General features: G+C 65.7%; 55 protein-coding genes (2 of these 55 only partly in view). 30 read left to right on the plus strand and 25 right to left on the minus strand.

The window, feature by feature from the left end:
• From AC1DNC_RS13250 to AC1DNC_RS13260, 3 genes are all read right to left on the minus strand, one after another.
• Positions 1-171, minus strand: partial view of a zinc-dependent alcohol dehydrogenase family protein gene (locus tag AC1DNC_RS13250; RefSeq protein ID WP_476862996.1) — the 5' portion only. The gene continues 870 nt to the left of window position 1, outside the view; only the first 171 of its 1,041 coding nucleotides appear in the window; it begins with the start codon at positions 169-171; the stop codon falls past the left edge of the window.
• Positions 172-239: 68 nt separating this feature from the next.
• Positions 240-788 carry a cyclophilin-like fold protein gene (locus AC1DNC_RS13255; RefSeq protein ID WP_476862997.1) on the minus strand — a complete coding sequence of 183 codons (549 nt, stop codon included), beginning with the start codon at positions 786-788 and terminating at the stop codon, positions 240-242.
• 54 nt (positions 789-842) lie between these two features.
• Entirely contained in the window at positions 843-2,045 is a 1,203-nt protein-coding gene (locus tag AC1DNC_RS13260; protein ID WP_476862998.1) for an MFS transporter, read from the minus strand.
• Positions 2,046-2,336: 291 nt separating this feature from the next.
• On the opposite strand from AC1DNC_RS13260, the gene AC1DNC_RS13265 reads away from it, so the two are divergent.
• Positions 2,337-3,212: a helix-turn-helix transcriptional regulator gene (locus AC1DNC_RS13265; protein ID WP_476862999.1), complete on the plus strand. Its 876-nt coding sequence runs from the start codon at positions 2,337-2,339 to the stop codon at positions 3,210-3,212.
• Positions 3,213-3,929: 717 nt separating this feature from the next.
• Here AC1DNC_RS13265 and AC1DNC_RS13270 read toward each other — a convergent pair.
• The 4 genes from AC1DNC_RS13270 to AC1DNC_RS13285 all read right to left on the minus strand — a co-directional run bounded on the left by AC1DNC_RS13270 (position 3,930) and on the right by AC1DNC_RS13285 (position 7,353).
• Positions 3,930-4,514 carry a flavodoxin gene (locus tag AC1DNC_RS13270; protein ID WP_476863000.1) on the minus strand — a complete coding sequence of 195 codons (585 nt, stop codon included), beginning with the start codon at positions 4,512-4,514 and terminating at the stop codon, positions 3,930-3,932.
• Positions 4,515-4,649: 135 nt separating this feature from the next.
• Positions 4,650-5,507 (minus strand): aldo/keto reductase, encoded by an 858-nt coding sequence (locus AC1DNC_RS13275; RefSeq protein WP_476863001.1) that lies wholly within the window; start codon positions 5,505-5,507, stop codon positions 4,650-4,652.
• A 10-nt stretch (positions 5,508-5,517) separates the two neighbouring features.
• Entirely contained in the window at positions 5,518-5,949 is a 432-nt protein-coding gene (locus tag AC1DNC_RS13280) for a (R)-mandelonitrile lyase (protein WP_476863002.1), read from the minus strand.
• A gap of 30 nt (positions 5,950-5,979) precedes the next feature.
• The gene (locus AC1DNC_RS13285; protein ID WP_476863003.1) at positions 5,980-7,353 is read right to left on the minus strand and encodes an MFS transporter; all 1,374 of its coding nucleotides are present in this window, start codon (positions 7,351-7,353) and stop codon (positions 5,980-5,982) included.
• Between the two features lie 130 nt (positions 7,354-7,483).
• On the opposite strand from AC1DNC_RS13285, the gene AC1DNC_RS13290 reads away from it, so the two are divergent.
• On the plus strand, positions 7,484-8,383 hold the full coding sequence (locus AC1DNC_RS13290; RefSeq protein WP_476863004.1) for a helix-turn-helix transcriptional regulator: 900 nt from the start codon (positions 7,484-7,486) through the stop codon (positions 8,381-8,383).
• 39 nt (positions 8,384-8,422) lie between these two features.
• On the opposite strand, the gene AC1DNC_RS13295 is transcribed toward AC1DNC_RS13290, so the two are convergent.
• Positions 8,423-9,628: an IS30 family transposase gene (locus AC1DNC_RS13295; protein WP_476863005.1), complete on the minus strand. Its 1,206-nt coding sequence runs from the start codon at positions 9,626-9,628 to the stop codon at positions 8,423-8,425.
• Between the two features lie 1,507 nt (positions 9,629-11,135).
• Here AC1DNC_RS13295 and AC1DNC_RS13300 point away from each other — a divergent pair.
• Entirely contained in the window at positions 11,136-11,759 is a 624-nt protein-coding gene (locus AC1DNC_RS13300; protein ID WP_476863006.1) for an SDR family NAD(P)-dependent oxidoreductase, read from the plus strand.
• 48 nt (positions 11,760-11,807) lie between these two features.
• On the opposite strand, the gene AC1DNC_RS13305 is transcribed toward AC1DNC_RS13300, so the two are convergent.
• Positions 11,808-12,359 carry a DUF3090 domain-containing protein gene (locus tag AC1DNC_RS13305; protein WP_476863007.1) on the minus strand — a complete coding sequence of 184 codons (552 nt, stop codon included), beginning with the start codon at positions 12,357-12,359 and terminating at the stop codon, positions 11,808-11,810.
• Positions 12,360-12,603: 244 nt separating this feature from the next.
• Between AC1DNC_RS13305 and AC1DNC_RS13310 the strand changes: the two genes are divergently transcribed.
• Complete coding sequence (locus AC1DNC_RS13310; RefSeq protein ID WP_476863008.1) at positions 12,604-12,867, plus strand: hypothetical protein; 264 nt, start codon at positions 12,604-12,606, stop codon at positions 12,865-12,867.
• Between the two features lie 50 nt (positions 12,868-12,917).
• Here AC1DNC_RS13310 and AC1DNC_RS13315 read toward each other — a convergent pair whose 3' ends face one another.
• The 3 genes from AC1DNC_RS13315 to AC1DNC_RS13325 form a co-directional block, all read right to left on the minus strand.
• Positions 12,918-13,517: a TetR/AcrR family transcriptional regulator gene (locus tag AC1DNC_RS13315; protein ID WP_476863009.1), complete on the minus strand. Its 600-nt coding sequence runs from the start codon at positions 13,515-13,517 to the stop codon at positions 12,918-12,920.
• 103 nt (positions 13,518-13,620) lie between these two features.
• The gene (locus AC1DNC_RS13320; protein WP_476863010.1) at positions 13,621-14,352 is read right to left on the minus strand and encodes an ABC transporter ATP-binding protein; all 732 of its coding nucleotides are present in this window, start codon (positions 14,350-14,352) and stop codon (positions 13,621-13,623) included.
• Positions 14,349-15,491: an ABC transporter permease gene (locus AC1DNC_RS13325; RefSeq protein ID WP_476863011.1), complete on the minus strand. Its 1,143-nt coding sequence runs from the start codon at positions 15,489-15,491 to the stop codon at positions 14,349-14,351. Before AC1DNC_RS13325 ends, AC1DNC_RS13320 begins: the two co-directional genes overlap by 4 nt.
• Before the next feature lie 171 nt (positions 15,492-15,662).
• On the opposite strand from AC1DNC_RS13325, the gene AC1DNC_RS13330 reads away from it, so the two are divergent.
• The 6 genes from AC1DNC_RS13330 to AC1DNC_RS13355 all read left to right on the plus strand — a co-directional run bounded on the left by AC1DNC_RS13330 (position 15,663) and on the right by AC1DNC_RS13355 (position 23,452).
• Positions 15,663-16,103: an SRPBCC family protein gene (locus tag AC1DNC_RS13330; protein WP_476863012.1), complete on the plus strand. Its 441-nt coding sequence runs from the start codon at positions 15,663-15,665 to the stop codon at positions 16,101-16,103.
• A gap of 501 nt (positions 16,104-16,604) precedes the next feature.
• The gene (locus AC1DNC_RS13335) at positions 16,605-17,438 is read left to right on the plus strand and encodes a hypothetical protein (protein ID WP_476863013.1); all 834 of its coding nucleotides are present in this window, start codon (positions 16,605-16,607) and stop codon (positions 17,436-17,438) included.
• Positions 17,439-17,814: 376 nt separating this feature from the next.
• Positions 17,815-18,519, plus strand: a complete 705-nt coding sequence (locus AC1DNC_RS13340) for a class I SAM-dependent methyltransferase (protein WP_476863014.1) — start codon at positions 17,815-17,817, stop codon at positions 18,517-18,519.
• Between the two features lie 323 nt (positions 18,520-18,842).
• Entirely contained in the window at positions 18,843-20,624 is a 1,782-nt protein-coding gene (locus AC1DNC_RS13345) for an ABC transporter family substrate-binding protein (RefSeq protein WP_476863015.1), read from the plus strand.
• A 183-nt stretch (positions 20,625-20,807) separates the two neighbouring features.
• Positions 20,808-22,349, plus strand: coding sequence for an ABC transporter permease (locus AC1DNC_RS13350; RefSeq protein ID WP_476863016.1), 1,542 nt, complete (start codon positions 20,808-20,810; stop codon positions 22,347-22,349).
• Positions 22,346-23,452, plus strand: coding sequence for an ABC transporter permease (locus AC1DNC_RS13355; RefSeq protein WP_476863017.1), 1,107 nt, complete (start codon positions 22,346-22,348; stop codon positions 23,450-23,452). The genes AC1DNC_RS13350 and AC1DNC_RS13355 overlap by 4 nt, the downstream gene beginning before the upstream one ends.
• Positions 23,453-23,500: 48 nt before the next feature.
• Here AC1DNC_RS13355 and AC1DNC_RS13360 read toward each other — a convergent pair whose 3' ends face one another.
• On the minus strand, positions 23,501-24,142 hold the full coding sequence (locus AC1DNC_RS13360; protein ID WP_476863018.1) for a PH domain-containing protein: 642 nt from the start codon (positions 24,140-24,142) through the stop codon (positions 23,501-23,503).
• Between the two features lie 79 nt (positions 24,143-24,221).
• Between AC1DNC_RS13360 and AC1DNC_RS13365 the strand changes: the two genes are divergently transcribed.
• From AC1DNC_RS13365 to AC1DNC_RS13385, 5 genes are all read left to right on the plus strand, one after another.
• On the plus strand, positions 24,222-26,063 hold the full coding sequence (locus AC1DNC_RS13365) for an ABC transporter ATP-binding protein (RefSeq protein ID WP_476863019.1): 1,842 nt from the start codon (positions 24,222-24,224) through the stop codon (positions 26,061-26,063).
• 279 nt (positions 26,064-26,342) lie between these two features.
• Positions 26,343-27,980 carry a peptide ABC transporter substrate-binding protein gene (locus AC1DNC_RS13370; protein WP_476863020.1) on the plus strand — a complete coding sequence of 546 codons (1,638 nt, stop codon included), beginning with the start codon at positions 26,343-26,345 and terminating at the stop codon, positions 27,978-27,980.
• A 214-nt stretch (positions 27,981-28,194) separates the two neighbouring features.
• Complete coding sequence (locus AC1DNC_RS13375; protein ID WP_476863021.1) at positions 28,195-29,124, plus strand: ABC transporter permease; 930 nt, start codon at positions 28,195-28,197, stop codon at positions 29,122-29,124.
• Positions 29,114-30,106 carry an ABC transporter permease gene (locus AC1DNC_RS13380; RefSeq protein WP_476863022.1) on the plus strand — a complete coding sequence of 331 codons (993 nt, stop codon included), beginning with the start codon at positions 29,114-29,116 and terminating at the stop codon, positions 30,104-30,106. The genes AC1DNC_RS13375 and AC1DNC_RS13380 overlap by 11 nt, the downstream gene beginning before the upstream one ends.
• Positions 30,107-30,117: 11 nt before the next feature.
• A complete protein-coding gene (locus AC1DNC_RS13385) occupies positions 30,118-31,839 on the plus strand; it encodes an ABC transporter ATP-binding protein (RefSeq protein WP_476863023.1) in 1,722 nt (573 codons plus the stop codon).
• Positions 31,840-31,946: 107 nt separating this feature from the next.
• Here AC1DNC_RS13385 and AC1DNC_RS13390 read toward each other — a convergent pair whose 3' ends face one another.
• A complete protein-coding gene (locus AC1DNC_RS13390) occupies positions 31,947-32,783 on the minus strand; it encodes an SGNH/GDSL hydrolase family protein (RefSeq protein ID WP_476863024.1) in 837 nt (278 codons plus the stop codon).
• Positions 32,784-33,054: 271 nt separating this feature from the next.
• On the opposite strand from AC1DNC_RS13390, the gene typA reads away from it, so the two are divergent.
• A complete protein-coding gene (gene typA / locus AC1DNC_RS13395) occupies positions 33,055-34,983 on the plus strand; it encodes a translational GTPase TypA (protein WP_476863025.1) in 1,929 nt (642 codons plus the stop codon).
• Positions 34,984-35,010: 27 nt separating this feature from the next.
• On the plus strand, positions 35,011-35,394 hold the full coding sequence (locus AC1DNC_RS13400) for a hypothetical protein (RefSeq protein ID WP_476863026.1): 384 nt from the start codon (positions 35,011-35,013) through the stop codon (positions 35,392-35,394).
• On the opposite strand, the gene AC1DNC_RS13405 is transcribed toward AC1DNC_RS13400, so the two are convergent.
• Positions 35,391-35,621 (minus strand): putative acetyltransferase, encoded by a 231-nt coding sequence (locus AC1DNC_RS13405; protein WP_476863027.1) that lies wholly within the window; start codon positions 35,619-35,621, stop codon positions 35,391-35,393. The genes AC1DNC_RS13400 and AC1DNC_RS13405 overlap by 4 nt on opposite strands.
• 152 nt (positions 35,622-35,773) lie before the next feature.
• Between AC1DNC_RS13405 and fdxA the strand changes: the two genes are divergently transcribed.
• The 5 genes from fdxA (at position 35,774) to AC1DNC_RS13430 (ending at position 40,227) form a co-directional block, all read left to right on the plus strand.
• Positions 35,774-36,100 carry a ferredoxin gene (gene fdxA / locus AC1DNC_RS13410; protein ID WP_056737938.1) on the plus strand — a complete coding sequence of 109 codons (327 nt, stop codon included), beginning with the start codon at positions 35,774-35,776 and terminating at the stop codon, positions 36,098-36,100.
• A 12-nt stretch (positions 36,101-36,112) separates the two neighbouring features.
• Entirely contained in the window at positions 36,113-37,261 is a 1,149-nt protein-coding gene (gene dapC / locus AC1DNC_RS13415; RefSeq protein WP_476863028.1) for a succinyldiaminopimelate transaminase, read from the plus strand.
• Between the two features lie 231 nt (positions 37,262-37,492).
• Positions 37,493-38,776 carry a citrate synthase gene (locus AC1DNC_RS13420; protein ID WP_175321750.1) on the plus strand — a complete coding sequence of 428 codons (1,284 nt, stop codon included), beginning with the start codon at positions 37,493-37,495 and terminating at the stop codon, positions 38,774-38,776.
• Positions 38,777-38,924: 148 nt separating this feature from the next.
• Entirely contained in the window at positions 38,925-39,557 is a 633-nt protein-coding gene (locus tag AC1DNC_RS13425; protein ID WP_476863029.1) for a TetR/AcrR family transcriptional regulator, read from the plus strand.
• Positions 39,558-39,615: 58 nt separating this feature from the next.
• The gene (locus AC1DNC_RS13430) at positions 39,616-40,227 is read left to right on the plus strand and encodes a hypothetical protein (protein ID WP_476863030.1); all 612 of its coding nucleotides are present in this window, start codon (positions 39,616-39,618) and stop codon (positions 40,225-40,227) included.
• Positions 40,228-40,254: 27 nt separating this feature from the next.
• Here the strand turns inward: AC1DNC_RS13430 and AC1DNC_RS13435 are convergent, their stop codons facing one another.
• Positions 40,255-41,106, minus strand: coding sequence for a hypothetical protein (locus tag AC1DNC_RS13435; protein WP_476863031.1), 852 nt, complete (start codon positions 41,104-41,106; stop codon positions 40,255-40,257).
• Between the two features lie 65 nt (positions 41,107-41,171).
• Positions 41,172-42,182 carry a 2,3,4,5-tetrahydropyridine-2,6-dicarboxylate N-succinyltransferase gene (gene dapD, locus AC1DNC_RS13440; protein ID WP_476863032.1) on the minus strand — a complete coding sequence of 337 codons (1,011 nt, stop codon included), beginning with the start codon at positions 42,180-42,182 and terminating at the stop codon, positions 41,172-41,174.
• 71 nt (positions 42,183-42,253) lie between these two features.
• Between dapD and dapE the strand changes: the two genes are divergently transcribed.
• Positions 42,254-43,378, plus strand: coding sequence for a succinyl-diaminopimelate desuccinylase (gene dapE / locus AC1DNC_RS13445; protein WP_476863033.1), 1,125 nt, complete (start codon positions 42,254-42,256; stop codon positions 43,376-43,378).
• 85 nt (positions 43,379-43,463) lie between these two features.
• Here dapE and AC1DNC_RS13450 read toward each other — a convergent pair whose 3' ends face one another.
• From AC1DNC_RS13450 to AC1DNC_RS13465, 4 genes are all read right to left on the minus strand, one after another.
• Positions 43,464-44,300: an amino acid ABC transporter permease gene (locus AC1DNC_RS13450; RefSeq protein ID WP_476863034.1), complete on the minus strand. Its 837-nt coding sequence runs from the start codon at positions 44,298-44,300 to the stop codon at positions 43,464-43,466.
• A complete protein-coding gene (locus tag AC1DNC_RS13455) occupies positions 44,297-44,947 on the minus strand; it encodes an amino acid ABC transporter permease (RefSeq protein WP_476863035.1) in 651 nt (216 codons plus the stop codon). The genes AC1DNC_RS13450 and AC1DNC_RS13455 overlap by 4 nt, the downstream gene beginning before the upstream one ends.
• A 99-nt stretch (positions 44,948-45,046) precedes the next feature.
• Positions 45,047-45,928, minus strand: coding sequence for a glutamate ABC transporter substrate-binding protein (locus AC1DNC_RS13460; protein WP_476863036.1), 882 nt, complete (start codon positions 45,926-45,928; stop codon positions 45,047-45,049).
• Positions 45,929-46,017: 89 nt separating this feature from the next.
• Positions 46,018-46,773 carry an amino acid ABC transporter ATP-binding protein gene (locus AC1DNC_RS13465; protein ID WP_476863037.1) on the minus strand — a complete coding sequence of 252 codons (756 nt, stop codon included), beginning with the start codon at positions 46,771-46,773 and terminating at the stop codon, positions 46,018-46,020.
• A gap of 156 nt (positions 46,774-46,929) precedes the next feature.
• Between AC1DNC_RS13465 and AC1DNC_RS13470 the strand changes: the two genes are divergently transcribed.
• The 4 genes from AC1DNC_RS13470 (at position 46,930) to AC1DNC_RS13485 (ending at position 49,981) form a co-directional block, all read left to right on the plus strand.
• Entirely contained in the window at positions 46,930-47,832 is a 903-nt protein-coding gene (locus tag AC1DNC_RS13470) for an LOG family protein (RefSeq protein WP_476863038.1), read from the plus strand.
• A 35-nt stretch (positions 47,833-47,867) separates the two neighbouring features.
• Positions 47,868-48,296: a DivIVA domain-containing protein gene (locus tag AC1DNC_RS13475; protein WP_476863039.1), complete on the plus strand. Its 429-nt coding sequence runs from the start codon at positions 47,868-47,870 to the stop codon at positions 48,294-48,296.
• Positions 48,293-49,588, plus strand: a complete 1,296-nt coding sequence (locus AC1DNC_RS13480) for a hypothetical protein (protein ID WP_476863040.1) — start codon at positions 48,293-48,295, stop codon at positions 49,586-49,588. The genes AC1DNC_RS13475 and AC1DNC_RS13480 overlap by 4 nt, the downstream gene beginning before the upstream one ends.
• A gap of 225 nt (positions 49,589-49,813) precedes the next feature.
• Positions 49,814-49,981, plus strand: coding sequence for a DUF3117 domain-containing protein (locus AC1DNC_RS13485; RefSeq protein ID WP_476863041.1), 168 nt, complete (start codon positions 49,814-49,816; stop codon positions 49,979-49,981).
• 64 nt (positions 49,982-50,045) lie between these two features.
• On the opposite strand, the gene AC1DNC_RS13490 is transcribed toward AC1DNC_RS13485, so the two are convergent.
• Positions 50,046-50,678, minus strand: a complete 633-nt coding sequence (locus tag AC1DNC_RS13490) for an O-methyltransferase (RefSeq protein ID WP_476863042.1) — start codon at positions 50,676-50,678, stop codon at positions 50,046-50,048.
• A 232-nt stretch (positions 50,679-50,910) separates the two neighbouring features.
• Between AC1DNC_RS13490 and sigE the strand changes: the two genes are divergently transcribed.
• The 3 genes from sigE (at position 50,911) to AC1DNC_RS13505 (ending at position 53,255) form a co-directional block, all read left to right on the plus strand.
• Positions 50,911-51,546: an RNA polymerase sigma factor SigE gene (gene sigE / locus AC1DNC_RS13495; RefSeq protein ID WP_476863043.1), complete on the plus strand. Its 636-nt coding sequence runs from the start codon at positions 50,911-50,913 to the stop codon at positions 51,544-51,546.
• Positions 51,547-51,554: 8 nt separating this feature from the next.
• Entirely contained in the window at positions 51,555-52,778 is a 1,224-nt protein-coding gene (locus tag AC1DNC_RS13500) for a hypothetical protein (protein ID WP_476863044.1), read from the plus strand.
• Between the two features lie 99 nt (positions 52,779-52,877).
• Positions 52,878-53,255, plus strand: coding sequence for a twin-arginine translocase TatA/TatE family subunit (locus tag AC1DNC_RS13505; protein WP_476863045.1), 378 nt, complete (start codon positions 52,878-52,880; stop codon positions 53,253-53,255).
• A 46-nt stretch (positions 53,256-53,301) separates the two neighbouring features.
• On the opposite strand, the gene AC1DNC_RS13510 is transcribed toward AC1DNC_RS13505, so the two are convergent.
• From AC1DNC_RS13510 to AC1DNC_RS13520, 3 genes are all read right to left on the minus strand, one after another.
• Positions 53,302-54,405 carry an Mrp/NBP35 family ATP-binding protein gene (locus tag AC1DNC_RS13510; protein WP_476863046.1) on the minus strand — a complete coding sequence of 368 codons (1,104 nt, stop codon included), beginning with the start codon at positions 54,403-54,405 and terminating at the stop codon, positions 53,302-53,304.
• A gap of 108 nt (positions 54,406-54,513) precedes the next feature.
• A complete protein-coding gene (locus tag AC1DNC_RS13515) occupies positions 54,514-55,248 on the minus strand; it encodes a DUF1003 domain-containing protein (RefSeq protein WP_476863047.1) in 735 nt (244 codons plus the stop codon).
• Positions 55,229-56,020: the 3' portion of a magnesium transporter MgtE N-terminal domain-containing protein gene (locus tag AC1DNC_RS13520; RefSeq protein WP_476863048.1), read on the minus strand. 492 nt of this gene lie beyond the right edge of the window; 792 of the gene's 1,284 nt are visible here — the last part of the coding sequence; its start codon lies off the right edge, out of view — the gene reads right to left on this strand; it ends in the stop codon at positions 55,229-55,231. The genes AC1DNC_RS13515 and AC1DNC_RS13520 overlap by 20 nt, the downstream gene beginning before the upstream one ends.

The following is a 56,020-nucleotide window of genomic DNA, read 5'->3' on the forward strand; positions in this document are numbered from 1 at the left end:
CATGGACACGCCCTCGGGGGTGTTCTCCATGCTGTGGTAGGGGTGAAGGTCGGATCCGCAGACGCAGGCCCGCACGATCCGGACGACTGCGTCGGTGGCATCTTTGAGCACCGGGTTGGGGGCGTCGATGACGCGGACGTCGCCGGGGCCGTACATGTAGGTGGCTTTCATTCTTATCTCCTGAGTGGTGGTGGGGCGGTTGGGAGCGTCGGGCGTTTTTGAGGCGCCAGGAGGGCCGGTCAGCCGGCTTTGCGGATGGTGGCGGAAAATCCGTCAGCTTGGTTCTCGATGGCGTCGGCGTTGTCGTAGGTGCCGATGGGCACGATCCCGTTGAAGTAGCCGACGTGTCGGTAGTAGAGGACGAGGCTTTGGTCGGGGGCGTAGTACCCGATCGTTAGCGTCGCGGCCTCGCTGCCCTTTGGTGCGCCCGCCAGGTCCAGCGGGGCGGGCAGTTGGGCGAGTTTTTCCTGGCCGCCGTGGTCCCGGAACGTCAGGGTCAGGGGAAGCTGGGCCAGGAGTGAGGCTGATGTGGCGCTGCCGTCGAGTTCGCCTGCAATTCTCCGGTCACGGAGCTCGATGGTAATCGGCGTGGTGGTTGGCCGTGCGGTCGGGGCGGGAGCCGGACCGCTCGCCGGTGAGGCCGGGGAGGGCGGCCGTGTCCCAGCGCTGCCGCCGGGGTTGTAGCTGCAGCCGGCCATAGCGACAGCGGTAGCGATCATGACCAGCGCAGGGGCCACGAGGCTTGGCCGCAAGGCTTTTTGCAGTGAAAGGCAGTTGTGAGTGTTCACGGGCGGATCCTTTCCGGATGCGGGGAGGGCGAAGCCGCGGGTGGGCCGATGACGTTAGAGGCGGGCGGGGAAAGCGGTGCGGCGTCCGTAGATGGTCAGCAGGAGCGCGGCCAGGCCGGCGAGGATCATCACGACCGCCAGGACCAGGGCGTTGAAGGTCGTGAGGAGGGCGGCGCCGAGGATGCCGGCGGTGAAGATGGCGAGGTTGAACGCGACCGGCAGGAACGAGTTCGCCACATCGGAGTCCGCGCCTCCGGTGGTGGTGAGGGCGGCTTGGAGCTGGGCGGCGGCCCCGCCGAACGTGATGCCCCAGAGTACGGTCGCGGCGATCACCGCCGAAAGGAACGCATGCCCCAGCAGCAGCATCACCGCAGCCGAGATGAACAGGGCGACGCTTCCGTGCAGGAGCGGGCGTGGGTGTTTATCCAGGAGGGCGCCGGTGATGATGATGCCGGCGATCGAGGCGACTCCGAAGATGAAGAGTTCGACGTCGGCGGTGAGGCCTGTGTTGGTGGTGCGCAGGTAGGGGGCGATGTAGGTGTAGATGGTGTTGTGGGCCAGCATCCAGGTGAAGATGACGGCCAGGATCACGGCGATGCCGGGGATGCGGAACACCCGAACCAGGGGAAGTCGGGAGCTTCCGGGCTGCCCTTCGGCGTCGGGTGCGATTGAGACGATGATGACTCCGGCGAGCAGGGCCACCGCGCTGAGCCCGGTGAACGCCCAGCGCCAGTCGAAGGTCGTTCCGAGCCAGGAGCCGAGGGGTGTGCCGAGGGCGAATCCGACGGGCGCCCCGACGGAAACGATGGCCAGTGACAGTCCTGCACGGGAGGGTGGGCTGATCTTCCGGCCGTAGGCGGCCAGCATTCCCCAGATGATTCCGGAGAACGCGCCGGCGACGAAACGCGATACCAGCGACAGGGGCACGTCGCTGGAGAGGGCCGTCACGCTGTTGGCCAGGATGAGGCCCAGGATTGCAACCAGGAGCAGATGCTTCCGGCGCAGTCCCCGGGTCAACGTGATGGCGGGGATAGTGACGATCACCGTACCAAGGGCGTAGGCGCTGACGAACAGTCCGACGGTGCCTTCACTGGTCCCCATCCCGGTGGCTATAACGGGCAGCAGGCCGGCCGGCATGGTCTCCATAGCCACGAGGACGAAACCGATGACGGCCAGCGCGGACAGCGTCGCTAGCGGCAGCCGTTGCGGTTTCTCTGTAGCTTCCGGGGTCGACGCCGGAAGGGTGGTGGTGGTCACTTACTCTCCTTCAAGGCATTCGTGAGGCCTTCGGTTCCGCAGCGGCGGGTAATGGCTACGCCGGGCCCTGCGCTGGCGCCGGCGAGTGCGATCACGGTCATAACGTCCTTACTTGGGCGGATTTAGAGGTGTCTTCCAGCGGGGAAGGGCGCGGTTGGAAACCTTGCCCTGGTCGTGCCGCCGGTAACTCCCTATCGAGTCAACATGCGAACCGTTCCGCGGAGGAGTCTCTGTCGAGGGGTGTACCGGCAGGGCACCCCAACAAAGTTTGGAGAGACGTATTCTCGTGGCATGGACAATAAAGCCGAGGTACGCGAGTTCCTGATGTCGCGCCGGGCGAAGGTGACCCCCGAACAGGCCGGACTTCCGGCCGGGCCGAACAGGCGCGTTGCCGGGCTTCGCCGCACGGAAGTTGCGATACTCGCAGACGTCAGCGTCGAGTATTACGCCAAGCTCGAACGCGGGGCGATCGGCGGAGCCTCCTCGTCCGTGCTTGACGCCATCGCCCGCGCGCTCAACCTCGACGACACGGAGCGGACCCACCTTTTCGATCTTGCCCGCGCCGCCGACGGGATTCCCTTGTCAGGGCGTCCCCGCCGGCGATCCACGAAAAACAGCGTCAGTCGGCCCAGTCTCCACTGGGTGCTCAATACGATCACTGACGGCGTTGCTTTCGTGCGCGACCAGCACCAGGACCTCCTTGCCACCAATGAACTCGGCCGGGCCTTCTATTCGCCCGTCATCGGCGTTGGAGGTCGCACCCCGAACCTGGCCCGGTTCCAGTTCCTCGACCCTGCAGCCCGCGACTTTTATCCTGACTGGGAGCTTTTCGCGGAGATGTGCGTTGCGATCATGCGGACCGAAGCCGGCCGTGATCCCCATGACAAGGGACTTCAGGATCTCGTCGGTGAGCTGTCCACGCGCAGCGAGGTGTTCCGGCAGCTGTGGGGTTCGCATGATGTTCGGACCCACGGGTCGGGCACGAAACGGTTCAACCACCCCGTTGTCGGCGAACTCACTCTCGCCTACGAGGAACTCATCATTACCGCCGACCCCGGCTGCGTTCTCATGATCTACACCGCCGAACCCGGTTCGCCCAGCGCTGAGCGACTCAGGCTACTGGCCAGCTGGGCGGCTACGGGATCCACGGCCGCTGCGCACGAATAAGGCACCTCCAGTACGGGGCGGTAACTGTCCAGGCGTAGGGACGGGCGGCCATGGGCACCTGGTCTCCGCATGATCAGACGACGAGTGCTAGAGCAAGGGTTATCCCGTAACGGAACGTGGTTGGACTTAGGTTCAGTGTCTAGGTCCCATACTCATCCTGCTTAGACGCCGCCCGGTACTTTCGAGTGCCGGGTGGCTTTTTGGATCACTTGGCCAACTTGAGGTGGAACGCTTAAGTTGACGGCGTCGAAGACGTTCCTCGCCGCGGGGATGAGGAGCATGCACGTCATTTGCCAGCCCATACCGTTGGTCCGTAGCCTCAAGTTATCCACACACGGAAGGATTCTGGCCTGCGCAGTATGCGGCCCGTTGAGTGGTTGTGTCAAGTATTTTTGGCCTCGGAAGGACGGCCAACAGTGGCCCCGTCTTGGCACGTTTCGTGCTGCTCGAGAGTCTTGACCTGTGCACCTGGGCGGGCCAACTAGGTAGTACTCTGCTGTCCCCGGGCGCTCTTGCCCGTGCGCCGTAGCTTCTCGGGTGGAATCAGATTTGGTCACAAAATTGACAAGCCTACTTCTCTAGTCATTCGACAAAACTCATGCAAAAGTGAGCGGCATCACTCGTTTCCAGCTGGGGAGTTACGGGGCGGTTTCTCACCAACGTCGCAACGGGTCTGTTCTGAACGTAGCAGGTGTGGTGAGGGTTCGACGGTTCGTGCTAATTGGCCGAGAGGAGTTGCGTGCGTTGGAGCCAGGATTGGATGGCCGTTCCTGCGTCGCGGACTTCCTCGCCTTTGACAGCGAGGCCCTCACGGACTGTCGCTCCGGGGCAGGACCGACCATAGTCGCGGACTGTGTTGCCCAGCCCGCTCATGGCGTGGGTGGTGACCGGATGGATGGTTTTGCCGGCGAAGTCGTAGCTTTCGGCGAAGGTTGTCATGATCATTGGTGCCCTGACGTTCCAAATGCCGCTGGCCAGGATCACGGTGTCGTACTGGTCGATGGAGGGCAGCAGGTTGCGGATCGCGGGGCGGGCGTCCTGGTTTTGCTCGCTGACGTTCCGGGCGACGGTGGCGTCGTAGCCGGCAGGGTAGGGGTCGGCAGCCTCGATGCGGTGCACGTCGCAGGGTACCCGGGCGCTGATCATGACGGCGAGGACCTCGGTGTTGCCGACTTCCAGCGTGGCGCGTCCGCCGTAGTAGTAGTTTTCGCCGGCCCTGGAGAAGTAGGCGAGCAGGACGCGTTGACTGCCCTGGCCTGGTGTTGCTGTGTTTGGGGACGATGTGGTCTCTGGCCTGGGCACTGTGCGTGGTCCTTGCGGTGTGCAGGCTGCTGTCGCAGCGGTGAGCAGGGCGCCGGTCAGGCCGGCGGCCGCCCCGCGAAGGGCGGACCGCCGACTGACGTTTAACGGGCTGGTAGCCAAGGGAGTGCCTTGGTGTTAGTTGTACCGGCGGTTGCCGAGCCAGCTGACCATTGCGGGGTCGCGGTGGTCGAAGAAGAGGCTGGCGCCGGTGTCCAGTGCCGTGATCCGGGTCATCTGCTCCTCGGTGAGGGTGAAGCCGAAGACGTCCAGGTTCTGGGCCATGCGCTCGGGGCGGACAGACTTCGGGATCACGACGACGTCTCGCTGGATGAGCCAGCGGAGCACGACCTGGGCGACAGACTTGCCGTGGGCTTCAGCGATGGCGCTGAGGACGGGGTCCGTGAAGAGGTTGTTCTTGCCTTCGGCGAACGGTCCCCAGGACTCGATCTGCACGTCGCGTTCGCGCATGAGTTTCTGGTCGGCGGCGCGCTGGTGGAACGGGTGGGTTTCGATCTGATTCACCGCCGGGACAATTTCGTTGTGGTCGATGAGGTCCACGAGCCGGTCCGGGTGGAAGTTCGAGACGCCGATGGCGCGGGTGAGTCCTTCCTTGTTCAGATCCTGCATGGCGCGCCATTCGCTGTAGTAGTCACCGAGCGGCTGGTGGATCAGGTAGAGGTCGAGGTAGTCCAGTCCGAGCCGGTTCAGGGAGTTCTGGAATGACTGCTTGGTGTCGTTGTAGACATTCCCGGTGGGTGCGTGCTGGATCCAGAGTTTGGTGGTGATGAACAGTTCTTCGCGGTTGATGCCGCTGGCTTTGATCGCGGCGCCGACGGCCTCTTCGTTGCCGTAGGACGCGGCGGTGTCCAGGTGCCGGTAGCCGGTGGCGAGGGCTGCTTCGACGGCGGTCTGGGTTTCTTCTTCGGGGATCTGGAAGACACCGAAGCCGAGGATGGGCATTTCGATGCCGTTGTTGAGCGTGACGTTCTTCATGGGTTTTTCCTTAGCGTTGTTCTGCTGTGGTTTGTGGGTGGGTTTTGGGGTGTGCGGCTTGGTAGTCCTGGTCGCTGACGGGTTCGAGCCACGTTGCGGTGTGCCCGTCGTCGTTTTCGACCAGGGCCAGGTGGCACATCAGGGAGTCCGGAGTTGCGCCGTGCCAGTGTTCTTCTCCGGGAAGGGTGTGGACGGTGTCTCCGGCCCGCATGACGATGACTTTCCCGTCCCGGGTGGCCACCAATCCCGTTCCGTCGGTGCAGTGCAGTGTTTGGCCCAGCGGGTGGGAGTGCCAGTGGGTCCGGGCCCCGGGGGCGAACCGGACCATCGCGAACCCGAGCCGGGAGGGGCTTTCAGCTGAGTGCAGTGGATTCAGGTAGACGTCGCCGGTGAACTTCTCGGCCGGTCCCTTGGTCGTGGGTCCCGGAACTGCGAGGCGCATGCCTGCTCCTTTCATTGTGGTCGGGTCTGGTTAGGTGGTTGCGTGCCGCCGTCGCTGCAATGCCAGGGACGCCGCGACGAGGACGATGAGGACCACAGCCGTGGCGCCGAGGCTGGCGCGTAGCCCGGTGATGAACTCGCCGCTGGCGAGCACCGCGCCGAAGATGGCCACGCCGAGGGATCCGCCGACTTGCCGGGCGGTGTTGACCACTCCGCTGGCGGTGCCGGCCCGTTCCGCGGGGACGTTGTCCATTACCTGGGCGACGATGGACGGGACGGTGAAAGAGCCGCCCACGCCGACGGGGACCATGAGCGCTGCGACGAGCAGGACCGGCGCATCCGCGGGCAGCAAGCACACTCCGGCGAGGCCGATAACCATGATGAGCTGTCCTGCGGCAATCATGGCCACATGCCCGTACCGGGCCATGAGACGGGCCACCAAAGGGTTCAGGATGGCCACGAGGGCGGTCATTGGCAGGAACAGCAACCCGGTCTCCAGGGCAGAGGCGCCCCGTTCCTGCTGGAAGTAGAGGCTTTGAACGAACACGATGCCGTAGAACGCCCCCATTGTGACGACGGCAATGATCAGGGCGGTGGACACGGCACGGGAGCGGAACAGGTCCAGCGGAATCATCGGATGCCGTCCCCTGGCCTGGGCGGTGACGAAGGCAACGACGGATACCACCCCGAAGGCGAACATGAGCAAGATGGCGGGGCTTCCGTAACCGGCTTCGGCACCCTCGATGATGCCGTAGGTCAGGGCTGCGAGTCCGGCGACGGCGCTGATCTGTCCGGCCCAGTCAAACGGGGCAAGCCGTCGGGGTGACGGTGCGACGCGGGAAAGCACCAACAGAGCCACAGCCCCGACGGGTAGGTTGACGAAGAAGATCAGCCGCCAGTCGAGCTGTGTGAGAAGCCCGCCCAGTACCGGACCTGCGGCGGCGGCCACCGAACCGCCCAGCCCCCAGTAAACGATGGCGCGGCCGCGGGCGGCGGCGTCATGATAGGCCTCCCGGATCAGCGCCAGGGAAGCCGGGGTGATCATCGCCGCTCCGACGCCCTGCAGAATACGGGCACCGACCAGTACCGGGAGCGAGGGACTCAGCGCACAGGCAGCGGAAGCAACAACGAAGACGATCATGCCAAGTCCATAGGCACGGCGCGCACCGGCCCTATCGGAGAACGTTCCCGCGAACAGCTGGAGGGCAGAGAACATCAGGGTGTAGCCGGTCACCACCCACTGCAGGCCGGACAGGCCCCCGCCGAGATCGTTGCGGATCGCAGGCAGAGCGACGTTGACGATCTGGGCATCCAAGGCGACAACGAAGAAGCCCAGCATGGCAACGGCCAGGGAAGCCCTGGGTCGGGCAGCCACGGTTGGGCGGCTGACGACAGACACGGACATGATGTCCTTTCAAAGCGGGATAACGGTCTTCTTCAAGAAAACCAGCCCCTTCATTCGCGCGGGAGTGTCTGTTGTGCGGTGTACTGGCAGTTCCTGTCAGACCAGCCCGGCCCGCCGTAGCCTAGAAGCCATGGACAACACTCACGACGTCCGCGAGTTCCTCATGAGCCGCCGGTCCCGCATCACTCCGACCCAGGCAGGGTTGCCCGCCTACGGCGGTACCAGAAGAGTGGCAGGGCTCAAACGTGAGCAAGTGGCCATGCTCACCGGCGTCAGCACCGAGTACTACGCAAGGCTCGAGCGCGGCAACCTCCGGGGAGTGTCGGATTCCGTTCTTGACTCCCTCGCCCGGGCCCTGCAGCTCGACGAGGCAGAACGAGCCCACCTGTTTGACCTGGCCAAGGCCGCGGCACCTGCCCCGGCGTCCGGGCCACGGCGGGCACGGGCTGACGTGCGCCCCAGCATCGAAAGAGTTTTGGCCGGAATGACCGGGATTCCGGCCTATGTCCGGAACGCCCGTACTGACGTGGTCGCTGCCAACAGCCTGTGCTTCGCCCTCTACACCGGCATCCTTAGCCCCGAGACGCTTCCGGTGAACCTCGCACGCTTCATGTTCCTGGACCCGCGGTCCAAGGACTTCTTCGTCGACTGGGACACACTCGCCGATGACTTTGCAGCCGCCATGCGTGCCGAATCCGGCAGAAACCCTCGCGACCGTGCGCTCAACGGCCTTATCGGTGACTTGGCCGCGGGCAGCACCGAGTTCTCCACACGGTGGGCGCGCCATAATGTCCGCTTTCACCGCACCGCACGCAAGACCATGCGCAATCCGCTCGTCGGGGAGATCGAACTCACCGGCGACGCGCTCGAACTCCCCGGGGAAGGGCTGACACTGATCGCCTACTCCGCCGAACCGGGCAGCCACGCCCAAGACCAACTGGATTTCCTCGCCAGCTGGACCGCCAGCGACAACAGCACCTCTGTAGAGACACCAGTCAGCCCGCCTTCAGAGGAAAGAAGGTTGCCCTGAACGCGAAAGCCCCGACAACTGTGCTGCTCGGCACCGTAGCTAGCCCGAAGTAGCAAAAACTGCAGCAGTTCGCTCGTTTCTGCAGTTCCTCCGACCGGGGCTGGCCGCAGTCGCGTGATAGATCGCGAACCTTGCAGTTGCGCTCGACCAATCCAGAACGGCCCTGGGCCGGCTGTTGATCTCCTCAGTGGCGAACAGGACATCTGCCGGTTCAACTGCGCTCAGGTCATCTCCCTTCCGGAAGTACTGACGGAGCAAGCCATTGGCGTTTTCGTTTGAGGCACGCTGCCAAGGGCTGGCCGGATCACAAAAGTACACGAGCGTGCCCAAAGCAGCAGTAACCTCGGCATGCTTGGCCATCTCGGAGCCCCGGTCCCGCGTCAAAGTTCTCCGCAACGTGACTGGCATGACCCCGAGCGCCTCAATGAGCTGGTCACACATGTTATCGGACCTGTTTCCCGGCCGAAGCGCAAAGGCAACGAGAAGCCGGGAAGAACGTTCAACCAGCGTCACTATCGCTGACCTGTTCCCTTTCCCCATGATGAGATCACCCTCCCAATGGCCAGCCTCTTCCCTGGTAGCGATGTGGGCTGGGCGATCGCCGATCTTCAGAGCATCGGCCATGTACCGGCGCGGCTTCACGTTGGTCCTGGACCGGGACCGTCTGCTGAACCTACCCGAACGCAGTAGCCGGGCAGACCCGGTGGGAACGGGGCGGATACTCAATTGATACAGCGCCCGGTAGATCGTTTCGTGAGCCAAATGCCGGCACTTCTCGCCCGGGAACCGTTGCTTCAAGGCCCGACAGACCTGCTGAGGGCTCCAACGCTTCGACAGGCACTCCACAACGTAGTGGCGCAGTTCTTCATCGCTGGCCAGCTTGGCCAACTTCGGCCTCGGCCTGCGCTTCTGTGCCATTTTCTGGGCACGGAACGGGTGATAGCGACGCGAATCGGGGCGATTGCGGGACAGCTCCCGGCTGATGGTAGACGGTGACCGCCCCAGATCACGGGCGATGGAGCGAATACTTGCCCGGACCAGCAGTCGGTCCGCGATGAAAATGCGTTCGTCTTCGGACAGATAGCGGCTGGACACCGCCGCCGGAACGGCCTTACGGGGCCGCGGGTCCAAGCCCTGCTGTATGAGGCCTTCAACCCCGCTGCGTCCATGCAACCAGCGATGGCCCGTGTTCACATTGATACCAAGAATCCTGCATGCTGCGGAATTGGAGTGCCCGTCTTTCATGGGCTGAACGTACAAGGGCTTCTTCTCGACCAAGCCTTCGGGGCCCATCTTCCGCTTTCGGCGCGTCGAACTACGCATAAAAAACAACACCTCTTTCAGTAGGTGTTGCGACGTTGGTGAGAAACCGCCCGGTGCTTATTGGGGGRAAGCGGCGKACGCCGYMRCGTTCAGATCGATTTGCCGGTGGCCATAGGCCGCCGGCCTTGTTGTTTCGCGGGGCTATCGCCTCGTGCCTGGGGCTTGGACTCCTGGCCGCAACGTCCGGACCCGGGCTGGCTGTAGTACCGGCGCCCATGGCCATTCCGGGGGCCTCGTCAGGGGAAGTGACCACCATCGGCGAGCTGGGTTCACGGCCGGGCGCGACGCGGCTACCACTGCCGATCTCCGATCAGGTCTCCGGCTCGGTCGACGTCGGCACCGGGCCGTCGCCGTCGGTACGGCGAATATGCTGGATGGAAACGCCACGTCACTTTCAGACATTGGGACGGGCTGCGCCGCTGGAATCGGCTACAACACCGGCGCCGCACTGGGTGGAGCCCTCTACCACTCGGCTATGAGTTAACGCATCGATCGATACATCAGGAGCGAGAATGCACAGACCTTGGCTGGCTACCGCGGCTTCCCTAATTATCACGATTCCCCTAGTTGCGGTGATTGCATTCGGAGTGCCCGACCGGCCTTCGTGGCTCGTCGGAGCGCTGAGTGCGGTCATCGGAGCACCCATGCTGCTGATATGGACCAGATACCATCAGCAGCGTCCGCCAGCTGACTAGAACTGGCACGAGTCACCGGCAGGGAAAGTGACCTTCTCGAAGGATCCAGCTTGGAATGAGCGAACGACCGCCAGGGAACTATAGGAGACCTCGGACCGGTTTGCGGTCCGGGGTCTTCTCTTGAAGGCAGAGATGCACCAAGACGGGATGGGGACATTGGACGACATGATGAAGAGGGTGGCTGCCCGCCGCAAAGCTGTGCTGTTTACGTATACGGTCCGGGGAGAGGCCGGCCGACGTCGTTGTAGTCACGGACCGGCACCTCCTTCGGTGGCTGGCAGACCGCCCGAACATTCTCACGCCCACGCAGGTGTCGGCGCTTACCGCTGCAGCCCTCCGCCCCGGAACCTGGCACAGAAGTCCGCCTGCCGTGGTTGAGCCGGCGGTCTTGCTGCACGAGTTCACCAAGTTGCGATCGCTTGTGGACAGCGCGCGACGTCGCCGCGCGGGCTGGCTCCTAGCGCTTCTTCTCGGGGCCCCGCTTGTTCTGGCCATCCTTTCGGCCTACCTCTGAGCGCGTAAGAGATATTCACTTGGCACGGGCGTTAGAGCCGAACCCGGCGTGCGACGTTTCGCCATGCAAATGTTCGTCGGGGGCTGGCATGCGGAAGAGGAACTCCACAGCGGAACATCGCCGAGAGTTCCGCTTCAAACTCCGGTCCAGGCGCTGGGGTGCCCGCCCTACGGTGATCTAGGATCTACCCAAGACGACGCTTCAGGAGGCGGTAGTTCTGGTGGTCGGCGCTAGCGGCGGACTCGGTTCGCGCATCGCCGCCCAGCTGGAGAGTAACGGCGCCATCGTTGCCCGGTCGTCAAGGTCTGCCGGGCACGATCTCCGCACTCCCTCCGTGGTCCGGGAGGTGCTGGAAGGCGTGAGTGCACAGTATGGACGAGTCGATGGGCTGGTGGTTGCCTCCGGCGTCGTCGCCTTCGGTGCTGCAGCAGACCTGGAACCCGCCACCGTGGACGAGCTCTTCGCCGTGAACACGACCAGTGCGGTCCAGCTTATTGTGCAGAGCCAGCCCTACCTAGCGGCATCGGCCCGTGAAGGCCGGGAGCCCTTCATAGTCACGCTGAGCGGCGTCGTGGCTGAAACACCCGTCGCCGGTCTGGCCGCATACTCGGCGTCGAAAGCCGGGCTAGCGGCGTTCGTTGCCGCGGCGGCGCGAGAATATCGGCGCGCTGGCATCCGAATCATGGATGCCCGGCCGGGCCACACGGGTACCGCCCTGTCCGAGCATCCGATTGCCGGGGCGGCGCCGCGATTCGGCGCCGCGCTGGAGCCAGACCTGGTTGCGGCGAGGATTGTCACTGCGATCCTCGATGGCGAGAAAGACCTGCCCAGCACCGCCTTTTAGGCCCGCCGAGCTGTAGCCACCTGACCGGTCACCTGGCCGGGGCCGGCGTCAGGCTTCCGGAAGGGTGCAGATGTGGCCGTCGGGGTCCATCGGGTAACCGCAAAGCGGGCACGTCGGACGCCCAGCGCCGACGATCTCACGGGTGCGCTTGGCGAATGCGCGGGCGGTGCCGACCGGCATCCGCACCAGAAGCATTTCGGAGTCGTCGTCGGCGTCCTCGTCAAGCGACTCGTCGTCATCAGCGTCCACTTCGGTGATGGGGTAGGCCTCAATGACGACTTGGGCAGTGGTTGGGTCCCACCCTAAGCTCATGGCACCGGTACGAAACTGCTCGTAAACGGCGTCGAGCTGTTCATTGTCGACAAGTTCAATAGGCGTACTTGAGGGAACGCTGAAGGGGTTGCCCTCGACGGTGCTCAGCTGATCGAGAATCTCGTCGATCTTGTCAGCGAGCAGGGCCGACTGCTGTTTCTCCAAGGCGATACTCACGATCTGAGTCCCAGCGCGCACTTGCAGGTAGAAGGTACGCGCCCCCGGAACGCCAATGGTGCCAACGACGACCCGATCAGGCCAGTCAAACTCGTGAACGCGGGAAGGCATGTCAGTATTTTAGGCACAAGACGCCATGGCGCCCCGCCCTGCTCCGCCGCCCACGGGCCATGGGGACTGCAGCGTCCAGCAACTTCCCGGTTGCGCTGAGCGGCCATAGACGGCGCGGACTGAGCCCTGCGGCGCAGCGCGCTGCCCTGTCGCGGCACCCGCCAACGGCGTAGGCTTCCGCTGTGCCGGCTCTGTCCGTGGGATCAGTCCGCCCGGCCGGCATCCGCCTTTGGAGGAGTCTGCCATGACTGTTCTGGTTCAAAACCTGGTGCCCGGCCTGACCCGGGAACAATACGAAGGCATCGCCGCGGCCCTCAGGGACAGACTCGCGGCCACCCCCGGATTCAAGGCGCACTACGCCTATGAAAGTGACGACGGAATGACCGTGGTGGAAATTTGGGAGGCTGCGGCGCAGCACGATTCCTGGTTCGACAACAACGTAAGGCCAAACCTGCCGGTGGAAATCACCCCGATGAAGCACGAGCTGGTTAACGCTGTGATGGCCTAGGGAACCTGCCAGGCCAACTAACGTCCGGGCCAACTAACGCGCCGGGCCAACTAACGTCCGGCGGCTTCGGTGCCCTGGCGCTCTGCCACGAAGGGTCCGAGCAGCGTCCGAAGGTGGGCGTGCACCTGCGCCGGGGTTTGACCGGATTCGAGCATGCGGGTGCCGGCGTGGACGACGGCGTTGATCATCTCGGCGACTGACTCGGCGTCGGCAACCCCGAGCTCGGTGAGCGTCGCAATCAGCGGTTCCTGCAGCTGGCGGTGCATCCGGGTGGCCTGCTCGTCGAGTTCGGCGCCGGGAGCCAGTGCGGCCAGCGCTGCTCCAACGGCGTGCGCTCCTTCGGCGACCAAGTCAACGTTGGCCGTTGCGTAGGCCAAGATCCGGTCCGCCTCGGTGGGGGCGTCCGCCATCGCGCCGGTGACGCGCTCGGTCCAGCGCGGGAAAATGTCACGGACCAGGGCCTGGAGCAGGTCCTGCCGGGAATCGAAGTACTGGTAAACGCTGGGTCTTGAAAGCCCTGCCCGCAACGCCACCTCGGCCATGGTCGGCGCTTCCGACGTTTCCTGCAGCAGTTCGTGGGCAGCATCCAGCAGTGCGCGCTCCTGTGCGGCGCGGTGTTCCGCGACGGTGGCGGCACTGATTCTGGGCATTTCGGGATCCTTTGACGCTTTTTTTGACCAATGCTTCAAGAATACGGCCCGACGACGGCGGCTTGCTGAGCAGGCCGCCGTCGTCGGGTCCGTGCCCTGGATGCTAGCGGACCGGGGCAGGAGCCCCCAGCCGGCCATCGACCATCTCAGCGACGCGGTCGCAGTAGCCGAGGACGTCATGGTCGTGGGTGACCATGATGGTCGCGACGCCGTGCTCGTGGCTTTGCCGGGCCAGCAATTCCACGACTTCGCGGCTGCGGGCCCGGTCCAGCGAGGCGGTCGGTTCATCCACGAGGAGGAGTTTCGCCCCCGTGACGAGTGCCCGTGCGATGCCAATGCGCTGCCGTTCGCCGCCGGAGAGCTGGCCGGGGCGGTTGGCGGCACGGTGGGCCATGCCAACGGATTCCAGCAGGACCGCCGGGTCGAAATTCTTCGGTCCGCCCGCGAGCCGGTTGACCAGGCGGAGCTGATCCGCCGCAGTCAACGCCGGGATGAGGTTGCCGGACTGGAAAACGAAGCCAATGTTCGCCAGCCGGAACGCGGCGCGTTTGCCCCGGCTCAATTGGGAGAGATCCTGCCCGTTGATGCTGACCGTTCCGGAATCCGGGGAGGCCAGGGCGCCGGCGACGGCGAGCAGGGAGGATTTGCCGGAACCGGACGGGCCGACGATGGCTAGAAATTCCCCCGGGCCAACGTCGAGGCTGACATCGTCCAAAGCTTTCACCTTGGTGTCGCCGTCGCCGAGTTCCATCACAGCATGGCGGATGGACAGGCCGGTGGATCCGGATGCGTCGGCCGGGCTTGTGCCGGCCGCCGTGAACGTGGGGTTGGTCATCGCTGTCCTCCAAGGGCGTTGAGCGGGTCGATGCGGGAAATGCGCACCACGGCCACGGCGGCGCCGATCAGGCCGAGGCCAATGGTGAGGGCAGTGGCGACGGCGATCGGTGCGGCCTCGAGCGCGAACGGCATAGCGTCCGGCATGGCGGCACCGAGCCCCAGGCCGGCGGCCACACCCAGCGCGGTAAAGCCAACCAACAGGATGGCGGCCTGGGCCAGTCCATCGCGCAGCAGGTAGCCGGTAGAGGCCCCGATGGCCCGCAGTACGGAAATTTCGTGCTTGCGCTGGATCGTCCAGACGGTGAAGAACGCGCCGACCACAAGGGCGCAGATCGCGTACAGGAACACCTGGATCATGCTCAGGGTCATGGTCTCGGCCTCATAGCCGGGAGATGCGTTGAAAGCGGCGGAGAGAGACTTGCTGGACGTTCCGGCGGCGGTGTCGGCGGCGGCCAGGTCCAGCTTGGCGCCGGGCTTCGCCTGGATTGCGACGACGCTGGCGGTATCAAAGTTGAGCGCGGACAACTGCGCCGGGTTGGGGATGCCGGGGGAGGCCTGGCCGGAGGCGATCAGTTGCCAGGTTTTCAACGGCAGGTAGGCGACGTCGACGTGCCCGAATGTGGACTGGCCTTCGGTGAAGCCCACAACCCTAAGTTTCGTGCCGATCCGGTCCAGCGTCACGACCGTACCGAGGTCGATGCCTTCGGCCTTCGCGGTCGACGACACAACAATGCCGTCAGCAGCCCCGAGTGCGGCGCCGGCTGAGCGGGACGGTTCCAGGAAGGATCCGGGCTCGACGCCGAAAAGCGTGAGGTCAATCTGCTTGCCGGAATCAGTGGTGGCGTTGGCCATGCCAACGCCCATCTTCTCCGCGGCGGCCACGCCGTCCACGCCGCGCCAGGCGCTGAGCTGGTGGTCATCGACCACGGAGCGGGAGAACGCGTTGTCGGTTTTGGTGCCTTGGTCGAAGGCGAAGGCGGTCACCGGCATCGATTTGAGGCCGGACACGCCATCGTTGACGAGGCCCGAGGACAGGCCGGAAAGCATCACCATCAGCACGGCGATGAGGGCAATGACACCGCCCATCAGGCTGAAGCGGCCACGCGCGAAGATCAGTTCGCGGAGTGCAAGGAACATTGGGGGTCCTAGGTTCAGAGGTGGATGGAAAGAGTTGCTGACATGATGTCGGCATCTTTCCGACAGCATGTCAGCAAAAAGAGGGAGTGGCAAATCCCGCTCCGTTCCTTCGACCACCCGGCCCTGCCGGCGGTCTTGCGCCCCCACGGTGCACCGGACCTAAGATCGCGCATGGAGAATCTTCGATTCAGCGTCGACGTCGACGCTCCCGCGCCGCATGTCTGGAACGTCATGCTCGGCCTGGACACCTACCGCGAATGGACCGCCGCCTTTCACGAGGGCTCGACCTACGAGGGCGGCTGGAACGAGGGTGATGAGATCCGTTTCCTCGGCCCGAACGACGACGGGACCTCGAGCGGCCTCTTCGGCACCATCGTCGAGAACCGTCCCCACGAAGTCGTGTCGGTCCGCTATCTCGGCGAGATCGAGAACGGCGTCGAAAACCCAGGAGGTCCGGCAGCCGGACTTCACGAAAGTTACTCGTTCAGCGAGACCGGCGGCTCGACCACCCTCGTCGTCGAGCTCGAGGTGCCCGACGAGTGGGCGGACGACATGCGGAGCATGTGGTCGGAGGCGATCGTCAGGATCAAACACCTTGCGGAGCGGGCCTAGCTGGACCCATTCCTGCCCCGGGCAGGAGGGGCAGCTTTGCCGATGGCCGCTGACGGAGTCAGAGTTCGGCGTGCGGCCATCTGGGCTGTGACTCGACAACCCAAAATCCATGCATACAGTCACTGTCAGTCACCGTGCGATCCGCCAACCTTCACGCACCACCGCGTTCAGGGCCGTCTCATTCTGCGGCGAGAAATCCGGATCCCTGCGGCCCCCGGCGGGGACCTAAAGTCTGCAAGCGAATCTAATCCATCGGAACGGCGCGCCCGATGTCGCGAAGGAATCAGTTCTAGCCACTCATCGCGCGCATGTACGTGACGAGGTTCCGCCCGATCGTCCGGATACTGCGGACGGGGTGAACGAGATGCTTAGGAGTCACGGTGCCGACCCGTGACCGACGGGGTTATCTCGCTGACACTGTGCGTTGGTTCGGGGAAGCGGTTAGCGAAACCGGCTATCATGTCGACGGCTTACGCGACCAATTGGGAGAGACGGATATTCATGGAACTGGGTTCATTAGATGGATGGGTATCCTCGATTCTGTCGGGGATCGCAATTCTGATTGGGGTAATGCTCGCTGCTCTAGCTCTGCGGCAGTCGCAGAAGATTGCCGACAGCCAGGCGGCTATGGAGAAAGAGAGCTACTTAAGCGGCCGCATGCAAGGCCTCGTAGACCATGCTCGCGCTACCGTTTTGGAGGCTCGAACCATTCAGGACCTCACTAGCCCACGCACATCGGATTTATTGTCGTTCCCGGAGGGCGACTTCAGCTTGATTAGTCAGCGCCGGGAATCCGTTCTCAGTGCTCTCACACGACTTCAGGTCGAGGTGGAGTTGCTACGCATCTACGCCATAACGATGCCGTCCGTCGGAACAATCGACAGTGACGCAAGGACGGCGCTAAGCAATTTGATGGATGAAGGTGCATGGCTTTACGGCGACGCGCTACACCTGGCCATTCTGGCGTTCGAGGACGACGACGACGACGACATTGTCGATCTTTCGGACGACCAATCGATTGTAGACGCTCTCCTAAACGGGTCATTCGTCAATCTTCCAACGCGGCTTCTCTCAGATTGCGCTAACGAGGATCCCGACGCCATCCCTAACTACGGTGAACCTGGTTCCCCCTGGCCGGGAGTTTATGAGCGTAGAGAGAAGGTTCTTCTGGGTAAGGTGACTGCGAGGAGGTCGTGGCGGCCTGACTCGCTTACTGAAGCCGGAGTTTGGTCTTTGGATCATACTTCAGACAGGTTCCAGGATGCCTTGATGTCTGTCCTACGTGAGTGGGATCTTCTTAGGGAAAAAGATCGCCCCACCGTCGGTCATGCGTGAAAGTCTCGCCTCTAAGCGTTTGCGGGACGCGAATCGCGAGGGTAAATAACTAGCAGCAGCTCTAACTCTGAAGTTGCTCGGCTGCGGGACCTCATAGTCGGTCGGCTCAACGTCTAACGACCCCCGGTCTGTAGCCTGATATTTGCCGCATATAGACAGTTGCTCGCTCGCGCAGTGTGGGGCCACCCGAGATCGGCCTCTAGGGCGGAATCTGGGCGTGCTGGAGCCAGAGCTGCCTACCGGATGTTTGAAGTGCTTTCCATATCAACGTTGGAGAAACGCCGCAGGAAACGGAGGCCTGCGCGAAGTGGCGGTCGGGTGGTTAGGATCGAGCCGACCGTCCCACCCGAGAGCGTTGCCCCGAGAGCGAGGATCCGTGAAAGCCGACCACTATGACAGCTTCGCCGAGAGCTACGCGGCGGAGAATGAATCCAGCTTGCTCAACGCCTACTACGAGCGGCCGGCGATGATCGGTCTCGCCGGCGACGTGACCGGCCGCCGGATCCTGGACGCAGGGTGCGGTTCCGGGCTCCTGTCCGCGGCGCTGAGTGCCAAGGGCGCCCTTATGACCGGCTTCGATTCCAGTCCGGCGATGCTCGAACTGGCAAGACAGCGGCTGGGCGCGGCCGCGGACCTTCACCTGGCCGACCTCAGCAGGCCGCTCCCTTTCGTCGACGACTCCTTCGACGACGTCGTCTCCTCCCTGGTCCTGCACTATCTGGAGGACTGGTCCGGCCCCCTTGCCGAACTGCGGCGCGTGCTGAAGCCGGGAGGCCGCCTGATCCTCTCGGTCAACCACCCCACGGTCAGCGTGGTCACCCAGCCCGCCGAGGACTACTTCGCCATCCGGCAGTACTCGGAGGATTACGAGTTCGACGGCGAGCCGGCCGTCCTGACCTTCTGGCACCGGCCGCTGCACTCAATGATTAGTGCCTTCACGTCAGCGGGCTACGGCATAGCCTCCGTGAGCGAACCAGAGCCCGCTCCGGACACGCCGCGCGAACTCCTTCCGCCGCGCATCCTCAGCGGCGAGAAGTCAGCGTTCCTGTCCTTCATCTTCTTCGTCCTCGAAGCCGGGTGAGATGCCGGTGACCGGGCCGGTAATGGACGATTAACTCGAAAAGCTTCGATCCGCGTGGATCCGGGCTTTTTGCGGCATTCGGTCAATATCCCGGACTTCCAGATTCGTCAATGAATTTCGACAAAATTTACTTAACGCGGGCGCCAATTGTTGCAGCTCGATAACGAACCATACCTGCGAACAAATTTCATGCCGTTCTGCCCCGCTGCGGGTTTACGCTTCATGCCATGTGAGACGCGCCACACTGCCGCTGGGGGAGTGTGGACGTCTGTCCGGCGCCTCAGGCGCCGGTCTCATCCACACCACAGAAACAAGGAGGCGGAATGCGATTCGGTCGTATTTCCAAAGCAGTGGGGGTCGCGGCAGCAGCAGCACTCGCACTGAGCGCTTGCGCGGGAAACAGTGGCGGGTCAACCCCGTCGTCCGCGGCGGCTGCAGCCAAATCAGGCGGATCGGCAACAGTCGTAGAGGTGAACGCGTTCAACACGTTCAACCCCAACACCGCTGACGGCAATACTGATATCAACTCGAAAGTCAGCTACGCCACCCACTCCGGATTCTTCTACGTCGACAACAAGCTCAATGTTGTCCGCAACGAAAAGTTCGGCAAGATGGAAAAGGTCTCAGACAACCCGTTGACCGTGAAGTACACCATCAACGACGGCGTCAAGTGGTCTGACGGCACGCCCGTCACCGCCGCCGACCTGGTGCTTCAGTGGGCTGCCTTCTCCGGCTACTACAACGACGCCGACGCGGAAGGAAAGAAGGGAACTTCCTACTTCTCCTACGCCGGCGACCCGACCGGCCTGGCGCTGACCGATTTCCCGGAACTGGGCGACGACAACCGCTCCATGACGATCAAGTACTCCAAGCCCTTCGCTGACTGGGAAATCGCCCTCGGCGGCCCCGGCATCGACATCCCGGCCCACGTCCTCGCCAAGAAGGCCGGCCTGGCCGACGCCAAGGCGTTCGTGGACCTCCTGAAGGGTATGCCGCGCGGAGACGCCAAGAACCCGAAGCCTGCCAACAAGCAGCTCAAGGCCATGTCTGACATGTGGAACACCGGCTTCGACACCAAGACGCTGCCGGCCGATCCCAGCCTCTTCCTCTCCAACGGCCCCTACGTCGTCAAGGCGATGAACCAGGACCAGTCCCTGACCATGGTCAAGAACAAGGACTACAACTGGGGCCCGGAGCCCAAGCTGGACGAAATCACCGTCCGCTACATCGGTGAAGCTCCGGCCCAAGTCCAGGCACTGAAGAACGGCGAAGCGGACATCATCGCGCCGCAGGCTTCCGCGGACACCGTGGAGCAGCTCAAGGCCCTCGAGAGCCAGGGCGTCACGGTTGAGGTGGGCAACCAGCTCTCCTACGACCACCTCGACCTGAACTACAGCGGCCCGTTCGCCGACAAGAACGTCCGCGAAGCCTTCATGAAGACGGTCCCGCGCAAGGACATCGTCGACAAGATCGTCAAGAAGCTGGACGACAAGGCCAAGCCGCTCGATTCCCAGCTCTTCGTCCCGGACCAGGCCAAGTACGCCGACTCCGTCAAGGACAACGGCTCCTCCGCATTCCAGGATGTTGACATCGAGGGTGCAAAGAAGCTGCTGAACGGCGCCACGCCGTCGGTCCGCATCATGTACAACAAGGACAACCCCAACCGCGTTGACGCCTTCTCCCTGATCCGTGAATCCGCCGCCAAGGCAGGCTTCAAGATCGTCGACGGCGGCCTCGGCAAGTCTGACTGGGGTAAGGCCCTGGGTGACGGCAGCTACGACGCCACCATCTTCGGCTGGATCAACTCGGGCGTCGGTGTCTCCGGTGTTCCGCAGATCTTCAAGTCCGGCAACGGCTCGAACTTCAACAAGTTCAGCGATCCCGAAGCCGACAAGCTGATGGACGAGCTGATCATCACCACCGACAAGGCCAAGCAGGATGACCTCATCCAGCAGGTCGACAAGAAGATCTGGGCTTCCGGCTACGGTCTGCCCCTCTTCCAGGCCGTGGGCGTGGACGCTTACAGCGACCGCATCACCGGCGTGAAGTACATGCCGAACCAGACCGGTGTCTGGTGGAACTTCTGGGAGTGGGCGCAGAAGTAGCCCGCAACCGCAAGTGACACTTGCTAGCTGAAGGCGTCGGGACCACGGCTTTACGGTCCCGACGCCTTTCTAGCGACCCTCCCCGGCGATGAGTGGCGCGGCCGCGTCGCCCGGGGGTATCCGGCCTAATTCTGCGACCGGTCCGGGCGATCCCTGGGCCCGAATACCGAGGTTCTATTCCCCATGGTGACCTACATTGTCCGGCGGCTCATGACCGCCGCCCTCATTCTTCTCGGCGCATCCTTCCTGGTGTACATCCTGACAGCGGCGTCAGGTGACCCCCTCGAGGAATACCGCGCCATCAGCGCAGCCAACAAGCAGCAACTGATGGACGCCCGCACCGAACTCCTGCAGCTGGACGTCCCCCCGCCGCTGCGCTATTTCAAATGGCTTGGCGGCGCCGCCCAGTGCCTCGTCCCGTTCGCCAACTCCTGCGACCTGGGCAAGAACATCGTGGGCCAGCCCGTGACGGATGCCCTGGGCCACGCGCTGATCCAGACCCTGACGCTGGTCACCGGCGCCACGGTGCTGGCCATCCTCATCGGCATCACCCTGGGCATCATCACCGCCCTGCGCCAGTACAGCGCGCTGGACTACGGCGTGACCTTCATGGCGTTCCTGTTCTTCTCCCTGCCGATCTTCTGGGTGGCCGTCCTGCTCAAGGAATTCGGCGCCATCGGCTTCAACAACTTCCTGCGTAACCCCGAGATCCCCATGCTTACTGCCATTGGCATCGGTCTCGCCTTCGGCCTGGTGGTTGCGGTCGCGGTTGGCGGCGAACTGAAGCGCCGCGTGCTTGCCGGCGGCATTGTCTTCCTCTTCGTAACCGCCGTCCTGGTCTACTTCTCCGCCACCGAGTGGTTCAAGACCCCCGGCCTGGGACCGGTGATGATCGCGATCGCCGGCGTCGGCCTCGCCTTTGCCGTCACCCTGCTCACCGCCGGCCTGAAGAACCGCAAAGCCCTGCAGTCGGCCCTGATCGCTGTCGGCGTCGGCGTCGTCCTGTATTTCGTCGTCCAGCCGCTGCTGGACCAGGCGACTTTCCTCATGATCGTGCTGCTGGCCATCGCCACCGTCCTGGTGGGACTCGGCATCGGCTACCTCGTGGGCGGCTACGACCGTGGGCAGTCGATGCGCGCGGCCGCCATCACCTCATTCCTTGTAGGGTTCCTGATCCTGCTGGACCGCTTCATGCAGGCATGGCCCACGTACTTCAACAACAGCCGCGTCCGCGGCCGCCCCATCGCCACCATCGGGGCGAGCACCCCCAACATCGAGGGCGACTTCTGGGTCCTTGGCCTGGACTCCTTCACCCACCTGATCCTGCCGACCCTCGCCCTGATCCTGATCTCCCTGGCCAGCTACACCCGGTTCACCCGGGCCTCCATGCTGGAGATCATGAACATGGACTACATCCGCACCGCCCGGGCCAAGGGCCTGTCGGAACGCACCGTGGTCATGCGCCACGCCTTCCGCAACGCCCTGATCCCGATCGCCACGATCGTGGCCTTCGACATCGGCAGCCTGATCGGCGGCGCCGTGATCACCGAGTCGGTCTTCTCCGTCCGAGGCATGGGCTTCCTCTTCCTGGACGGCATCCAGCACGTTGACCCGAACCCCGTCATGGGTGTCTTCCTGTGCGTAGCCATCACAGCCATGGTGTTCAACCTCATCGCGGACCTCGCCTACTCCGCACTTGATCCGCGCGTAAGGGTAAAAGCATGAGCCAGCCAAGCCAGCAAGACGAAATCATGGCCGAAGAGGCCGCACTGCAGCCCGCGCCGGCAGCCGGCGTCGAACCCGTCCTCGAGGCGAAAGGCCTGAGCCAGGGCCAGATCGTCCGGAAGCGCTTCCTCGGACACTCCGGTGCCATCATCGGGCTGGTGGTTTTCGCGCTGATCTTCATCGTCGCCTTCACCTCCGTCGGCTACCTGGGCATCCCCGGCTGGTGGAAGTACAACCACGAGCAGGTCTCCCCGCTGGTCAACGACGGCGCACCGACCTCCTCGCTGTGGCCGCTGGCCTGGGGCGAACACCCCTTCGGCCAGGACCGGATCGGCCGGGACCTGTTCGCCATGACCATGCGCGGCGCCCAGCAGTCCATCACGGTGATGGTGGTCATCGGCCTAATCGCCGGCCTGATCGGCGTCGTCGTCGGCGCCGTCTCGGGCTACTTTCGCGGCTGGGCCGAAGCCATCCTGATGCGCCTGACCGATGTCATCATCATCGTCCCGGCCCTCCTGCTCGCCGCCGTCATGGCGCAGATGGCCGGCCGGCGCGACTCGGGCAGCTGGTTCTCCTCGTTCGCCAGCACCAACGGCGTCCTCGCCCTGGGCATCTTCCTGGGCCTGATCAGCTGGGTCAGCCTGGCCCGCCTGATGCGCGGCGAGTTCCTCTCGCTGCGGGAGCGCGAATTCGTGGACGCCGCCCGGATCTCGGGAGCGAGCAACGCCCGGATCATCTTCAAGCACATCCTGCCCAACGCCGTCGGCGTGCTGATCGTGAACGTCACGCTGACCATGTCCGCGGCGATCCTGACCGAAACGGCACTGAGCTTCCTCGGCGTCGGGGTGAAGGCCCCGGACACCTCGCTGGGCCTGCTCATCTCGCAGAACCAGCAGGCCTTCTCCACCCGGCCCTGGTTGTTCTGGTTCCCCGGCCTGTTCATCGTGCTGATCTGCCTGAGCATCAACTTCATCGGCGACGGCCTGCGCGATGCCTTCGATCCGCGGCAGAAGAAGTTCAATGCCAAGAAGGCGCAGGATACGGCCGCCCCATCGCCGGAGGCCGCTCCGGTGACTGCTCTTGACGGCACCAAGGACCACTAAGTGCGCTGCCACGACGCCGCCGGCCCGGCCCGGCAGCCGGACAAGGCACTACTGGGCGGCCACCGCCCAGTAGCTGGCCGCGAGCAGCAGCACGAAGCCGCCGATGGCCGCCCAGCGCGGGCGGACGGTCACGGCCGCCGCGTCGGCATCGCCGGTCGTCTCGCCTGCAGCGAGCGTGCCGCTTTCCACCAGCTCCCGCCAGCGCGTGCGCACCAGGCGCGCGGCCTGGCCGGAGTCGGTGGACTTGAGGTCGCCGGGCCGGACCGACTGCCCGGGACCGTAGCTGGTGTCCGGCAAGCCCTGCAGGTCCTCGGGGCGGGCATTGCGCCCGCCCCAGATGCCGGGGGCCGGCGCGGCCCAGGCGGCGTAGCTTTTCTGTGCGGTCACGAGCGTCAGGGCGTAGCGGGTGTCCACGTGCACCAGGGCCGCCCACGGCACCAGCACCGTGCGGAAAGGGTTCTCCAGCGTGACCCCGCCGCTGTGCACCACGACGGCGGGCATCCAGAAGAACTGCCAGCCCAGCAGCGCGATCAACAGCAGCGGCCCGGTGGTGGGAAGCGCGGCGGGTCCGGCCGAGGCAACAGTGACCACCAGGCCGATGACCGCCACGGTCCAGGCCAGCCAGGCGAACCATTTGTTCGTCCGGGCCTTGAAGATTTCAACGTTTCCGGCAGCGGGCACAGTGCTCATGCCCCCAATAATTCAGCATTCCGAGTTCCAGCACTAATCACCGGTGCCATGGCCGCTCGGGTGGAAGGAAAATCCCATCATGACTGACTTCATTACCCTGGATCCCGCCCCGGCTCCCGCGCCCGGCAAGGGGGACGCCGTCCTGGAGGTCCGCGACCTCAGCGTCGACTTCGGCGTGGATAAGAAATGGGTTCCCGCGGCGATCGGCCTCAATTACGAGGTGCGTGCCGGTGAGGTCCTGGCCATCGTGGGGGAGTCCGGCTCCGGCAAGAGCGCCAGTTCGATGGCCCTGCTCGGACTGCTGCCGAGCAACAGCCGGGTCAGCGGCAGCGTGAAACTCGGCGGCAAGGAACTGCTCGGGGGCAACGAGGCCAACATCCGCGCTGTCCGCGGCAAGGACGTCGCCGTCATCTTCCAGGAGCCCATGACGGCGCTGAACCCCGTCTACACCGTGGGTGCACAGATCGTGGAGACCATCCGGCTGCACAATGAGGTCTCGCCGGACCAGGCCCGCGAACGCGCCCTGCGGATGCTCGACCTCGTGGAGCTCCCGGACCCGGAAAAGGCGTTCAAGTCCTACCCGCACCAGCTCTCCGGCGGCCAGCGGCAGCGCGCCATGATCGCGCAGTCCCTCTCCTGCGACCCGAAGCTCCTGATCGCGGACGAGCCCACCACGGCCCTTGACGTCACGGTGCAGGCCGAAATTCTGGACCTCATGCGCAACCTGCGCAACAAGCTGGACAGCGCGATCGTCCTGATCACCCACGACATGGGCGTCGTGGCGGACCTCGCGGACCGGATCGCCGTCATGCGCCGCGGGCTGATTGTGGAGACGGGCACCGCCGCCGAGATCTTCCACAACCCCCAGCACGAGTACACCAAGGCGCTCCTCGCCGCCGTCCCGCACCTCGGACAGGGTGGCGCGGCGGGCGACGACGGCGTCGACGTGACGGCGGCTCTCGCCGCCGCGACGCACTCCGACCTGGAGGCCGTCCCGCGCTCCGAATTGCTGCGCCGGGAGCGCGAAAACGCCGCGGCGCTGGCCGCGGCCGCCGGCGCGGCAGGAACCGCGGCGAAGCCGCAGGGTGAGCCGGTGCTGGAACTCACCGACGTCGCCATCGAATACCCCAAGCAGGGGCGGGTGCCGGCCTTCCGCGCCGTCGAGGGCGCCAACCTTGCGATCTACCCGGGCCAGGTGGTGGGCCTCGTGGGCGAGTCCGGATCGGGCAAGACGACGATCGGGCGCGCGGCCGTGGGCCTGTTGCCGGTTGCCGCGGGCATCATGAAGGTCGTGGGGCAGGACATCTCGGCCGCCAAGAAGAACGGTCGCCAGTTGCACGAGATGCGCCGGCACGTCGGCATGGTGTTCCAGGACCCGTCGTCGTCGCTGAACCCGCGGCTGCCGATCGGTGAAAGCATCGGCGAGCCCATGTTCCTCGCCGGCGTCGCGAAGGGCGCCGAACTGCAGACGCGTATCGAAGCGCTGCTGGACCAGGTGGAGCTGCCGCGTGACTACCGCAACCGCTATCCGCACGAGCTCTCCGGCGGGCAGAAGCAGCGCGTCGGCATCGCCCGGGCCCTGTCGCTGAAGCCGAAGCTGATGGTGGCGGACGAGCCCACCTCGGCCCTTGACGTGTCCGTCCAGGCCAAGGTCCTCGAACTGTTCCAGAACCTGCAGAAGGAACTTGGTTTCGCCTGCCTGTTCGTCACCCACGACCTGGCCGTGGTCGACGTCCTGGCGGACCGGATCTGCGTGATGCAGCGCGGCCGGATCGTCGAGCAGGGCACCCGCGACCAGATCCTCCGGAACCCGCAGGAGCCCTACACCCAGCGGCTCCTGGCAGCTGTTCCGCTCCCGGATCCGGAGAAGCAGCGGGAGCGCAGGGAGCTGCGGGCGCAGCTGATTTCGGGCGCGAGCTAGGGGGTTCTGCCGCTGATTTTCGGTTAACGATCCATAACCGGGCTGCCTCCCGGGGCGAATGGTACCAGCCAGTAATGTGTGACTTGAAATACGTTGCGATTGACGCTAGCCGTCACGGAGTTGTCGAGTCACGGTTTGGCAACGGAGTTCCATCATTCGGACTTTTTGCGGTTAGGCTACTTCCATATGTAGGCCACGTCACAGGATATTTCTGTGCCTGGACCTGCCGGGAAGCACAAGTCTCTCCCGCACGAACTCCCACAACTCTTAGGAGGCGGAATGCGTTTTTCGCGCACTTCCAAAGCACTGGGCATGGTGGCTATCGCCGCTTTGGCCCTGACCGGCTGCGGCGGCGGTTCTAGCACCGCCGGCGGCAGCACCGGTGGCAACGCCAGCAAGGTCATCATCGCCGACGGCTCCGAGCCCCAGCGCCCGCTGATGCCGGCCGACACCAACGAAGTTGGCGGCGGCAAGGTTATCGACATGATCTTCGCCGGCCTGGTCAGCTACGACCCCAGCGGCAAGCCGGTGAACGAACTGGCCGAGTCCATCGAGGGCAAGGACGGCCAGCACTTCACCATCAAGATCAAGAAGGACCAGAAGTTCACCAACGGCGAAGCCATCACGGCCAAGACGTTCGTTGACTCCTGGAACTTCGGTGCAGCCGCAAAGAACGCCCAGCTCAGCGGCGCCTTCTTCGAAAGCATCAAGGGCTACGACGAAGCCAGCAAGGAAGGCTCCAAGGTCGAGACCATGTCCGGCCTGAAGGTCGTGGACGACCAGACCTTCACCGTCGAACTGAAGCAGCCGGAATCCGACTGGCCGCTGCGCCTCGGCTACACCGCCTTCGTCCCGGTTCCCTCCGGTGCGCTGAAGGACCCGAAGGGCTTCGGCGAGAAGCCGGTCGGCAACGGCCCGTACAAGCTGGCCGACGGCGGCTGGCAGCACAACGTGCAGATCCAGCTCGTTCCGAACCCGGACTACAACGGCCCCCGCAAGGCCAAGAACGCCGGCGTGACGTTCAAGATCTTCCAGAACGACGACGCCGCGTACCAGGACCTGCTGTCCAACAACCTGGACATCCTGCAGACCATCCCGACGAGCGCCCTGAAGAACTTCAAGACCGACCTCGGCGACCGCACCATCAACAAGCCGTACGCCGGCAACCAGACCATCGCGATTCCGGAATACCTGCCGGAGTGGAGCGGTGAGGCCGGCAAGCTTCGCCGTCAGGCCATCTCCATGGCCATCAACCGCGATGAAATCACCAAGGTCATCTTCAGCGGGGCACGCCAGCCCGCCAAGGACTTCACCGCTCCCGTCCTGGACGGCTACAGCGACTCGATCCCGGGTTCCGAGAACCTGAAGTTCGACGCCAACAAGGCCAAGGAAGCCTGGGCCAAGGCTGACGCCATCAAGAAGTGGGACTCCGACAAGACCTTCACCATCGCCTACAACGCCGACAAGGGCGGCCACAAGGCATGGGTCGAGGCTGTTGTGAACCAGCTGAAGAACACCCTCGGCATCAAGGTTGAAGGCAAGCCGTATGCCACCTTCAAGGAAGCCCGCAACGACGCCACCGCAGGCACCCTGACCGGCGCGATCCGCGCCGGCTGGCAGGCCGACTACCCGTCGCTGTACAACTTCCTCGGACCGATCTACAAGACCGGTGCAGGCTCCAACGACGCACGCTACGCCAACCCGGCATTCGACAAGGCCATCTCTGAAGGTCTTGCCGCTTCCTCCGTCAGCGAAGGCAACAAGGCCATGAACAAGGCCCAGGAAACCCTCCTGACCGATCTGCCGGCCATCCCGCTGTGGTACCAGGTTGCCCAGGGCGGCTGGAGCGAGAACGTCACCAACGTTGACTACGGCTGGGACGGCGTCCCGCTGTACTACAACATCACTGGCAAGTAACAACTGAACAACGGCGGGGGCTGCCTGGATTGGGGCCTCCGCCGTTGTTTTGCTTCCACCCAATTTCTAAGCACCCGCCTCAGCCGGGTGTACTTCGCAGCCGGGCCGCCGTGACCGCACCGGGGCCGCTGCACCCATAGTGAAAAGGTTCTTTGATGAACAACTCCGCCGCATCCTTGGACAGGGTGCCTGCTGACGGGGGTGTCCTTCGCTAATGGCGAGCTACATCCTTAAGCGTTTCCTGCAGCTGATCCCGGTCTTCCTGGGCGCCACGCTGCTTGTCTACTTCCTGGTCTTCAGCCTGCCTGGCGACCCCATCGTGGCCCTCTTCGGCGACAAGCCGGTCAACCAGGCCGTCGCGGCACAGCTCCGGGAGCAGTACCACCTGGACCAGCCGTTCTGGATCCAATACCTGCTCTACCTCAAGGGCATCTTCACCTTCGACCTGGGCCAGGACTTCTCCGGGCGCCCGATCGCCGCCGTGCTGGGCGAGGTCTTCCCGGTCACGGCCCGGCTGGCCGTCATGGCGCTGATCTTCGAGGCCGTCTTCGGCATCATCTTCGGCCTGATCGCGGGCCTCCGCAAGGGCAAGTTCTTCGACGCGACGGTCCTGATCGCATCCCTGATCGTGATCGGCATCCCGATCTTCGTGCTCGGCTTCCTGTTGCAGTTCACCATCGGCGTCCAGCTGGGCTGGGCCAAGCCGACCGTCAGCTCGGCTGCCACGGTCCAGGACCTGATCCTGCCGGCAATCGTCCTCGGCCTCGGCTCGTTCGCCTACGTCCTGCGCCTGACCCGGACATCCGTCATCGAAAACATGAACGCCGATTATGTGCGAACCGCCACCGCCAAGGGGCTGTCCCGTTTCCGCGTGGTCCGCGTGCACATTCTGCGCAACTCGCTGATCCCGGTGATCACCTTCCTCGGTGCCGACCTGGGCGCCCTGATGGGCGGGGCCATCGTGACCGAAGGCATCTTCAACGTGCCCGGTGTCGGCAACCGCCTCTACCGCGCCGTTACGCAGGGTGAGGGCCCCACGGTCGTCTCGATCGTCACGGTGCTCGTGCTGATCTACGTCGTGTCCAACCTGCTTGTAGACCTGCTGTACGCCTGGCTTGACCCAAGGATCCGCTATGACGCCTGAGAACATGACCCCAGACCTGCGCGCCACAACGCCAGCGAAGCGGCACGTCGAGCACTTCGTCGCCGACTTTGCCGAGACGCCGCTGCAGGCAACCGACAAGGTCAAAGAGGACCAGGCGCCGCTGAGCCTTTGGGGCGAAGCGTGGAAGAACCTGCGCAAACAGCCGCTCTTCCTGATCTCCGCCTTCCTGATCCTCGTCGTCGTCGCCGTGTCGCTCTTCCCCTCGCTCTTCTCCGGGATCGATCCGGCCTCCGAAGCGTGCCAGCTGGCCAATTCGGATGCCGGGCCGGCCGCCGGGCACCCGCTGGGCTACACCCAGCAGGGCTGCGACGTATACGCCCGAGTCATCTTCGGCACGCGCTCCTCGGTGACCGTGGGCCTCTTCACCACCCTGGGCGTCCTCCTTATCGGCGGCATCATGGGTGCCCTCGCCGGCTACTACGGCGGCTGGGTGGACTCCGTCCTGGCCCGCATCAACGACATCTTCTTCGCGCTGCCGCTGATCCTCGGCGCCATCGTGATGATGCAGTTGCCGGTGTTCCGCGCCAACCGCACAGCCTGGACGCTCGTGCTGATCCTGGTCACCTTCGGCTGGCCGCAGATTGCCCGCATCACCCGCGGCGCCGTGATCGAGGTGCGCAACGCGGACTTCGTTACCGCCGCACGCTCCCTGGGTGTCTCCAAGTTCGGTGCGCTGATGCGCCACGTCATGCCGAACTCGCTCGCGCCGATCATCGTCGTGGCCACGATTTCGCTGGGCACCTTCATTGTCGCGGAGTCCACCCTGTCGTTCCTCGGCATCGGACTGCCGCCGAGCGTCATGTCCTGGGGTAACGACATCCAGGCAGCGCAGGCTTCCCTGCGGTCCAACCCGATGCCGCTGCTCTGGCCGGCTATCGCGCTGTCCATCACCGTTCTGAGCTTCATCATGCTGGGCGACGCCCTGCGTGATGCTCTCGATCCCAAAGCGCGCAAGCGATGAAAGGGGACGCCATGAACGCCTCTGTCGAATTCCACGAGGCCGGCGCGGCTGCCGGGCGCCCGCTCCTTGAAATCAAGGATCTGGCGATCAGCTTCACCACCAGCAACGGCGAAGTGAATGCCGTCCGCAATGCCCACCTCACCGTGATGCCCGGCGAAACCGTCGCCATTGTCGGCGAGTCCGGCTCCGGCAAGTCGACGACGGCGCTGGCCGCCATCGGCCTGCTGCCCGGCAACGGCCGGGTGGCCGCGGGCAACGTCTTCTTCGACGGCGAGGACATTGCCCACGCCTCCGAGAAGCGGATGATCGAACTGCGCGGCAACAGCATCGGCATGGTGCCGCAGGACCCGATGTCCAACCTGAACCCGGTCTGGAAGATCGGCTACCAGGTCCGCGAGACGCTGAAGGCGAACGGGCTGCCCAGCGGCCCGGACGACGTCGCGAAGGTGCTTTCCGAGGCCGGGCTGCCGGACGCTTCCCGCCGTGCCAACCAGTACCCGCACGAGTTCTCCGGCGGCATGCGCCAGCGTGCCCTGATCGCCATCGGCCTGTCCTGCCAGCCGCGCCTGCTCATCGCCGATGAGCCGACGTCGGCCCTCGACGTGACCGTGCAGCGGCAGATCCTGGACCACCTGGACAAGATGACCACCGAACTCGGAACGGCCGTCCTGCTCATCACCCACGACCTGGGCCTCGCGGCCGAACGCGCCGACAAGGTTGTGGTGATGTACCGCGGCCAGGTCGTCGAGTCCGGTCCGTCACTGGAACTGCTGCAGAACCCGCAGCACCCGTACACCCAGCGGCTGGTTGCCTCGGCGCCGTCGCTGGCGTCACGGCGCATCCAGGCCGCCAAGGAACTGGGCGTCGAATCGGACGACTTGCTGGCGCCCGCTGAGGACGCCGTCGTGGCCTCGAGCATGCCCGACGAGGTGCTGCAGATTGAGAACCTGAGCAAGGTCTTCAAGCTGCGCTCCGGCTTCGGCCGCGCCACTGACTTCACCGCGGTGGACGACGTCTCGTTCAGCGTCAAGCGCGGAACCACGACGGCGATCGTGGGGGAGTCCGGCTCCGGCAAGTCCACCGTGGCGCAGATGGTCCTGAACCTGCTGCAGCCCACCTCGGGCAAGATCGTGTTCGACGGCGTCGACACCTCCACGCTGAACAGCAAGGAGATTTTCGCCTTCCGCCGCCGCGTGCAGCCGATCTTCCAGGACCCCTACGGTTCGCTCGATCCGATGTACAACATCTTCCGCACCATTGAGGAGCCGCTGCGGACCCACAAGATCGGGGACAAGGCCAGCCGCGAGAAGAAGGTCAGGGAACTGCTGGACCAGGTGGCGCTGCCGCAGTCCACCATGCAGCGGTACCCGAACGAACTCTCCGGCGGCCAGCGCCAGCGTGTGGCGATCGCCCGCGCCCTGGCACTGGACCCTGAGGTGATCATCTGCGACGAGGCTGTCTCGGCACTCGACGTACTGGTCCAGGCGCAGGTGCTGAACCTGCTCGCGGACCTGCAGTCCAGGCTGGGCCTGACCTACCTGTTCATCACCCACGACCTCGCGGTGGTCCGGCAGATCGCGGACCACGTGTGCGTGATGGAGAAGGGCAAGCTGGTCGAAACCGGTTCCACGGATGACGTGTTCGACGCGCCGAAGCAGGACTACACCAAGGCCCTGCTCAACGCGATTCCCGGTGCCAAGCTCATGCTCCCTCCCGAGGCGGCATCGGTCTAGCTGCCGCGGCCCGGAGGGTCGCAACGACAAGACGAGCCGGCGTCCACCTGAGGGTGGGCGCCGGCTCGCTCTGTTGGGAAGTGGTTCGCCAATGCAGCGGCCGCGCCCTAGATGAGGCCGAGTGCCTCGAAGCGCTTCTCCAGCACGACGGCCGCGGCCTCGTGGCCCTCTTCGTTGAGGTGCCGGTCGTCGGCCATGTGGCGGGCGAGTCCGTAGCGGGTCAGCCAGTCGCCCACGCTGACGAACGAAAGTCCGTACTCCTTGGCCACCGAGCCCAGCAGCGTGTCGACCTGGGTCCTGCGGCCGCCACCGGCGTCGGCGCCCCTCGCGAGCGTGCCGACCATCACGACGTTGGCGTCCGGGTACCGGTTTTCGACAGCATCGATCAGGCGCTCGGCGTTCTCCGAGATCTGGATGTCGGACGCACCCCTCGTGGCGTCGTTCCCGCCGCCTTCGATGACGACCACGGGTGGCGCACCATAGGGCAGGTGCCAGTCGCCGTTCTCCAAGGCATCGATGTAGTTGCCCCGGCTGCCGTTGCCGGCCACAAAGCCGGTGCCGCTCCCGCCGCAGAAGACGACGTTGAAGCCAAGCCTTTCCAAGGCAAGCCTGGGCCAACTATCCGAGGGCTCCGACTGGGAGTCGCCGATCAGCACGGCAGTGTTTTCGATGTCCTTGACGATGACTTCGGTCCGGCCGTTGGCGGGGTTCCGGTACAGCGAGCCCGCGGGCAGGCTGCTGGGGTCCACTGCGGTCTTCCGGCGGACGGAACCCGCAGCGGCGGGCTGGCCGGGGCCGGGTGCGGCCGCGACCGGAAGTTCTTTCACGCGGTCCGAGGTCTTAGGCAGTGCGGCGGGCTGCATCGCCGGGGTGCAGGCGCCCAGAAAAAGAGCGGCGGCCAGCAGCGGCGGGACTATGTGGGCCATCCTCTGGGCACTTGGCATGTCGGACTTCCCCCGCGTTCGTAGTTGCTTCAGCAATAATGCGGCAAACCGGGGCCGAATACCAGTGACTTTGGTCACCTGGGCGGCGCAGCGGACTCACGATTCGGTAACGGGCAGGGGAGGGGCGCTTTTCGGATTTTAGGCCAATAAATGTCCAAGCGTCTAGAATGGATGAAGGCGCCCTGTGTCAAAGGGCCGTACCTGTCGTGCGTTCCGGTTGGAAATGTCGCGATACAACAGCTGACTTCACCACTGAATCGAGCAATAACGCATGTCTGAAACCACCACCAACACTGCGGTAGCCACTGCATCGCGCAGTGACCTGCGCAACGTCGCGATCGTGGCCCACGTTGACCACGGCAAGACCACCCTGGTCGACGCCATGCTCAAGCAGACCAACTCCTTTGCCGAGCACAACCACCTCGAAGACCGCGTCATGGACTCCGGTGACCTGGAGCGGGAAAAGGGCATCACCATCCTGGCCAAGAACACCACGGTGGCCTACAACGGTCCGTCCTCAAACGGCGAGACCATCACGATCAACGTCATCGACACCCCCGGCCACGCCGACTTCGGCGGTGAGGTCGAGCGCGGCCTGTCCATGGTCGACGGCGTCGTCCTCCTCGTCGACGCTTCTGAGGGCCCGCTGCCCCAGACCCGCTTCGTGCTGCGCAAGGCCCTCGCCGCGCACCTGCCGGTGATCCTGCTGGTCAACAAGACCGACCGCCCCGACGCCCGCATCGAGGAAGTCGTCCACGAGTCCATGGACCTGCTCCTTGGCCTGGCCTCCGACCTCGCCGACGAAGTTCCGGACCTGGACCTGGACAAGATCCTCAACGTTCCGGTCGTCTACGCCGCCGCCAAGGTCGGCCGCGCTTCGCTCGAGCAGCCCGCCGACGGCACCGCACCGGAGAACGAGAATCTGGAACCGCTGTTCCAGACCATCATCGACCACATCCCGGCCCCGACTTACAACCCGGAGGGTGTGCTGCAGGCGCACGTCACCAACCTGGACGCCTCCCCGTTCCTTGGCCGTCTCGCCCTGCTGCGTATCTACAACGGCACCCTGCGCAAGGGCCAGACCGTGGCCTGGGCGCGCGCCAACGGTGAACTCAAGAACGTCAAGATCACCGAACTGCTCGCCACCAAGGCACTGGACCGCGTCCCGGCGGAGTCCGCTGGCCCGGGCGAGATTGTCGCCGTCGCCGGCATCGAGGAGATCACCATCGGTGAGACCCTGACCGACGCCGAGAACCCGCAGCCGCTGCCGCTGATCACGGTGGACGACCCGGCCATCTCCATGACAATCGGTATCAACACCTCGCCGCTGGCCGGCAAGGTCAAGGGCGCCAAGGTCACCGCACGCCAGGTCAAGGACCGCCTTGACAAGGAACTGATCGGCAACGTCTCCATCAAGGTGCTCCCGACCGAGCGTCCGGATGCCTGGGAAGTCCAGGGCCGTGGCGAGCTCGCGCTGGCCATCCTGGTCGAGCAGATGCGCCGTGAAGGCTTCGAGCTGACCGTGGGCAAGCCGCAGGTTGTCACCAAGACCATCGACGGCAAGGTCCACGAGCCGATGGAGCACATGACCATCGACGTGCCCGAAGAGTACCTCGGCGCCGTCACCCAGCTCATGGCCGCACGCAAGGGCCGCATGACCAACATGGCCAACCACGGCACCGGCTGGTGCCGCATGGAGTTCATCGTTCCGGCCCGTGGCCTGATCGGCTTCCGCACCAAGTTCCTCACGGACACCCGTGGCGCCGGCATCGCCGCCTCCATCTCCGAAGGCTACGAGCCGTGGGCCGGCCCGATCGAGTACCGCACCAACGGTTCGATGATCGCCGACCGCGCCGGCGTTGTTACCCCGTTCGCCATGATCAACCTGCAGGAACGCGGCTCCTTCTTCGTCAAGCCCACCTCCGAGGTCTACGAGGGCATGATCGTCGGCGAGAACTCCCGCGCCGACGACATGGACGTCAACATCACCAAGGAAAAGAAGCTCACCAACATGCGTGCCGCTTCCTCGGACACCTTCGAGAACCTGACGCCGCCGCGCGACCTGACCCTCGAAGAGTCCCTCGAATTCGCCCGCGAAGACGAGTGCGTCGAGGTAACCCCGGACGCCATCCGCATCCGCAAGGTCATCCTTGACACCAACGAGCGTGCCAAGGCCAACCGCGCCCGCGCCAAGGTCTAATCCCGGACTCCGGGCTTCGGCTGAGAAGTGACTAAGAGAGCTGCCGTCAGGGCAGGCGGTATTGCCGCCGCCCTGGCGGCAGCTCTTTTCGTTGCCCTGGCCGGCACCGCACTGCACCGACAGCAGCTGGCGGCAGCCGGCATCGAACTTCCCTGGGGCGCCGCGGCCGCGCTGGTGCTGCTCGCATCGGTGGAACTGCTGCTCGGAGCAGCGTCGCGTTCCCTGGTCCCGCCGGCGGTCTGCGGTGCAGCGTGCTACGCGCTGACGGGCTGGTGGTCCACCTTAGAGACAGGCAAGCGGCTCATCATCGGGGATCTGGCCGGCAACCTCTGGATTTTCGGCACGGCCCTGGTCACAGTGGTCATGCTCATCTGGTGCCGCCGCTACGCCCGCGGCGGGCCCCGGCCCTAGCCCCGGCGGGGCGGGGCGGGCGGAACTTCCTTGGCCGCCACGACGAGTTGCAGGGGGATGACGACGTCGGCGCGGCGGGTGCGGACGGTGCAGCCGCCGTCGGACCTCCCCACAAGGTCACCGAGCGCGTCCGTAAGGCCTCCGTCGATCCGGTACCGCACCACGACGCGGGTGCCCAAGGGGGCGTCGGAGAGGAACTGCTGCGGCTGGGGGATTGGTGAACTCATCCGTTCATAGTAGGACGCGCAGGCTCTGTGACGCCCGGCTAGGTTCGCGGGATCGTGCTGGGAGATAATAGGCTCAGAAGTCAGCAGCCCGGCGCTCAGGCCGGGAGCAAGATCCGGCGGGATGCCGGAACCAACGTGGAGAGGCCAGGGACGTGACGTACGTAATCGCGCAGCCGTGTGTAGATGTCAAAGACAAGGCATGCATTGAGGAATGCCCCGTCGATTGCATCTACGAGGGTGAGCGTTCCCTGTACATCCACCCGGACGAGTGCGTGGACTGCGGCGCCTGCGAGCCCGTCTGCCCCGTCGAGGCCATCTACTACGAGGATGACACCCCCGAGGAGTGGGCCGACTACTACAAGGCCAACGTCGAGTTCTTCGACGTGCTCGGTTCGCCGGGCGGCGCGGCCAAGATCGGAAACACCCACACGGACCACCCGATGATCGCCGCCCTGCCGCCGCAGAACCAGGACAACTAGGACGGCGCCCCGGTGACTTCAGCGGTGCGCAGCTTCGGCCTCAGCCTGCCCGACTACCCGTGGGAAGCCATGGCCCCGTATCTCGCGCGGGCCGCGGAACACCCCGGGGGCGTTGCCAACCTCTCGATCGGCACCCCGGTGGACGATACGCCCGCCTTGGTGCAGGAAGCCCTCCGGGCCGCGGCCAACGCGCCCGGCTACCCGACGGTGCACGGCACCCCGGCGCTGCGGGAAGCTATCGCAGCCTGGTTCGAGCGCCGCCGCGGCGTGCCCGGACTGGATCCGCAGAACGTGATGCCCACCGTCGGTTCCAAGGAACTCGTGGCCTGGCTGCCGTTCCTGCTCGGCCTCAAGCCGGGCGACGTCGTCGTCCGGCCGACCGTGGCATACCCCACCTACGACATCGGGGCCACCTTTGCCGGAGCCGAGCACGTCGCCGCGGACGACCTCGACGAGCTCGACGCCGACACCCGCGCGCGCGTGCGGCTCGTCTGGGTTAACTCCCCGGCCAACCCCACCGGAAGCGTCCGCCACGTCGCCTCCCTGCAGCGGATCGTGGACCAGGCGCGGGAACTCGGCGCCGTGGTCGCCTCCGACGAGTGCTACGCCGAACTCGGCTGGGGCGAATGGGACGTCCAGCGCGGCGGCACGCCGGTCCCCAGCATCCTTGACCCCCGGGTGGCCGGGGACTCCCACGAAGGCCTCTTGGCGGTCTATTCGCTGAGCAAGCAGTCCAACCTCGCCGGCTACCGGGCCGCCTTCGTGGCCGGAGACGGAGCGATCATGGCCAACCTGGTCAACAGCCGGAAACACGCCGGCATGATCGTGCCCTACCCGGTCCAGGAAGCCATGCGCGTGGCCCTCGGCGACGATGCCCACGTGGCCGCGCAAAAGGACCTGTACCGCGGCAGGCGCGAGCGGATCGTTCCGGCCCTGGAGCGCTTCGGGCTGACCATCCACGAATCCCGCGCTGGGCTGTACCTCTGGGCCACCGCCGGTGAGGCAACCTGGGACACCGTCGGCCGGCTCGCCGACCGTGGAATCGTCGTCGGGCCGGGCGTCTTCTACGGGGACGCCGGCAACGGCTTCATCCGGGTGGCGTTGACTGCCACGGACGAACGGATCGACGCCGCCGTCGAACGGCTGGCTACGGGACCGTAACAATGCTGTGAGGAGGGCCACAAGATGCCCGATTTGGCCGCCTCGGAGTCGTCCCGGATTAGTGCCACCCGCGAACTGGCGGTAGTTTTTAACTGACTATCAATGGTGGCTTTCCACAAGAAGGCAGCGCAGCCGTTGGAATCCGTGTCCAGATACAGGTTCCGTGGGCCGCTTCACCAGATGTTGGATCAAGCTTTCAACAGAGGCCCTGACGCCTCATGAGGAGAATCCATGACTGAGACCACCAGCGCAACCCTGCGTCATGCGGGCGGCGAGCTCGAGCTCCCGCGCATCAAGGTTGTTGAAGGAAACGAGGGCTACGACGTTTCCAAGCTGCTGAAGCAGACCGGCGCCGTTGCCTTCGACCCCGGTTTCATGAACACCGCGGCCACCACCTCGGCCATCACGTACATCGACGGCGACGCCGGCATCCTGCGCTACCGGGGCTACCCGATCGAGCAGCTCGCCCAGCACTCCAGCTTCCTGGAAGTCTCCTACCTGCTGATCTACGGCAACCTGCCGACGCCGGCCGAGCTGGAAGCATTCGACCAGCGGATCCGCCACCACACCCTGCTGCACGAGGAGCTCAAGGGCTTCTTCAGCGGCTTCCCCCGCGACGCCCACCCGATGCCGGTGCTGTCCTCGGCCGTCTCCGCGCTGTCCACCTTCTACCAGGACTCGCTGGACCCGTTCAACGCCGAGCAGGTTGAGGTCTCCACCTACCGGCTGCTGGCCAAGATGCCGGTCATCGCCGCCTACGCCCTGAAGAAGTCCGTCGGCCAGCCGATGCTGTACCCGGACAACTCCCACAACCTCGTGGAGAACTTCCTGCGCCTGAGCTTCGGCCTTCCGGCGGAGCAGTACGAGGTGGACCCGGTGGTCGCCAAGGCACTGGACCTGCTGCTGATCCTGCATGCGGACCACGAGCAGAACTGCTCCACCTCGACGGTCCGGCTGGTCGGCTCCTCCAACGCCAACCTCTTCGCCTCCGTCTCCGCCGGCATCAACGCGCTCTTCGGCCCCGCCCACGGCGGCGCCAACGAGGCCGTGCTCAAGATGCTCCGCCAGATCCAGGCCGACGGCATCAAGCCCGAGGACTACATGGAGAAGGTCAAGAACAAGGAAGACGGCGTCCGCCTGATGGGCTTCGGGCACCGGGTCTACAAGAACTACGACCCGCGTGCCAAGATCGTCAAGGCCACCGCGCACGAGATCCTCAGCAAGCTCGGCGGCAACGACGAACTGCTCGAGATCGCGCTTCGCCTCGAAGAGAAGGCGCTGCAGGATGACTACTTCATTCAGCGCAAGCTCTACCCGAACGTCGACTTCTACACCGGCCTGATCTACAAGGCCATGGGCTTCCCGGAGAAGATGTTCACCGTGCTGTTCGCGATCGGCCGCCTGCCGGGCTGGATCGCCCAGTGGCGTGAAATGATCAGCGACCCGAACACCAAGATCGGCCGCCCGCGCCAGCTGTACACGGGAGAACCGGAACGGAACTACCCTTCGGTCTAACCCCGGAACCACATACGACGCCGGCCGCGCACCTCGAGCGAGAGGAGCGCGGCCGGCGTCGTTGTTGGCGCACTCGGTGGTGCTGGAGTTGCGGGTGTGACCGGCGTGGAGCGTCCGGCATGGGGCACATCCGTGCTAAAAAGGAGCAATGCCCAAATTTGTCGACGCTGCTTTGCGGCGCCAAGAAGTTGTCGAAGCCGTCTTCAGGATCGTCGCAGCGGACGGGCTCGAAAGGGCATCCCTCCGCGAAGTAGCTGACGAAGCCGAGCTGGCCGTTGGCTCGGTGCGGCACTACTTCGCCAGCAGCGACGAACTCCTGGCCCACTCCTTCGGCGTCGTCGTGGACCGCATCGCGGCCCGGCTGGACGCTGCCGAGGCCCGGCTGGCGGCGACCTCCCCGGGTTCCGCCGAGCACCGGGACGGAGCGTTAGCCCTGCTGGCGGAACTGCTCCCGCTGGATGAGGAACGGGCCGTGGAGGCCTGCGTCTGGATGGCCTTCAAGAACGCGGCCCGCACCAAGCCGTTCCTCGCCCCGGAGGCCGACCGAAGCCACCGCACGGTGGCCGCCGTGGTCGGCCGGTTGATGATGGACCTGGCCGCGGGCGAGGCCGGCGGCCCCGGCCAGCAGCAGCTCGTCACCGAGGCCGAACGGCTGCTCGCGACGCTGGACGGACTCACCATGCACGCTTTGCTTCAGCCGGAATGGATGACGGCGCAGATGTGCCACGATGTACTGGAAGCCCATTTGGTGAGCCTGGACAGCCGCGCTGCCAGCCATTAACGTGCGCTACCTTCAGGAATAGACTGGAAAAGTACGTCTTGCCAAGGGAGGCAATCGGATGCACCACACAGGCGGCCCCGGCTGGCGGATCACCATGGACACCTCAGGTCCCATGCTCATAGCGCTTTACGTCCGCGACGCCGCCGGCCTGGATACTGCAGGCCACCCGGCACTCTCCCACGTGGCCCCGAAGATCCGTTCCTCCGACCACACGCATTTGATTGACGAGGTCGGCGGCATGCCTGCCCTCAAGACCGAGTGGGAGGCCTGGTGGGCGCAGCTCCTGAAGGCACACCCCGAGATGGAACCGGAACTGGGCCCGCCCGGCTTCCGGGCGTTCGGCAACTCGCCGGCACTGCGGCGCGTACTGCAGGCCCACTTCGGCGCGGCGCTCAGCTGGGCGCGGGAACGCCGGGGGGAGTACCTTGCCCTCGAAGCCGAGCGGGACGCCAGCGGAGCCACCCAGCTGCTCGCCGACATGGTCGACGACCGGCTGCTGGAAGTCGGCCGGGCGGCGCGGGATTTCGAGCTGACCATTATCGAGCTCCCGCTCGCCGAACCCCGGGCCTGGTACCTGGAACCGGACAAGATCATCATGAGCTCGGCCCTGCTCTCCGAGCCGGAGCTGTTCCGCAGCTACGTCCAGCCGGTGGTCGAACTCCTGGTCTGAACCGGAGTCCGGCCTCTGGGCCGGCAACTAGGGCGCGGGCTTCTCCGCGACGGTGATGCTGACCTGCCCGGCGGGCGCCTCCGAGGACTGCCAGCCGTTGTGGTCTGCCCTGGTCCAACCCTTGCCGTCCGTCCGGACTTCGGTGACGGACAGCGCCTTCGCGTTCGCCACCGCCCACTGCGCCACCGCCCACGCCTGGTTGTCCTGGGCCTGGACCGTCACCGTCTTGCCGGACGCCGTTGCCGGGACGGTCCCGAAGGCCGCCAGCAGTCGCTGACGGACCTGGCCGGCGTTCCCGGCGGCATCCGGCTTGCGCAGCGAGCAGTCCACGCCCTGCGGGGTGTAGCCGGTCAGGGCCGAGGCGAAAGCGCGGGCCATCGGTTCGTGCTGGGCGTAGGCGCCCGGATAGGCCGAGCGCTGGACCCTCTGGGCGGCCTCGGTGATGGGAATGACCTGGTAGCCGGGGATTTCCTCGAGGGCATCGTAGAACGCGTTGGTGGCGTGGTACGGGTCCATCACCTGCGCCTCGGTGCCCCAGCCCTGGGAGGGACGCTGCTGGAACAAGCCGCGCGAGTCCGGGCCGGCTTGGTCGCCGTGGCCGATGTTGCGCAGTTTCGATTCCTGCATGGAGGTGGCCAGGGCGATGCTGGCGGCTCGTGCCGGCAGCCCGCGGCGGACCGCGACGGCGCTGACCAGGGCGGCGTTGGCGGCCTGGTCGGTGGCGAGATCCTCGCCGCCGGCCCCCACTGCGGTGCAGCGCTCCGTGATCAGCGTCTCGGAGCGCTGCAGGAATCCCACCGCCGTGTAAATGGCGCCCGCCACCATCGCCAGGGCCAGCAGCAGCACGATCCGTCGGCGCCAGCGACCCCTGCGTGCCATGTAACTACTCCCTCAAGCCCGGACGGGCCGGTCGGTTCTTCAGCCGGTTGATTGTCGGCAGCCGCCTAGTTGGCGTGCAGAGCCTCGTTGAGCTCGACAGTCTGTCCCTTGCGCGGCAGGACTTCCACTTCGCCGGTGGAGGAGTTGCGGCGGAAGAGCAGGTTCGGGATGCCCGAGAGCTCGACGGCCTTGACGATCTGGCTGGTGTCCTCGCCGTCGGCGTCCTTCGGCCCGACCACCCGCACGCGGGTTCCGGCCGTGACGTAGAGGCCGGCCTCCACGACGGAATCGTCGCCGATGCTGATGCCCACGCCCGAGTTGGCGCCGAGCAGGACCCGCTCACCGAGGGAGATTTTCTCCTTGCCGCCGCCGGAGAGCGTGCCCATGATGGAGGCGCCGCCGCCGACGTCGGAGCCGTCGCCGGCCACCACGCCGGCGGAGATGCGGCCCTCGACCATGGACGTGCCGAGCGTGCCGGCGTTGAAGTTCACGAAACCCTCGTGCATGACGGTGGTGCCTTCGGCCAGGTGCGCGCCGAGGCGGACGCGGTCGGCGTCGGCGATCCGCACGCCGGAGGGGATGACGTAGTCCACCATCCGCGGGAACTTGTCTACGCCGTAGACGGTCACCGCACCGCGCTTGCGCAGGCGTGCGCGGGTCAGTTCAAAATCTTCGACGGCGGCCGGGCCGAAGTTGGTCCACACGACGTTGGGCAGCTTGCCGAAAATGCCGTCCAGGTTGATGCTGTTCGGCTGTACCAGTCGGTGGGAGAGCAGGTGCAGGCGCAGGTACGCGTCCGCGGTGTCCGCGGGTGCTTCGTCAAGGTGGATCTGGACGAAGACCACCTTCTGTTCGGTGCCGCGGTCCGGGTCGGCACCGTGCTCGGCGATGTCGAGCAGTGACTGGTCCGCGTTCGCGACGTCGCGCAGGTTCTCCGCAGCAGTTCCGAGCGCCGGCGCCGGGAACCAGACATCCAGCACGGTGGCCGTGCCGTTGTGGGTGGCGATGGTGGCGACCCCGTAACCGTAGGCGGAGCGGGAGTCTTCGGGCGCGACGGCAGCAGCGGTTTCAGTCATGCGTCAAGTCTATAGACGGCCCACGCGCTCCCCGAAACCGGTGACGGGAGCCGGACAGATACAGTGGAACGGTGACTGATCATATTGCTCCCGCCCGCCTGGACCTGCACCAGGACGTTGCCTTGTTGACCGCGGACATCATCGACATTTTCAGCGTCTCCGGGGAGGAACGCCGGCTGGCCGACGCCGTTGAGCACGCCCTCCGCGCCATCCCGGAGTTGGAACTGACCCGCGACGGCGACGCGATGATCGCCCGCACCAACCTCGGCAGGGCGGAGCGCGTGATCCTCGCCGGACATCTCGACACGGTCCCGCTGCCGACCACCGAGGGCGCGCTGGGCACGGTCCCCTCGTACTGGCCCTCCGGGGCGCCGGGGGAGGGCATCCTGTACGGCCGCGGCGCCACCGACATGAAGAGCGGCGTCGCAGTGCAGCTGGCGCTGGCAGCGGGCCTGTTCGACGGCGGCGCGGCGCCGGACAAGGACGTCACCTTCGTCTTCTACGACCATGAGGAAGTCGAGGGCGTCAAGAGCGGCCTCGGCCGGCTGGTGCGGAACCACGGCGCCCTGCTCGAGGGCGACTTCGCGATCCTGCTCGAACCCACCGACGGGACGGTCGAGGGCGGCTGCAACGGCACGATCCGCTTCGAGGCGACCACCCTCGGTGAGGCCGCCCATTCGGCACGGGCCTGGATGGGCAGCAACGCCATCCATGCCGCGGCCCCGATCCTGGCCCGACTGGCCGCCTATGAGCCGCAGACCGTCACGGTGGACGGGCTGGACTACCGCGAGAGCCTCAACGCCGTGCGGGTCAACGGCGGTACCGCGGGCAACGTCATCCCGGACCGCTGTGTCGTGGAGATCAACTACCGCTTTGCCCCGGACAAGTCCATGGCGCAGGCCGAGGAGCACGTCCGCGAACTGCTCGCCGGCTTCGACCTGGTCCGCACCGACGGGGCTAACGGTGCACGCCCGGGCCTTAACCACCCCGCGGCCGCCTCCTTCGTGGCCGCCGTGGGCGCCGAGCCGAAGCCCAAATACGGCTGGACCGACGTCGCGCGTTTCAGCGAACTGGGCGTCCCCGCCGTGAACTTCGGCCCGGGCGATGCGCTGCTGGCGCACAAGGATGACGAGCACGTCGACGCCGAGGCGATCCGCGAGTGCCTGCGGGCGCTGCGCAGCTGGCTCGTCGTCTAGTCTCTGCCCTGCACCCCTCGAAAAAAGGAAGGTCCGGAACCCGATCGGGTTCCGGACCTTCTTGCTTGGAGCTGGCTGGAGGGGCCTACTTCGCCGGGGCGGTCCCGGCGACCGGGGCGTGGGCCATGCCGCCGGCGGCCTTCTTGGAACCGCGCTTCTCGATCCAGATGGCGAGCCGGGAGACCGCCAGATTGATCGCGATGTAGATGGCAGCGGCCACGAAGAACACCGGGAAGAGGAACTGCGGACCCAGGAAGTCGGCCATGACCTGCACCGCGCGAAGGAGCTCGCCGTAGGCCACGATGTAGCCGAGCGAGGTGTCCTTGAGCAGGACCACCAGCTGCGCCACGAGCGAGGGGAGCATCCGGCGGATAGCCTGCGGCAACTCAATGGTCAGCCGGGACTGGAAGCTGGTGAGGCCGATGGCGAGGCCGGCTTCGCGCTGTCCCTTGGGCAGCGACTGGATGCCGGCGCGGATGATTTCGGCGAAGATCGCCGAGTTGTACAGGACCAGGCCCGCCACGACGGCGACGAAGGAACTGGTGGCAAAGACGAGCAGCACGAACAGCATCATCAGCACCACCGGCATGCCGCGCAGGAACTCGAGCACGATGCGGGTGGGAACACGGACCCAGGCGACGTTGGAGATGCGCATCAGGCACAGCAGCAGGCCCAGCGGGAAAGCGATCACGGCCGAGACCGCTGCGGCGCTGAGTGTGGCACCGATGCCGTTGGCGATCAGGGTCCAGACGTCGGCCTGGCTGAAGATGGCCCAACGCTGGGCCTCGAAGATGCCCTGTTGGGCGAGGGTCATCACGGCCAGGACCAGGAGGGCGCCGATCACGATAACGCCAATGACCGAGCCGATCAGGGAAACGCGGCGGGCTTTCGGGCCCGGGACGTCGTAGAGAACTGAGCTCATCGTGCGATCGCCACCTTTCGTTCAACCACGTTGGCGAGGTAGCCAAGCGGGACGGTAATCAGCAGGTAGAAGAACGCGACGCCCACCAGGACCCACATGACGGCGTCGCCGTGGTCGTTGGCGAGCTGCTTGCCGTAGCCGAAAAGCTCGAGCACATAGAACGCGCCGGCCACGGAGGAGTTCTTCACCAGGGCGATCAGGATATTGATCAGCGGCGGGATCACCGTGCGGAGAGCCTGCGGCAGGATGATCAGGGAGAGCACCTGGCTGAACTTCAGGCCGATGCTGCGGGCGGCCTCGGCCTGGCCCACGGGAACACTGTTGACGCCGGAGCGGACCGCCTCGGCGATGAAGGCCGAGGTGTAAGCGCTCAGGGCGATGATCGCGGCGACTTCGAACTGCTGGAACGTGACACCCAGGCGGGGCAGCACCACGGCGGCGAAGAAGAAAGCGATGGTCAGCGGGGTGTTCCGGACAATCTCCACGTAGGCCATGCTGAAACCGCGCAACGCGGCGATGGGGGAGACCCGGGCCGCCGCGAGCAGGGTGCCGAAGACAAGGGCGATGATTCCCGAGACCACGGCCAGGAAGAGGGTTCTGAGAAAGCCGTCCCAATACTGGGGCAGGCTTTCAATGATGACGTCCATAGGTTCCTTCAGCTGCGTTGAGGGGATTCAAGCTTGAGCAGGGGTGCGGCGGCCGCCGGTCCGCAGGGGTGCGGGTTCCGGCGGCCGCCGCGTCCGGCTTTAGTAGCGGTCGATGGTGGGGAGCTTCGGAGCGGTCTTGATGACTGCGCCGGCGGTCGCTTCCCAGGCCTTCTTGTAGGAACCGTCCTTGTCGAAGGCTTCCAGCTGGTCGTTGATCCAGTTGCGGAAGACCTTGTCGTCCTTCTTCAGGCCGATGCCGTAAGGCTCCTTGGTGAAGGTCTCGTCCGAGGCCAGCTTGAAGGCGTCCGGCTCCTTGTTGACGAAGCCGGCGAGGATGACGTTGTCGGTGGTGACAGCTTCAACCTGCTTGTTGCGCAGCGGCTCAAGGCAGGCGGAGTAGGTCGCGGCCGGAACCAGGACTGCTCCGTACTTCTCCACGATGGTGGAGGCAGGGGTGGAACCGGTGACGGAGCAGACCTTCTTGCCCTTGACGTCCTCAGGCTTGGTGATGGAGTTGTTGTCCTTGTTCACCATGAGAGCCTGGCCGGCCTCGTAGTACGGACCAGCGAAGTCGACTTCGGTCTTGCGCTTGTCGTTGATCGTGTAGGTGGCGACGATGATGTCGACCTTGCCCTGCTTGATGAACTGCTCGCGGTTGGCGGAGACGGTCTCGACCCACTCGATCTTGTCAGCGGGGATGCCCAGCTTCGCGGCGATCAGCTTGCCGATCTCAACGTCGAAACCGACAGGCTTGCCGTCGAGGCCCTTCTGGCCGAACAGCGGCTGGTCGAACTTGGTGCCGATGGTGATCTTGCCGGCGGAAGAAAGCTTTGCCATGGTGCTGTCGGCGGCAAAGCTCGGCTTCTCGGCTACGGGCGGGTTGGTCGTGGAGGAGCTGCCGCCGCAGGCGCTCAGGCTCAGGGCCAGAGCTGCGGATGCGGCCACCAGAAGGGACTTCCTTCGGGTCAAAAATGCCATCATGACATTCCTTTCATTGGGCGGCCGCCTCACGGCGGCCTGGGTGCGGTCTCTGCGGAAAGTTCGGTGTTGGTGTTCGGAGCCTGGCGGGCTTAGTGCGTCAGCAGCTTGGACAGGAAGTCTTTGGCGCGATCACTCTTCGGGTTGGTGAAGAACTCCTCGGGCGTGGCGTCTTCGACGATCTGGCCGTCCGCCATGAACACCACCCGGTCCGCGGCCTTGCGGGCGAAGCCCATCTCGTGGGTCACCACGATCATGGTCATGCCTTCCTTGGCGAGCTGGACCATGACGTCGAGGACCTCGTTGATCATTTCGGGGTCCAGAGCGGAGGTGGGCTCGTCGAAGAGCATGACCTTCGGCTTCATGGCGAGGGCACGGGCGATGGCCACACGCTGCTGCTGGCCGCCGGAGAGCTGGGCCGGCAGCTTCGGGGCCTGGTGTCCGACGCCGACGCGCTCGAGCAGGGCCATGGCGTCCTTGTCCGCCTCGGCCTTGGACACGCCCTTGACCTTGATCGGTCCGAGCGTGACGTTTTCCAGGATCGTCTTGTGGGCAAACAGGTTGAAGGACTGGAAGACCATCCCGACGTCGGCGCGCAGCTTCGCGAGTTCCTTGCCCTCAGCGGGAAGTTCCTTGCCGTCGATCTTGATGACGCCGTCATCGATGGTTTCCAGCCGGTTGATGGCGCGGCAGAGCGTTGACTTGCCGGAACCCGAGGGGCCGATGACAACAACGACCTCTCCCTTACGGACGTTCAAATTGATGTCCTTGAGGACGTGCAACTGGCCGTAATGCTTGTTGACGGCATTCAGGGAGACGAGGGCATCGCCGGGCACTTGAGTAGTCATAAGAAGAATCTAGCGAACATTAGCGGATTATGACCCCAATCACTCGGAGTTGGTCAACATCGTGACCCAAGAGATATCCGCAGGTCAGGGGCCGCGTCGCCGGGTCCGGCGGGCCGGCCGTGCCGAACCGCCCGGCCTGCCGATCCGCGCTAGCCTATGGGCATGAGTACCGATCCGCAGCCCACGCCAGAGCCGAACCCCGCGCCGAACACCGGTGCCGGGCGGCGGGATTACCCGCCGGCCAACGGTATCCGGCACAAGGGCCCCCTTGAACTGCGCCGCAAGGCTGCCAAGGTCACGATGTCGGACCAAACGCTGCTGGACACCAAGGGCCCCGGGCAGTTTGTGCACACCGACCCGTGGCGGGTGCTGCGGATCCAGAGCGAATTCGTGGAAGGTTTCGGCGCCCTCGCCGACCTTGGCCCGGCGGTCAGCGTTTTTGGTTCCGCGCGGACCCTGCCGGGGAGCCTCAACTATGAGCTGGCCGTCGACGTCGGCCGCAAACTGGCCGAAGCCGGCCTGGCCGTCATCACCGGCGGCGGTCCCGGCTCCATGGAAGCGGCCAACAAGGGTGCGGTCCAGGGCAACGGGGTATCGGTGGGCCTGGGGATTGAACTGCCGTTCGAGCAGGGCATGAACCAGTGGGTCGACCTTGGCATCAACTTCCGTTATTTCTTTGCCCGGAAGACCATGTTCGTGAAATACGCCCAGGGATTCATTGTGCTCCCCGGCGGCCTGGGCACCCTGGACGAGCTTTTCGAGGCCATGGTCCTGGTCCAGACGCGGAAGGTAACGTCCTTCCCGATCGTGCTGATCGGCACCGCGTTCTGGAGCCCGATGCTGGACTGGATCCAGACCACCCTGGTCGCCGAGGGAATGATGGCGGAGGAAGACCTCGACCTCGTGCAGGTGGTCGACGACCCGGCGCTCGCCGTCGAACTCATCGTCGAAGGCGCCGCCCGGCACCGCAACCCCAACGGGGCCAACCCCAGCGCCGGAAACGGCACGGGCAACGGCAGCAACGGCAGCAACGGCGCAGCCGGCGGTCCGCGGGCCTGACCAGCCCGCACGGCCGCGTCTGGCACGATGGAGCTGTGAGTTTCTTCCTGGTCTTCGTGGCGATCGCGCTTGCCGCCGTCGCCATCCTCGTCGGTACCGACCTGGTGCCGCGGTTCTTCCGCCGCCGCGCCGGCGAACAGCCATTCGACGACGGCTTCGACGAGCCGGTGGCGTCGCTGCCGGCCGTGCTGCTGCCTGCCGACGCGGCCCCCGCGGACATCGACCGGATCCGGTTCGCCGTCGGGGTACGGGGCTACCGAATGGACCAGGTAGATCAAGTCCTCGACGAGCTGCGCGAGCAGATCGCCCGAAAAGACCGCGAAATTGCCCGGCTCCGCACGGCGGCGCAGCGAACCTCGCCGGAACCGTCAGAGCCGGACCGGCACCCTGAACAGGCGCCGGACAGGCACCCCGACTCCGCGCCGGGATCGACGTCGGGCCCGGCGCCGGACCCGGCACCATGACCCCGGTGGTCCAGGAGAACGCGAACTCTGCCGTGTGGGGCCGGATCGCGGCCGCCGGGACCCGCGCCGCCCGCTGGCCGTGGTGGCTGCAGGTCGGCAGCCTCTACCTCGCGGCCCGGCTGGTCAGTGCCTGCATCTTCATGGCGGCCGCCCTGCATCAGGGCGTGAACCCGTGGTTTCCGCCGAAGCCGGACTACTGGAACTTCATCAACATCTGGGATGCCCGCTGGTACGGCGAAGCCCTGCGGAACGGCTATCCCGCCGAACTGCCGACCGACGACGCCGGCGCGGTGCAGGAAAACACGTGGGCCTTCTACCCGCTCTTCCCGCTACTGGGCCGGACCCTCGCCGGGGTGGCCGGAATCGCGCCCGCCGCCGCGCTCACCATCATCGCCATGCTCTCCGGGCTGGCAGCCGCCCTGGTGGTCTACCGGCTTTTCCGGCAGAAGGCGACGCACCGCACGGCGCTCTGGGGCGCGGTCTTCGTCTGTACCTTCCCCGTCTCGGCAGTGCTCCAGGTTCCCTACGCGGAGTCGCTGAACCTCCTGCTGCTCGCCGCGGCGCTGCTGCTGGTGGTACGCCGGCGCTACCTTTGGGCGATGCCGGTGGTGCTCCTGATGTGCCTGTCGCGGCCCACGGGCGTGCCCTTCGCCGCGATGGTCGGATTGCTCTTCCTGTACCGGGTGTATCCGCACCTGGTCGCAGCGTTCCGCGGCGGGCCCCGTATCGCTGCGGCGCACGGCCCCGGCGGGGAAACTCCCGCAGCCCTGTCGCCCAAACCGGGCGAGCTGTGGTCGCTGGCCGGCCTTGCCGCCGTCAGCAGCCTGGCGGCACTGCTGTGGCCCGCCATCGCGTGGGCAGCCACGGGCGACATCCAGGCCTACACCAAGACGGAGACTGTCTGGCGCGGCCACGACCTGGTGCCCTTCAAGCCCTGGTTCGACACCGGTATCCAACTCTTCGGGCCCGTCCTCGGGCTACTGGCGCCTTTTGTCGTCGTGGCCGCCTTTGTCCTCCTGATGATGTCCCGTCCCGTGGCAGCACTCGGCACCGAGCTGAGACTCTGGTGCGTTTGTTACGTGGGCTACCTGCTGGCGTTCCTGCACCCGCAGACCAGCACCTTCCGGATGCTGCTGCCGCTGTTCCCGCTGGCGCTCAGCGCCGCACTCGTCTCCCGCTCCCGGGCCTACCGCGGGACCGTTGTTGTCATGTTTATTCTGCTGCAAATCGTCTGGATCGTGTGGCTCTGGGCCTGGGCCCAATTGCCCGGCGGAGGCGACTATCCGCCGTGATGCCGGACACCTTTTGCTGCCGTAAATGCGGGATTCCCCGGCGGCAGAAAAAGTCCATCGATTAGCTACAAGCGCGTAATTACGGGATAATGGACCGTAAGCTAAGGAAAACTAAGAATTTAGCCACGGAGGCTGCCATCACGGCCGCCGGGCTGTTTGTTTGACCAAGCGGACACAGCCCGGCCGGGCTGGAAAGTCACGGGACTACTGGAGGGGATATTCCTCATGGCGGCTATGAAACCACGCACCGGCGACGGCCCTATGGAAGTGACGAAAGAGGGCCGCAGCCTGATCATGCGGGTTCCGCTCGAAGGCGGGGGACGGCTGGTAGTCGAACTCAACGCTTCCGAAGCGACAAATCTCAAGGAATGCCTGGTCGGCGTTACCGAATAGTTTTTTCGTCACAGGGAAGGGGCCCGCAGCCGGTTGGCTGCGGGCCCCTTCGCCGTTTTCGGGGCTATTTCTTGACCGCCACCAGCAATCCGTCGCCGGTCGGCAGCATGGCTGAGGCGAGGCGGTCGTCGTCGCGGATGGACTTGCCCACCTGGCGCAGCACGACGGTGGTGGCCTCGCGGGCCGCGGGGTTGGAGACGCGGTCCTTGTCGAGGGCGTCGTTGACGATCAGCAGGCCGCCGGACTTGAGCAACCGGATGGCCTGTTCCACATAGCTGGGGTAGTTGGGCTTATCCGCATCGATGAAGACCAGGTCGTACGCGCCGTCGGTCAGTCGCGGCAGCACGTCTCCGGCGCGGCCGGAAATCGTGCGCGTGCGGTTGGCGGGGCTGCCGGCCTCCTGGAAGGACTCCCGCGCGGCGCGGAGGTGCTCGACGTCGACGTCGATCGTCGTCAGGACCGCCTGCGGGCCGAGGCCCCGCAGGATGCAGACGCCGGAGACGCCGGCGCCGGTGCCGATTTCCACGGCCGTCTGGGCCTTGGAGGCGGCTGCGAGTACCGTCAGGACGGCGCCGACGCCGGGTCCGATCGGGGTGACGCCCAGTTCGAAAGACCGTTCGCGCGCGTGCAACAGAACCTCATCCTCGGCAGGCAGATCTTCTGCGTAGGACCAGCTCGTGGACTTATCGGCGCTCATGGGTATCGCTTTCCGGGCAGGAGGGGAGTGTTTCATACAGCGTACTGTGTTCTGAAGGCTCTTCCGGGTTCCGCCGTTGGCAGAAGAAGCGGCTGCGTCAGGAAATTCCCAGCTTATTTTGAAATGATGGCTATTCGATCATCCGCGTGGTGATCGGCGCCGAATCTAGGGTGTAGAAGCTTGCAGCAGCAAGCCATCCAGGCGAACGCATCATCCGCGAGGGGAGTGGGCAATGTCGGTTGTGGCAGCTGTCCCGGTTACTGACGAGTCCCAGCCCACGGCCGAGGCCGAGTGGGTCAGGCCGACGTGGGAAGAGGTAGTGACTAACCACTCCGCCAAGGTCTACCGCCTGGCGTACCGGCTCACCGGTAACAAATACGACGCCGAGGACCTCACCCAGGAAGTGTTCGTTCGGGTGTTCCGTTCGCTGGAGAACTTCAAGCCCGGCACCCTGGACGGCTGGCTGCACCGCATCACCACCAATCTCTTCCTCGACCAGGCCCGGCGTAAGAGCCGGATCCGCTTCGATGCGCTGGCCGAAGACGCCGAGTCGCGCATTCCCGGCCGCGAGCCGGGCCCGGAGCAGAGCTTCGAATTCAACAACCTTGACCTGGACGTGCAGGCCGCCCTGGAGGAGTTGCCGCCGGATTTCCGCGCTGCCGTGGTGCTGTGCGACCTCGAGGGCCTGTCCTACGACGAGGTTGCCGTCGCGCTGGACGTGAAGCTGGGTACGGTCAGGTCCCGGATCCACCGCGGCCGGACGATGCTGCGCGAAAAGCTCGCCCACCGCGATCCGAGGCCCCAGTCGGCCGCAAAGCAGACACTGAAGCCGCGGCTCAAGATGCCCCGCATCGCCGGCCTCCTCTGAACCGGGCAATGGGTCACCTGAAACATTTCCTCGCTGGCCTCACCTGCACGTACTTCGGCCGCAAGCCGGGCCGTGCCCTGCCGGGCGCGCAATCGCTCACCGGCGCGGCCCAGGAGCGGCGCCGCAAGCACCTTGAGCGGTGTGAGTCGTGCCGGGCCCGGCTGCAGCGCGAAGGCCAGTACCTCGAACGCCTGCGCGGTGCCGCCGTGCCCGCCGCCAGCGAAGACCTGACCGCCCGCCTGCTGGCACAAACCGGTGTGCTGGCTGCCGGCCAGGAGGGCGCGGAGGCAGCGACGGCTCCCGCGCCTGATCCGCTCCCGGCATCGGGGACCGTGCCGCACCGGACTGTGCGTCAGAACAGGCCGCAGCACGGGAAGCCGTTTCGGCTTGCCGTCCAGATTGCCAGCGGGGCGGCCGCGACGGCAGTCCTGATGGGTGGCGCCGCCTACCTGTTGGGCAGCGAGCCCGCGCCGCCCGGCGAGGAAGCCTTCAGCACCACCTTCCCCGGAAAGAGCGCCCCGGGCCCTGCACTGTCCTCCGAGAGCATCTCCATGGCTGCCTGGAAACTCAGCGGCGAGCCCGACGTCACTCCGGCCGGGTCGCTGAGCGCCGAACAGCTCTCCGCCCTGCGTGCCGGTGGCTGGAACTGCCCGGAATTGCGGGAGCTCGGCTACCACCTGGTCTGGGCCCGCGGTGGAGTCACCGACGGCTCGGAAATCCTGGAGCTGCGCCTCACCGACGGCCGGCACTTTGCGACAGTCCTGGAGCAGCACGCCACAGCGGCCCCTGGGCTTCCTGGAACGGACGGCGCCCTGCGGCCGGCACCCGGGCGGGACGGTTCGGCACAGGCGGCTGCGGCGCCGCCTTCCGGGCCTCCGGTGAACGTACTGACCGGGCACCCGGCCACCGAGGACGGCTTCGTGGCCGCCCGGTTGGACACAGCCGCCGGACTCGACGCAACAGGGGCGCCCGCAACAGCGGCGCCGGCATCGTCCTCCGGCACCCTGTGGATCAACAAACACGCGCCGTTCCGTGCGATCTACCGGACATCGACGGCCACTTTCACCTACGTCTCCGAGCTTCCGGCGGACCAGGCTGACGACGGCCTGGGAGCCCTGGTGCACTCCCGTCCCGCGACGTCCCTGACGTCCCCGACGGCGCCGGGCGACGGCGGTGTCCCTGCCCGGCTGGAACGGGGCCTGGAACGAATAGTGGAGCTGCTCGCACGATGAGGAGCGCCATCTCACCGCATAGCGAAGGGGCCGCCAGCCATGGCGCATCCGGGTGTCTTGGAATCGTGCCGCGCCGGGCTGAGAGGGTAATCTCCTAGAGTGCTAGGAATCAACGGACCGGAGTTCATTCTTCTCCTGATCATCGGCCTTTTGGTGATCGGACCGAGCAGGCTGCCCGAATACACCCAGAAGCTGGCCAACATCGTCAAGGAAGTCCGTCGGATGGCTTCGGGCGCCCGTGAGCAGATCAAGGAAGAAGTCGGCATCGACATCGACGATGTGGACTGGAAGAAGTACGATCCGCGGCAGTATGACCCCCGCCGGATCATCAAGGAAGCCCTCCTGGAGGACGACACCAAACCCGTGAGCGCCGGAGCGCCGGCAGCGGTCGCCACCGCGGAGGAGCGCCCACCGGCCCGGGTCATCGAGCGCTTGCCGCAGGGCGTGCCCGCCCCGTTCGATTCCGAGGCCACCTAGGCGGACCGCAAGGCCGGGCCGGACCGCAAGGCCGGCGCGGGGCGCGTCAGCGGGGCTGGAGGCCCAGCGACATTCCCTTCAGCCCGCGCGGGCTGGACGCCAGCTTGCCGGCAATGCCCGCCAGGGCTAGGGCGGCCGGAGTCTCGGGGCGGCCAAGCACCAGAGGAACCCCGGTGTCCCCGCCTTCGCGCAGCAGGATATCGAGCGGAATCTGTCCCAGCAGCGGTACCTCGGTACCGACCGTCGCGGAGAGCCGCTCGGCGAGGACCGCGCCGCCGCCGCTGCCGAAGAGTTCCATTCGTTCGCCGTCGGGCATCTCCAGGTAGGACATGTTCTCCACGACGCCGGCCACCGACTGCCCGGTTTGCACCGCGATTGCTCCGGCCCGCTCGGCGACATCGGCCGCCGCCGCCTGCGGCGTCGTGACCACCAGGATCTGCGCCTTCGGCAGCAGTTGGGCCACTGAAATGGCAATATCTCCGGTGCCCGGGGGCAGATCCAGGAACAGCGCGTCCAGGTCGCCGAAGTAGACGTCCGTGAGGAACTGCTCCAGGGCGCGGTGCAGCATCGGCCCGCGCCAGGCCACCGGCTGGTTTCCGGTGACGAACATGCCGATGGAGATAACCTTGACGCCGTAGGCAACCGGCGGCAGGATCATGTCGTCCACCCGGGTGGGTGCCTGGTCGATGCCCATCAACGCGGGGACGGAGAAGCCGTAGACATCGGCGTCGACGATCCCCACCCGCAGCCCTTGCGCCGCGAGGGCGCAGGCCAGGTTCACGGTCACCGAGGACTTTCCGACGCCGCCCTTGCCGCTGGCCACGGCGTACACCTTGGTCAGGGAGCCGGGGGCGTTGAACGGGATGCCGCGCGCACCGCCCGGGCCGCGCAACTGCTCCTTGAGCGCATCGCGCTGTTCCTGGCTCATCACCTTGAGTTCGACGTCGACGGCGGTGACGCCTGGCACGGCCGTCAGCGCCGCCTCGCAGTCCGCGGTAATGGTGCCGCGCAGCGGGCAGCCCGCGATGGTGAGGAGCACGGTGATCCGGACCCGGCCGGAGCCGGAAACGTCCACCGAATCAACCATGCCGAGTTCGGTGATGGGCCGGCGCAGTTCCGGGTCGATCACCGTGGCCAGTGCCGCGTGCACCGAGCGTTCCACGGCGGACTGCGGGCCCGGTTCCGGTGTTGGTCCCTGTGTTTTTCCCGGTGTTGGTCCTTGTACTCTTCCCTTCGGACTGCTCATTGCGGGCTTGGCTCAGCTTTCGGGGTAGGTGTGTGGGGCGGACGGTTCCGGGCTGTCCTTGCCCTCGGTGCCGGCGTCGGGCCGGATGCGGGGTATTTGCTGGGTGCGGGGGTTGCGCTGTTTGTCGCGGCGTTCCTTGAGCTTTTCCTTGACCTTGTCCCGCGGGGAGTCCTGAATGCCGTCGGTGGCGTCGTGGCTGCGGAGTTCCTCCTGCGCCTCGAGCATGTCCTCGAGCAGGCTGCGCAGCTCGGCCCGGACGTAGTCGCGGGTGGCGACTTCGCGCAGGGCGATGCGCAGCGAGGCCAGCTCCCGGGTCAGGTACTCGGTGTCGGAGAGGTTGCGTTCGGCGCGCTGGCGGTCCTGCTGGAGCGAGACCTTGTCCCGGTCGTCCTGCCGGTTCTGCGCGAGCAGCAGCAGCGGGGCGGCGTAGGAGGCCTGGAGGGACAGCATCAGGGTCAGCAAGGTGAAACCCAGCGCCCGTGAATCGAACTGCCACTGCTCCGGTGCCCAGGTGTTCCAGCCCAGCCAGAACACACAGAACACGGTCATGTAGAGCAGGAACTGCGGGGTGCCCATGAACCGGGCAAAGCCCTCGGTGGCATGGCCGAAAGCATCCGGGTCGGGCCGGAACTTGGGCAGGATGCGCTGCCGGCCGCTGAGGGGCGTGTCGAGGGCGCCGGCGGTCTTTCCGCCGGGCCGGACGTTGGAGGTGCGTGGTGCGGTGGGATCAGCCAATGCGGCCTCCAAGCTTCCTTATCGGGGCGTCGTCCTCGTGGGCGCGCCAGTCATCGGGCAACAGATGATCAAGCACGTCATCAACAGTCACCGCCCCGACGAGCCGGCCGTCGTCGTTGACCACGGGGAGCGAGTTGAGGTTGTAGGTGGCCAGGGTGCGGGCCACTTCGCTGATGTGCGCTTGGTCCGAGACCGGTTCGAGGTTCTTGTCCACCAGGTTGCCGAGCGGCTCCGGCGGCGGGTAGCGCAGCAGCTGCTGGATGTGGACGACGCCGAGGAAGCGCCCCGTCGGGGTCTCCAGCGGCGGGCGGGCGATGAAGATGGAGGAGGCCAGCGCGGGGGAGAGCTCCTCGCGGCGGACGTGGGCGAGGGCCTCGGCGACGGTAGCTTCCGGCGGGAGGATGACCGGAACCGGCGTCATCAGGCCGCCGGCGGTGTCCTCGTCGTATTCGAGCAGGCGGCGGACGTCCTCGGCGCCTTCGGGCTCCATCAGCTGCAGCAGCTCTTCGGCCTGGGCGCTGGGGAGCTCGGCGAGGAGGTCGGCGGCGTCGTCCGGGTCCATCTCTTCCAGGACGTCGGCGGCGCGTTCGACGTCGAGGGCGGAGAGGATCTCCACCTGGTCGCCCTCGGGCATTTCCTGCAGGACGTCGGCGAGGCGTTCGTCCTGGAGCTCGCTGGCAACCTCGAAGCGCCGCTTGTCGCTCATCTCCTGGAGGGCCTCGGCGAAGTCGGCGGGCTTGAGGTCCTCGTGGGTGGCGACGAACTGGGTGGCGGCCTGGGGCTC

The sequence above is a fragment of the Arthrobacter sp. 01N442 genome (assembly GCF_056399345.1).

Coding starts and splice junctions, on each gene's coding strand:
- AC1DNC_RS13370 (WP_476863020.1), top strand. CDS start 26,343: ATGCGTTTTTCGCGCACTTCCAAAGCACTGGGCATGGTGGCTATCGCC.
- AC1DNC_RS13325 (WP_476863011.1), bottom strand. CDS start 15,491: ATGTTCCTTGCACTCCGCGAACTGATCTTCGCGCGTGGCCGCTTCAGC.
- AC1DNC_RS13330 (WP_476863012.1), top strand. CDS start 15,663: ATGGAGAATCTTCGATTCAGCGTCGACGTCGACGCTCCCGCGCCGCAT.
- AC1DNC_RS13315 (WP_476863009.1), bottom strand. CDS start 13,517: ATGCCCAGAATCAGTGCCGCCACCGTCGCGGAACACCGCGCCGCACAG.
- AC1DNC_RS13425 (WP_476863029.1), top strand. CDS start 38,925: ATGCCCAAATTTGTCGACGCTGCTTTGCGGCGCCAAGAAGTTGTCGAA.
- AC1DNC_RS13365 (WP_476863019.1), top strand. CDS start 24,222: ATGACTGACTTCATTACCCTGGATCCCGCCCCGGCTCCCGCGCCCGGC.
- AC1DNC_RS13480 (WP_476863040.1), top strand. CDS start 48,293: ATGACCCCGGTGGTCCAGGAGAACGCGAACTCTGCCGTGTGGGGCCGG.
- AC1DNC_RS13470 (WP_476863038.1), top strand. CDS start 46,930: ATGGGCATGAGTACCGATCCGCAGCCCACGCCAGAGCCGAACCCCGCG.
- AC1DNC_RS13435 (WP_476863031.1), bottom strand. CDS start 41,106: ATGGCACGCAGGGGTCGCTGGCGCCGACGGATCGTGCTGCTGCTGGCC.
- AC1DNC_RS13265 (WP_476862999.1), top strand. CDS start 2,337: ATGGACAATAAAGCCGAGGTACGCGAGTTCCTGATGTCGCGCCGGGCG.
- AC1DNC_RS13280 (WP_476863002.1), bottom strand. CDS start 5,949: ATGCGCCTCGCAGTTCCGGGACCCACGACCAAGGGACCGGCCGAGAAG.
- AC1DNC_RS13275 (WP_476863001.1), bottom strand. CDS start 5,507: ATGAAGAACGTCACGCTCAACAACGGCATCGAAATGCCCATCCTCGGC.
- dapD (WP_476863032.1), bottom strand. CDS start 42,182: ATGACTGAAACCGCTGCTGCCGTCGCGCCCGAAGACTCCCGCTCCGCC.
- typA (WP_476863025.1), top strand. CDS start 33,055: ATGTCTGAAACCACCACCAACACTGCGGTAGCCACTGCATCGCGCAGT.
- AC1DNC_RS13460 (WP_476863036.1), bottom strand. CDS start 45,928: ATGATGGCATTTTTGACCCGAAGGAAGTCCCTTCTGGTGGCCGCATCC.
- AC1DNC_RS13345 (WP_476863015.1), top strand. CDS start 18,843: ATGCGATTCGGTCGTATTTCCAAAGCAGTGGGGGTCGCGGCAGCAGCA.
- AC1DNC_RS13290 (WP_476863004.1), top strand. CDS start 7,484: ATGGACAACACTCACGACGTCCGCGAGTTCCTCATGAGCCGCCGGTCC.
- AC1DNC_RS13310 (WP_476863008.1), top strand. CDS start 12,604: ATGACTGTTCTGGTTCAAAACCTGGTGCCCGGCCTGACCCGGGAACAA.
- AC1DNC_RS13305 (WP_476863007.1), bottom strand. CDS start 12,359: ATGCCTTCCCGCGTTCACGAGTTTGACTGGCCTGATCGGGTCGTCGTT.
- AC1DNC_RS13490 (WP_476863042.1), bottom strand. CDS start 50,678: ATGAGCGCCGATAAGTCCACGAGCTGGTCCTACGCAGAAGATCTGCCT.
- AC1DNC_RS13380 (WP_476863022.1), top strand. CDS start 29,114: ATGACGCCTGAGAACATGACCCCAGACCTGCGCGCCACAACGCCAGCG.
- AC1DNC_RS13285 (WP_476863003.1), bottom strand. CDS start 7,353: ATGTCCGTGTCTGTCGTCAGCCGCCCAACCGTGGCTGCCCGACCCAGG.
- AC1DNC_RS13375 (WP_476863021.1), top strand. CDS start 28,195: ATGGCGAGCTACATCCTTAAGCGTTTCCTGCAGCTGATCCCGGTCTTC.
- AC1DNC_RS13390 (WP_476863024.1), bottom strand. CDS start 32,783: ATGCCAAGTGCCCAGAGGATGGCCCACATAGTCCCGCCGCTGCTGGCC.
- AC1DNC_RS13355 (WP_476863017.1), top strand. CDS start 22,346: ATGAGCCAGCCAAGCCAGCAAGACGAAATCATGGCCGAAGAGGCCGCA.
- AC1DNC_RS13385 (WP_476863023.1), top strand. CDS start 30,118: ATGAACGCCTCTGTCGAATTCCACGAGGCCGGCGCGGCTGCCGGGCGC.
- AC1DNC_RS13405 (WP_476863027.1), bottom strand. CDS start 35,621: ATGAGTTCACCAATCCCCCAGCCGCAGCAGTTCCTCTCCGACGCCCCC.
- sigE (WP_476863043.1), top strand. CDS start 50,911: ATGTCGGTTGTGGCAGCTGTCCCGGTTACTGACGAGTCCCAGCCCACG.
- AC1DNC_RS13320 (WP_476863010.1), bottom strand. CDS start 14,352: ATGACCAACCCCACGTTCACGGCGGCCGGCACAAGCCCGGCCGACGCA.
- AC1DNC_RS13430 (WP_476863030.1), top strand. CDS start 39,616: ATGCACCACACAGGCGGCCCCGGCTGGCGGATCACCATGGACACCTCA.
- AC1DNC_RS13500 (WP_476863044.1), top strand. CDS start 51,555: ATGGGTCACCTGAAACATTTCCTCGCTGGCCTCACCTGCACGTACTTC.
- AC1DNC_RS13455 (WP_476863035.1), bottom strand. CDS start 44,947: ATGGACGTCATCATTGAAAGCCTGCCCCAGTATTGGGACGGCTTTCTC.
- AC1DNC_RS13360 (WP_476863018.1), bottom strand. CDS start 24,142: ATGAGCACTGTGCCCGCTGCCGGAAACGTTGAAATCTTCAAGGCCCGG.
- AC1DNC_RS13350 (WP_476863016.1), top strand. CDS start 20,808: ATGGTGACCTACATTGTCCGGCGGCTCATGACCGCCGCCCTCATTCTT.
- AC1DNC_RS13450 (WP_476863034.1), bottom strand. CDS start 44,300: ATGAGCTCAGTTCTCTACGACGTCCCGGGCCCGAAAGCCCGCCGCGTT.
- AC1DNC_RS13335 (WP_476863013.1), top strand. CDS start 16,605: ATGGAACTGGGTTCATTAGATGGATGGGTATCCTCGATTCTGTCGGGG.
- AC1DNC_RS13465 (WP_476863037.1), bottom strand. CDS start 46,773: ATGACTACTCAAGTGCCCGGCGATGCCCTCGTCTCCCTGAATGCCGTC.
- AC1DNC_RS13485 (WP_476863041.1), top strand. CDS start 49,814: ATGGCGGCTATGAAACCACGCACCGGCGACGGCCCTATGGAAGTGACG.
- AC1DNC_RS13295 (WP_476863005.1), bottom strand. CDS start 9,628: ATGAAAGACGGGCACTCCAATTCCGCAGCATGCAGGATTCTTGGTATC.
- AC1DNC_RS13420 (WP_175321750.1), top strand. CDS start 37,493: ATGACTGAGACCACCAGCGCAACCCTGCGTCATGCGGGCGGCGAGCTC.